General features: G+C 65.6%; 53 protein-coding genes and 2 pseudogenes (1 of these 55 only partly in view). 28 read left to right on the forward strand and 27 right to left on the reverse strand.

What is annotated here, in order from left to right; genetic code table 11:
• Positions 1-80: 80 nt before the first annotated feature.
• Complete coding sequence (locus V3B46_RS11000) at positions 81-608, reverse strand: GNAT family N-acetyltransferase (protein WP_329891905.1); 528 nt, start codon at positions 606-608, stop codon at positions 81-83.
• A 436-nt stretch (positions 609-1,044) separates the two neighbouring features.
• Positions 1,045-3,021 carry a UvrD-helicase domain-containing protein gene (locus tag V3B46_RS11005; RefSeq protein WP_154261821.1) on the reverse strand — a complete coding sequence of 659 codons (1,977 nt, stop codon included), beginning with the start codon at positions 3,019-3,021 and terminating at the stop codon, positions 1,045-1,047.
• 101 nt (positions 3,022-3,122) lie between these two features.
• Between V3B46_RS11005 and V3B46_RS11010 the strand changes: the two genes are divergently transcribed.
• The gene (locus V3B46_RS11010) at positions 3,123-3,743 is read left to right on the forward strand and encodes a thymidine kinase (protein WP_008264720.1); all 621 of its coding nucleotides are present in this window, start codon (positions 3,123-3,125) and stop codon (positions 3,741-3,743) included.
• A gap of 95 nt (positions 3,744-3,838) precedes the next feature.
• Complete coding sequence (locus V3B46_RS11015; protein WP_032128680.1) at positions 3,839-4,543, forward strand: SEL1-like repeat protein; 705 nt, start codon at positions 3,839-3,841, stop codon at positions 4,541-4,543.
• A 42-nt stretch (positions 4,544-4,585) separates the two neighbouring features.
• Here V3B46_RS11015 and V3B46_RS11020 read toward each other — a convergent pair whose 3' ends face one another.
• The 4 genes from V3B46_RS11020 to V3B46_RS11035 all read right to left on the reverse strand — a co-directional run bounded on the left by V3B46_RS11020 (position 4,586) and on the right by V3B46_RS11035 (position 8,659).
• Positions 4,586-6,190 carry an OpgD/OpgG family glucan biosynthesis protein gene (locus V3B46_RS11020; protein ID WP_012509627.1) on the reverse strand — a complete coding sequence of 535 codons (1,605 nt, stop codon included), beginning with the start codon at positions 6,188-6,190 and terminating at the stop codon, positions 4,586-4,588.
• A 105-nt stretch (positions 6,191-6,295) separates the two neighbouring features.
• Complete coding sequence (mutM, locus tag V3B46_RS11025; RefSeq protein WP_135271819.1) at positions 6,296-7,108, reverse strand: bifunctional DNA-formamidopyrimidine glycosylase/DNA-(apurinic or apyrimidinic site) lyase; 813 nt, start codon at positions 7,106-7,108, stop codon at positions 6,296-6,298.
• Positions 7,109-7,127: 19 nt separating this feature from the next.
• Positions 7,128-7,460 carry an EF-hand domain-containing protein gene (locus V3B46_RS11030; protein WP_154261820.1) on the reverse strand — a complete coding sequence of 111 codons (333 nt, stop codon included), beginning with the start codon at positions 7,458-7,460 and terminating at the stop codon, positions 7,128-7,130.
• Positions 7,457-8,659 carry a DesA family fatty acid desaturase gene (locus V3B46_RS11035; RefSeq protein ID WP_154261819.1) on the reverse strand — a complete coding sequence of 401 codons (1,203 nt, stop codon included), beginning with the start codon at positions 8,657-8,659 and terminating at the stop codon, positions 7,457-7,459. Before V3B46_RS11035 ends, V3B46_RS11030 begins: the two co-directional genes overlap by 4 nt.
• A 151-nt stretch (positions 8,660-8,810) precedes the next feature.
• Between V3B46_RS11035 and V3B46_RS11040 the strand changes: the two genes are divergently transcribed.
• Entirely contained in the window at positions 8,811-9,632 is an 822-nt protein-coding gene (locus V3B46_RS11040; protein ID WP_329891906.1) for an ABC transporter ATP-binding protein, read from the forward strand.
• 149 nt (positions 9,633-9,781) lie between these two features.
• Positions 9,782-9,934 (forward strand): annotated as a pseudogene (locus tag V3B46_RS11045) (ABC transporter ATP-binding protein); the annotation flags it as partial.
• 173 nt (positions 9,935-10,107) lie between these two features.
• Here V3B46_RS11045 and V3B46_RS11050 read toward each other — a convergent pair.
• Together V3B46_RS11050 and V3B46_RS11055 are read right to left on the reverse strand one after the other, a co-directional pair.
• Positions 10,108-11,310, reverse strand: a complete 1,203-nt coding sequence (locus V3B46_RS11050; protein WP_329891907.1) for a DUF4785 domain-containing protein — start codon at positions 11,308-11,310, stop codon at positions 10,108-10,110.
• Positions 11,311-11,321: 11 nt separating this feature from the next.
• Complete coding sequence (locus tag V3B46_RS11055; protein ID WP_329891908.1) at positions 11,322-12,200, reverse strand: hypothetical protein; 879 nt, start codon at positions 12,198-12,200, stop codon at positions 11,322-11,324.
• A gap of 262 nt (positions 12,201-12,462) precedes the next feature.
• Here V3B46_RS11055 and V3B46_RS11060 point away from each other — a divergent pair, with 262 nt between their 5' ends.
• Entirely contained in the window at positions 12,463-13,302 is an 840-nt protein-coding gene (locus V3B46_RS11060; RefSeq protein WP_329891909.1) for an acid phosphatase, read from the forward strand.
• Between the two features lie 112 nt (positions 13,303-13,414).
• Here V3B46_RS11060 and V3B46_RS11065 read toward each other — a convergent pair whose 3' ends face one another.
• Positions 13,415-15,685, reverse strand: a complete 2,271-nt coding sequence (locus V3B46_RS11065) for a TonB-dependent receptor (protein ID WP_329891910.1) — start codon at positions 15,683-15,685, stop codon at positions 13,415-13,417.
• Positions 15,686-15,844: 159 nt separating this feature from the next.
• Between V3B46_RS11065 and V3B46_RS11070 the strand changes: the two genes are divergently transcribed.
• The gene (locus V3B46_RS11070) at positions 15,845-16,861 is read left to right on the forward strand and encodes a TIGR00266 family protein (RefSeq protein ID WP_329891911.1); all 1,017 of its coding nucleotides are present in this window, start codon (positions 15,845-15,847) and stop codon (positions 16,859-16,861) included.
• Positions 16,862-17,039: 178 nt separating this feature from the next.
• The gene (locus V3B46_RS11075; protein ID WP_329891912.1) at positions 17,040-18,032 is read left to right on the forward strand and encodes a patatin-like phospholipase family protein; all 993 of its coding nucleotides are present in this window, start codon (positions 17,040-17,042) and stop codon (positions 18,030-18,032) included.
• Between the two features lie 39 nt (positions 18,033-18,071).
• Here V3B46_RS11075 and V3B46_RS11080 read toward each other — a convergent pair whose 3' ends face one another.
• Both V3B46_RS11080 and V3B46_RS11085 read right to left on the reverse strand, forming a co-directional pair.
• Positions 18,072-20,072 carry a hypothetical protein gene (locus tag V3B46_RS11080; protein ID WP_329891913.1) on the reverse strand — a complete coding sequence of 667 codons (2,001 nt, stop codon included), beginning with the start codon at positions 20,070-20,072 and terminating at the stop codon, positions 18,072-18,074.
• 87 nt (positions 20,073-20,159) lie between these two features.
• Positions 20,160-20,642: an Lrp/AsnC family transcriptional regulator gene (locus tag V3B46_RS11085; RefSeq protein WP_004153377.1), complete on the reverse strand. Its 483-nt coding sequence runs from the start codon at positions 20,640-20,642 to the stop codon at positions 20,160-20,162.
• A gap of 125 nt (positions 20,643-20,767) precedes the next feature.
• Between V3B46_RS11085 and phhA the strand changes: the two genes are divergently transcribed.
• Positions 20,768-21,661, forward strand: coding sequence for a phenylalanine 4-monooxygenase (phhA, locus tag V3B46_RS11090; protein WP_088023024.1), 894 nt, complete (start codon positions 20,768-20,770; stop codon positions 21,659-21,661).
• 105 nt (positions 21,662-21,766) lie between these two features.
• Here phhA and V3B46_RS11095 read toward each other — a convergent pair whose 3' ends face one another.
• Positions 21,767-22,822 carry a LacI family DNA-binding transcriptional regulator gene (locus V3B46_RS11095; RefSeq protein ID WP_154261805.1) on the reverse strand — a complete coding sequence of 352 codons (1,056 nt, stop codon included), beginning with the start codon at positions 22,820-22,822 and terminating at the stop codon, positions 21,767-21,769.
• Between the two features lie 239 nt (positions 22,823-23,061).
• Here V3B46_RS11095 and V3B46_RS11100 point away from each other — a divergent pair, with 239 nt between their 5' ends.
• The 4 genes from V3B46_RS11100 (at position 23,062) to V3B46_RS11115 (ending at position 26,051) form a co-directional block, all read left to right on the forward strand.
• On the forward strand, positions 23,062-23,652 hold the full coding sequence (locus V3B46_RS11100) for a cysteine dioxygenase family protein (RefSeq protein ID WP_329891914.1): 591 nt from the start codon (positions 23,062-23,064) through the stop codon (positions 23,650-23,652).
• A 116-nt stretch (positions 23,653-23,768) separates the two neighbouring features.
• A complete protein-coding gene (eda, locus tag V3B46_RS11105) occupies positions 23,769-24,407 on the forward strand; it encodes a bifunctional 4-hydroxy-2-oxoglutarate aldolase/2-dehydro-3-deoxy-phosphogluconate aldolase (RefSeq protein WP_154261803.1) in 639 nt (212 codons plus the stop codon).
• A 95-nt stretch (positions 24,408-24,502) separates the two neighbouring features.
• Complete coding sequence (gene adhP / locus V3B46_RS11110; protein WP_329891915.1) at positions 24,503-25,531, forward strand: alcohol dehydrogenase AdhP; 1,029 nt, start codon at positions 24,503-24,505, stop codon at positions 25,529-25,531.
• 127 nt (positions 25,532-25,658) lie between these two features.
• The gene (locus tag V3B46_RS11115; RefSeq protein WP_329891916.1) at positions 25,659-26,051 is read left to right on the forward strand and encodes a hypothetical protein; all 393 of its coding nucleotides are present in this window, start codon (positions 25,659-25,661) and stop codon (positions 26,049-26,051) included.
• Positions 26,052-26,122: 71 nt separating this feature from the next.
• Here V3B46_RS11115 and ligD read toward each other — a convergent pair whose 3' ends face one another.
• The 3 genes from ligD to V3B46_RS11130 all read right to left on the reverse strand — a co-directional run bounded on the left by ligD (position 26,123) and on the right by V3B46_RS11130 (position 30,086).
• Positions 26,123-28,609, reverse strand: a complete 2,487-nt coding sequence (gene ligD, locus V3B46_RS11120) for a DNA ligase D (protein ID WP_329891917.1) — start codon at positions 28,607-28,609, stop codon at positions 26,123-26,125.
• A 3-nt stretch (positions 28,610-28,612) separates the two neighbouring features.
• A complete protein-coding gene (gene ku / locus V3B46_RS11125) occupies positions 28,613-29,533 on the reverse strand; it encodes a non-homologous end joining protein Ku (RefSeq protein ID WP_329891918.1) in 921 nt (306 codons plus the stop codon).
• A 154-nt stretch (positions 29,534-29,687) separates the two neighbouring features.
• On the reverse strand, positions 29,688-30,086 hold the full coding sequence (locus tag V3B46_RS11130; RefSeq protein ID WP_154261796.1) for a hypothetical protein: 399 nt from the start codon (positions 30,084-30,086) through the stop codon (positions 29,688-29,690).
• A 147-nt stretch (positions 30,087-30,233) separates the two neighbouring features.
• On the opposite strand from V3B46_RS11130, the gene V3B46_RS11135 reads away from it, so the two are divergent.
• Positions 30,234-30,578, forward strand: coding sequence for a hypothetical protein (locus V3B46_RS11135; RefSeq protein ID WP_099554126.1), 345 nt, complete (start codon positions 30,234-30,236; stop codon positions 30,576-30,578).
• A 79-nt stretch (positions 30,579-30,657) separates the two neighbouring features.
• Here V3B46_RS11135 and V3B46_RS11140 read toward each other — a convergent pair whose 3' ends face one another.
• Complete coding sequence (locus tag V3B46_RS11140) at positions 30,658-32,748, reverse strand: TonB-dependent receptor family protein (protein ID WP_329891919.1); 2,091 nt, start codon at positions 32,746-32,748, stop codon at positions 30,658-30,660.
• A gap of 171 nt (positions 32,749-32,919) precedes the next feature.
• On the opposite strand from V3B46_RS11140, the gene V3B46_RS11145 reads away from it, so the two are divergent.
• From V3B46_RS11145 to V3B46_RS11155, 3 genes are all read left to right on the forward strand, one after another.
• Positions 32,920-34,122 (forward strand): amino acid aminotransferase, encoded by a 1,203-nt coding sequence (locus V3B46_RS11145; RefSeq protein ID WP_012509610.1) that lies wholly within the window; start codon positions 32,920-32,922, stop codon positions 34,120-34,122.
• 412 nt (positions 34,123-34,534) lie between these two features.
• Positions 34,535-35,551 (forward strand): class 1 fructose-bisphosphatase, encoded by a 1,017-nt coding sequence (locus tag V3B46_RS11150; protein WP_329891920.1) that lies wholly within the window; start codon positions 34,535-34,537, stop codon positions 35,549-35,551.
• Positions 35,552-35,659: 108 nt separating this feature from the next.
• The gene (locus tag V3B46_RS11155; RefSeq protein WP_154261792.1) at positions 35,660-36,367 is read left to right on the forward strand and encodes a 2OG-Fe(II) oxygenase; all 708 of its coding nucleotides are present in this window, start codon (positions 35,660-35,662) and stop codon (positions 36,365-36,367) included.
• Positions 36,368-36,470: 103 nt separating this feature from the next.
• Here the strand turns inward: V3B46_RS11155 and V3B46_RS11160 are convergent.
• The 3 genes and pseudogenes from V3B46_RS11160 to V3B46_RS11170 all read right to left on the reverse strand — a co-directional run.
• Positions 36,471-37,313: pseudogene (locus V3B46_RS11160) on the reverse strand (PA0069 family radical SAM protein); the annotation flags it as partial.
• A 138-nt stretch (positions 37,314-37,451) separates the two neighbouring features.
• Positions 37,452-38,021, reverse strand: a complete 570-nt coding sequence (locus V3B46_RS11165) for a cyclin-dependent kinase inhibitor 3 family protein (protein ID WP_049453273.1) — start codon at positions 38,019-38,021, stop codon at positions 37,452-37,454.
• A gap of 606 nt (positions 38,022-38,627) precedes the next feature.
• Positions 38,628-38,921 carry an ArsR/SmtB family transcription factor gene (locus V3B46_RS11170; RefSeq protein ID WP_021202108.1) on the reverse strand — a complete coding sequence of 98 codons (294 nt, stop codon included), beginning with the start codon at positions 38,919-38,921 and terminating at the stop codon, positions 38,628-38,630.
• A 244-nt stretch (positions 38,922-39,165) separates the two neighbouring features.
• Here V3B46_RS11170 and V3B46_RS11175 point away from each other — a divergent pair, with 244 nt between their 5' ends.
• The 5 genes from V3B46_RS11175 to V3B46_RS11195 are packed head-to-tail and all read left to right on the forward strand — an operon-like array spanning position 39,166 to position 42,114.
• Positions 39,166-40,035, forward strand: a complete 870-nt coding sequence (locus V3B46_RS11175; RefSeq protein WP_197574817.1) for an MBL fold metallo-hydrolase — start codon at positions 39,166-39,168, stop codon at positions 40,033-40,035.
• On the forward strand, positions 40,032-40,472 hold the full coding sequence (locus tag V3B46_RS11180) for a YeeE/YedE family protein (RefSeq protein WP_049453270.1): 441 nt from the start codon (positions 40,032-40,034) through the stop codon (positions 40,470-40,472). The genes V3B46_RS11175 and V3B46_RS11180 overlap by 4 nt, the downstream gene beginning before the upstream one ends.
• The gene (locus V3B46_RS11185) at positions 40,469-40,900 is read left to right on the forward strand and encodes a YeeE/YedE family protein (RefSeq protein ID WP_049453268.1); all 432 of its coding nucleotides are present in this window, start codon (positions 40,469-40,471) and stop codon (positions 40,898-40,900) included. Before V3B46_RS11180 ends, V3B46_RS11185 begins: the two co-directional genes overlap by 4 nt.
• Positions 40,897-41,334, forward strand: coding sequence for a protein tyrosine phosphatase family protein (locus tag V3B46_RS11190; protein ID WP_049453266.1), 438 nt, complete (start codon positions 40,897-40,899; stop codon positions 41,332-41,334). Before V3B46_RS11185 ends, V3B46_RS11190 begins: the two co-directional genes overlap by 4 nt.
• An 18-nt stretch (positions 41,335-41,352) precedes the next feature.
• Positions 41,353-42,114 carry a sulfite exporter TauE/SafE family protein gene (locus V3B46_RS11195; RefSeq protein WP_080353444.1) on the forward strand — a complete coding sequence of 254 codons (762 nt, stop codon included), beginning with the start codon at positions 41,353-41,355 and terminating at the stop codon, positions 42,112-42,114.
• Between the two features lie 72 nt (positions 42,115-42,186).
• Here V3B46_RS11195 and V3B46_RS11200 read toward each other — a convergent pair whose 3' ends face one another.
• The 3 genes from V3B46_RS11200 to V3B46_RS11210 form a co-directional block, all read right to left on the reverse strand.
• Positions 42,187-43,458, reverse strand: a complete 1,272-nt coding sequence (locus V3B46_RS11200; protein ID WP_049453264.1) for a DUF2254 domain-containing protein — start codon at positions 43,456-43,458, stop codon at positions 42,187-42,189.
• Between the two features lie 123 nt (positions 43,459-43,581).
• Positions 43,582-45,561 (reverse strand): BCCT family transporter, encoded by a 1,980-nt coding sequence (locus tag V3B46_RS11205; protein ID WP_049468424.1) that lies wholly within the window; start codon positions 45,559-45,561, stop codon positions 43,582-43,584.
• A 51-nt stretch (positions 45,562-45,612) separates the two neighbouring features.
• Positions 45,613-46,710 carry a hypothetical protein gene (locus V3B46_RS11210; protein ID WP_049453262.1) on the reverse strand — a complete coding sequence of 366 codons (1,098 nt, stop codon included), beginning with the start codon at positions 46,708-46,710 and terminating at the stop codon, positions 45,613-45,615.
• Positions 46,711-47,008: 298 nt separating this feature from the next.
• Here V3B46_RS11210 and V3B46_RS11215 point away from each other — a divergent pair, with 298 nt between their 5' ends.
• From V3B46_RS11215 to V3B46_RS11225, 3 genes are all read left to right on the forward strand, one after another.
• Entirely contained in the window at positions 47,009-47,377 is a 369-nt protein-coding gene (locus V3B46_RS11215; protein WP_049461414.1) for an H-NS histone family protein, read from the forward strand.
• A 287-nt stretch (positions 47,378-47,664) separates the two neighbouring features.
• Positions 47,665-48,780, forward strand: coding sequence for a serine hydrolase domain-containing protein (locus tag V3B46_RS11220; protein WP_049453260.1), 1,116 nt, complete (start codon positions 47,665-47,667; stop codon positions 48,778-48,780).
• A 169-nt stretch (positions 48,781-48,949) separates the two neighbouring features.
• On the forward strand, positions 48,950-50,122 hold the full coding sequence (locus V3B46_RS11225) for a serine hydrolase domain-containing protein (RefSeq protein ID WP_049453258.1): 1,173 nt from the start codon (positions 48,950-48,952) through the stop codon (positions 50,120-50,122).
• Positions 50,123-50,240: 118 nt separating this feature from the next.
• On the opposite strand, the gene chrA is transcribed toward V3B46_RS11225, so the two are convergent.
• From chrA to arsH, 3 genes are read right to left on the reverse strand one after another with little or no spacing between them, the layout of a single operon-like run.
• Positions 50,241-51,443: a chromate efflux transporter gene (gene chrA / locus V3B46_RS11230; protein WP_049453256.1), complete on the reverse strand. Its 1,203-nt coding sequence runs from the start codon at positions 51,441-51,443 to the stop codon at positions 50,241-50,243.
• A 54-nt stretch (positions 51,444-51,497) separates the two neighbouring features.
• A complete protein-coding gene (gene arsC, locus V3B46_RS11235) occupies positions 51,498-51,917 on the reverse strand; it encodes an arsenate reductase (glutaredoxin) (protein ID WP_049468421.1) in 420 nt (139 codons plus the stop codon).
• Positions 51,914-52,654 carry an arsenical resistance protein ArsH gene (gene arsH, locus V3B46_RS11240; protein WP_024957945.1) on the reverse strand — a complete coding sequence of 247 codons (741 nt, stop codon included), beginning with the start codon at positions 52,652-52,654 and terminating at the stop codon, positions 51,914-51,916. The genes arsC and arsH overlap by 4 nt, the downstream gene beginning before the upstream one ends.
• A gap of 39 nt (positions 52,655-52,693) precedes the next feature.
• Here arsH and V3B46_RS11245 point away from each other — a divergent pair, with 39 nt between their 5' ends.
• From V3B46_RS11245 to V3B46_RS11260, 4 genes are read left to right on the forward strand one after another with little or no spacing between them, the layout of a single operon-like run.
• Positions 52,694-53,008 (forward strand): ArsR/SmtB family transcription factor, encoded by a 315-nt coding sequence (locus tag V3B46_RS11245; protein WP_049453254.1) that lies wholly within the window; start codon positions 52,694-52,696, stop codon positions 53,006-53,008.
• A 25-nt stretch (positions 53,009-53,033) separates the two neighbouring features.
• Positions 53,034-53,525: an arsenate reductase ArsC gene (locus V3B46_RS11250; protein WP_024957947.1), complete on the forward strand. Its 492-nt coding sequence runs from the start codon at positions 53,034-53,036 to the stop codon at positions 53,523-53,525.
• 20 nt (positions 53,526-53,545) lie between these two features.
• Positions 53,546-54,604 (forward strand): ACR3 family arsenite efflux transporter, encoded by a 1,059-nt coding sequence (gene arsB / locus V3B46_RS11255; protein ID WP_049453252.1) that lies wholly within the window; start codon positions 53,546-53,548, stop codon positions 54,602-54,604.
• A 33-nt stretch (positions 54,605-54,637) separates the two neighbouring features.
• Entirely contained in the window at positions 54,638-54,979 is a 342-nt protein-coding gene (locus V3B46_RS11260) for an FAD-dependent oxidoreductase (protein WP_049453249.1), read from the forward strand.
• Here the strand turns inward: V3B46_RS11260 and V3B46_RS11265 are convergent.
• Positions 54,940-55,473, reverse strand: a complete 534-nt coding sequence (locus V3B46_RS11265) for an arsenate reductase ArsC (protein ID WP_080353442.1) — start codon at positions 55,471-55,473, stop codon at positions 54,940-54,942. The genes V3B46_RS11260 and V3B46_RS11265 overlap by 40 nt on opposite strands.
• 111 nt (positions 55,474-55,584) lie before the next feature.
• Positions 55,585-55,653, reverse strand: the final stretch of a protein-coding gene (locus V3B46_RS11270) for a SulP family inorganic anion transporter (protein WP_049453246.1). The gene runs 1,410 nt beyond the window's last position; the window shows 69 of its 1,479 coding nt (coding positions 1,411-1,479); its start codon lies beyond the right edge, outside the window — the gene reads right to left on this strand; its stop codon occupies positions 55,585-55,587.

A 55,653-nucleotide genomic window follows, 5' to 3' on the forward strand; every position in this document is an offset into this window, starting at 1 on the left:
CCGCCCCCCGGTGCCACCGCGGGCGCGCGGGCCGGGGCCGGGCTCCCCCCCCCCCCGGGGGCCCCCCCCCCCCCCCCCCACTACCCGACGTCAGCCGCACCCAAGGTGGCGTACAGCCGGCTGGGTGTTTCGATGCCCGGCAACTGGATGACCCCGCGTTCCTGCATGCCCAGGCCCAGCAGGATCTTCCCGGACACCACGTTGCCCAGATCGGTGATGCCATACAGATCCTGCAGGCCCAGCTCAGCGCGCGCATGCGCGAACACCGCCCGCGCCGCCTCACCGGCATAACCCTGCCCGGCGAATTCCGACAGCACTGCATAGCCGATGTCCGGCCCCGGCAGGCCATCGCGGCGCACCAGCCCGGCATTGCCCAGCCACGCCCCATCGGACAACCGCTCGATGGCATACATGCCGAACCCATTCAACGCATAGCTGTGCAGCACCCGCAGCGCGATGTACTCACGCGCCTGTTCTTCACTGCGCACATTGCGGTCACCAATGAAGCGCACGAAGCCCGGATCATTCAACAGCGCCAGCATCGGCGCCGCATCGCGATCAGGTTCAATCGCACGCAGACGCAGGCGTTCACTTTCGATGGAATGCATGCGCAGACCTCCAGCCGAAACCCCGATTCTGCCTCACCCCGGCTGCTGCTTTTGATTTTCTTTTTTCTTTCCGTGGCTGGCGCGCACGGAACCTGTCAGAGGCCGGGCGGGTGGGCTGGACGGGACCGTCCGCGGCATGGGCCCGAGGCATGCCTCGGGCGGGTTGGGCAGGACGCCCAACCCCGGTCTTGCCGTGTGCGCAGGACAGCGCACACGAGCAAGCCGCGGCCGAGCCCCCATGGAAGGGTTTACGGCGTGTCCCGACCAGGGGCCCCCCCCCCCCCCCCCCCCCCCACCAAAGAGCACCGCCCCCCCCCCCGCCCCCCCCGCCCCCCCCGCCCCCCCCCCCCCCCCCCCCCCCCCCCCCCCCCCCCCCCGCCCCACCACGAATGCACTGCGAACAGCGCCAACCACGAGGGGCTGCGCCGTTCGCCGGTCAATCGAACAGCGCCTCGATCGCCGCCAACCCCGCACTCGCCCGTTCCTTCTTGCGCACCGCATCGGCCACCGGATCAGCACCATCGCGCTGGATCTCCTCGGCCGGAATCTCGTCGAAGAACCGGCTCGGCTTCAGCCGCACGTGCTCGCCGAACTTGCGGGTGAGCTTGCTGTAACTCATCCACAACTGGATCTTGGCGCGGGTGATGCCCACGTACAGCAGGCGCCGCTCTTCCTGCAGATTGCCCTCGTCCAGGCTGACCTGGTGCGGCAGCACGCCGTCTTCGCAGCCGACGATGAACACGTACGGGAATTCCAGGCCCTTGGAGGCGTGCATGGTCATCATGCGCACCTGGTTGCCGCCCTCGTCCTTGTCGCTGCGTGACAACAGCGCCAGCTGGCCGGCCAGATCAGCGGCGGTAGCGCCACGTGGGCCCCCCTCGAACCATTGCGCCAGTTCCTCGATGTTGTTGGCACGGCGCTGGTAGCTGGCCTCTTCCTTGGCCTGCTGGCGCAACTCGCTCAGCAATCCTGATTCCTTGGCAACCTTGCGGATCATGTCACCGGAACTGATCTGCCGCATCTGTGCGCGCAGGTCGCGCAGGATGTCGGTGAAGCGCGCCAGGCTGTTGGCCGCACGCGGTGGCAGTTGCTGCAGGGCGCCGATCGCCTCGGCAGCCTGCGCCATCGGCATGTCCTTCTCCTGCGCCAGCTCGGCCAGCCTGGCCAGCGTGCCGGCGCCGACGTCGCGCTTGGGTGACTGCACCGCACGCATGAACGCGGTGTCGTCGTCCGGGTTCACCAGCAGGCGCAGCCAGGCCAGCGTGTCCTTCACTTCCTGGCGTTCCAGGAACATGGTGCCGCCGGTCAGGTGATACGGGATGCGCAGCAGCTGCATCGCCTTTTCCAGCGGGCGCGACTGGAAGTTGCCGCGGAACAGGATGCAGAAATCACTCCACGGCACATTGCGCGACTGCGCCACGAAGGCGATCTCGGCGGCGACCTTTTCCGCTTCGTGCTCGCTGTTGCGGCACTCCCACACGCGGATGCGTTCGCCGTCGGCCTGGTCGCTCCACAGCTTCTTCAGATGCTCGTGCGGATTGTTGGCGATCAGCGCATTGGCCGCGCGCAGCACGCGGTTGGAGCAGCGGTAGTTCTGCTCCAGCTTGATGATCTCCAGCGTGGGATAGTCGCGCCCCATCTGCTGCAGGTTTTCCGGATTGGCGCCGCGCCAGGCATAGATCGACTGGTCATCGTCACCCACGCAGGTGAAGTTGCCCTTGTCACCGGCCAGCTGCTTGAGCAGCCGGTACTGCGCGTCGTTGGTGTCCTGGCATTCGTCCACCAGCAGGTAGCCGATGCGCTCGCGCCAGGCCAGCGCGATCTCCGGATTTTCTTCCAGGATCTGTACCGGCAGACGGATCAGGTCATCGAAGTCGACCGCATTGAACGCCGTCAGGCGCAGCTGGTAGCGCTCGTAGACGCTGGCCGCTTCCTTCTCGCGATTGCTGCGCGCGGCGGCCATCGCCTGCTCGGGAGACAGGCCGGCGTTCTTCGCGCGCGACACCAGGTTCTTCATGTCCTCGATGTCGTCGGGCTTGGCCCCGTACATCAGGTCCTTGATCTGCGCAGCGGCATCGTCTGCATCGAAGATCGAGAAGCCGCGCTTCAGGCCAACGGCCGCGTGCTCGATCTGCAGGAACTTCAGGCCCAGCGCATGGAAGGTGCAGATGGTCACCTCGTCGGCGTCCTGCTCGCGCAGGCGCTTGGCCACGCGCTCGCGCATTTCCTTGGCCGACTTGTTGGTGAAGGTGATCGCCGCGATGCGGCGCGCCGGATAGCGGCCGCAGCCGATCAGGTGGGCGATCTTTTCCACGATCACACGCGTCTTGCCGCTGCCCGCGCCGGCGAGCACCAGCAGTGGACCTTCGATGTGCAGGACGGCGGCGGCTTGGGGGGGATTGAGACCGTGCATGGGTTGGGGATTGTAGCGGGGCCGGGTGACGACCACAGCGGGCCACCGGTGGGGTTGCTGAACGGCTTCGGCGAAGCGGGGCTGCGGCGTACAATCCGTCGATGGCCAAGCTCTACTTCTACTATTCGGCGATGAACGCCGGCAAGACCACCACCCTTCTGCAGAGCGCCCACAACTACCGCGAGCGCGGCATGCGGGTGGCGATCCTGACCCCGCGCCTGGACGATCGTGCCGGCGCCGGCGTGGTCGCCTCGCGGATCGGCCTGCGTGCGGACGGCATGGCCTTCGACCGCGATACCGACCTGCAGCGTTGGGTCGAGCAGGATCTGGCAGCCAACGGCCCGATGGGCTGCGTGCTGGTGGACGAGGCGCAGTTCCTGACCCGCGCCCAGGTCTGGCAGCTCAGCGAAGTGGTCGACCAGCTGCGCATTCCGGTGCTGTGCTACGGGTTGCGCACCGACTTCCGCGGCGAGCTGTTCGAGGGCAGCCAGTACCTGCTGGCCTGGGCCGATGAGATGCAGGAGATCAAGACCATCTGCCACAGTGGCAAGAAGGCGACGATGACGGTGCGCGTGGACGAGCATGGGCACGCGGTGCAGGACGGCCCGCAGGTGGAGATCGGCGGCAACGACCGCTACGTGTCGGTCAGCCGCGCCGAGTTCAAGAAGATCACCCGCGGCGAAGGGCGCATCGATCCGGCGCAGGCGCCCCTGCCGCTGTAGCAGGCGCGCCGGTGCGCCATGACCTCCAGCGGTTTACAAGCAAGCGCTGTCGCGCCTAGGCTGCAGCTCACCTGCTGCCGAACTGGACGTCCGACATGCGCTCTGCCCTCCTGCTGCTGCCGCTGCTGTTGCTGCCCCTGCTGGCCACCGCGGCCGAGCGCCCGTCAGGTGAAGACGATGCGGCGGTGATCGGCGCCGGTTTCATGGACAGCCACCCGGACATGATGTACCGGCAATGGGGCGTCAACGCGCTGCGTCGCAACGATGTCAACGGCGCGATGGACAACTTCCGGCTGGCCGCGCGGTATGCGGACAAGCCTGCCCAGGGCTACCTCGGCGAGATGTACTGGTACGGGGTAGAGCAGCCGCGCAATCCGGTCATGGCCTATGCCTGGATGGAGGTGGCGGCCGAACGTGGCTATCCGTTGTTCGTCGAGCTGCGCAACGAGTACTGGGCCACGCTGCCGCTGGAGCAGCATGATGCGGCGCGCGCGCAGGCAAGCGCGCTGCGCGCCGAGTATGGTGACGAAGTCGCGCGCCCACGCATGGCCGAAGTGCTCAGAAAGGGGCGCCGCGAGATGACCGGCAGCCGCGTCGGCTCGATGTCCAACAACGTCGACATCGTGTACATGGACGGCGGAATCTCCCGCACCATCAAGGCCGATCGCCTCTACGACCCGAAGTACTGGGACCCGAAGCAGTACGAACGCTGGCAGGACGAAACCTGGATGAAGATCCGCCGGGGCACGGTGGAAGTGGGTGTGCCGACCCAGTCGCACGCCACCGACAGCAAGCCTTGAAACAACGGTGCCGGCGTGTGGCCGGCACCGGGCCGCATCCATTCAGTACAGCGTGCGCTCCGGCGCACCTGCCGGCGGCGGGGTGTACTGGTACAGCCAGGTCTCGGTGAGGGTCTTGCCGCCACTGCGCAGGAACAGGCGGATGTCGATCTGCTCGGTGCTGCCTTCCGGCGGCACCAGGTCGAACATCGCGCGGTAGCCGTTGATCTCGCGCAGCGGGCGCGCCGACACGATCTCGACCCGGCCGCGGCTGGCTTCCACCACGGCCTCGACCTCGCCCTTGTCGATCAGCCTGGCCAGTTCGCCGCCTTCGAAGTCCACCGCGAAGCGCCAGCTGAAATACTCGCGCTTCTTGCCGACCACGCCACCCAGGCCGGTGCGGCTGGCCACGCAGTGCGCCAGCGGCGGCCGTGCCGGCGGCTCGGCCCCCCAGTACAGGCGATAGCCGACCAGCAGCTCCTGGCCCGGCTGCGGCTTTTCCTTCGGGTTCCAGAACGCCACGATGTTGTCGAAGGTCTCGTCCACGGTGGGAATCTCCACCAGCTGCACCGAGCCTTCGCCCCATTCGCCCTTCGGCTCCACCCACAGGCACGGGCGCTTCTCGTAGAACACGCCGTCGTCCTGGTAGTGGTCGAAGTTGCGGTCGCGCTGCAGCAGGCCGAAACCACGCGGGTTGCGGTCCACGAACATGTTGAAGCGCAGGTTGCGCGGGTTCAGCAGCGGCCGCCAGATCCACTCGCCTGCACCGGTCCACAGCGACAGGCCATCGGTGTCGTGGATCTCCGGGCGCCAGTCCCATGCCATGCGGCGGTCGTTCTCGCCCACCTGGTACATGCTCGTGCACGGGGCGATGCCCAGCCGCTCGATCGCCTTGCGCGGGTACAGCGCGCTGTCGATGTCCATCAGCAGCACGTCGCCATTGGTGATGGCGAAGCGGTACGCACCAGCCACGCTGGGCGAATCCAGCAGGCCGTAGACCACGATCGTCTCCGAATCGGCCGACGGCTGTTCCAGGTAGTAGGCGATGAAGTCCGGGAATTCCTCCGGTTTGCCCATGCCGGTGTCGATCGCCAGACCGCGCGCGGACTGGCCGTACTGGCCTTCCTTGCCGACCGCGCGGAAGTAGCTGGCGCCGAGGAAGGCGGCGAAGTCGCGGTCGGTGTCCTTGCGGGTGTTCAGGCGGAAACCGGCGAAGCCCAGATCGGCCGGCAGCTCGCCGTCCTTGATGCCGCTCTTGCCGTAGTTGAACGCCGCGCCGTCATAGGCCAGCTCCTGCGCCTTGCCGTCGACCACGTCGAACATGCGCACCGGCGAGTGGAAGTACAGGCCCAGGTGGAAGAACTTGGCCTGGAACTTGCCCGGCTGGTCAGCCCACAGCGCATGGTCCTGGCGGTAGCCGATCGACTGGTACTGGTCCCAGTCCAGGCCTTCCAGGCGGCCCGGCAGCACCCGCTTGTGGCTCTTGTAGGGTGCCTGTGCCAGCGCGCGCGCCTGGCCCTTCAGGGTGGCGAAGTCGAACGGCTGCGGCTGGCCGAGGCGGCGCAGGCCCATCTGGCCGCTCTTGCTGGCCGCGCACGCGGGCAGGGACGGCAGGCCGAATGCAGCCAGGGCGAGGGAGGCATTGCGGATGAAGTCGCGTCGTTGCATGCAGGCGCGTCAGGCACAGAGGGAAGGTCGGCCATCATAGGCAGACAAACGTTAACGGGCAGCGGAGACGTGCCCTGCCCGTTCAGCTGCCGCTGGCCGCCCGTCTCAGCGCTGGCAGTGGCTGCACCAGACGCTGGCGCGCTGGCCGATGGTGGCGTGCTTCAGCGCGCGGCCACAGTTCGGGCAGGGCAGCCCGTCACGGCCGTACACCAGCAGTTCCTGTTCGAAGTAGCCCGGCGCGCCGTCAGGGCTGATGAAATCGCGCAGCGTGGTGCCGCCACGGGTGATGGCGTAGCCGAGGATTTCCTTCACCGCGTCGGCCAGCCGCTGATAGCGCCCGCGCGAGATCTTGCCGGCCTCGCGCAGTGGACTGATTCCGGCCTTGAACAGGCTTTCGGCGGCGTAGATGTTGCCCACGCCCACCACCACCGCCTGGTCCATCAGGAAGGTCTTCACCGGCGCGCTGCGGCCCCGGCTGCGGGCGAACAGGTAATCGCCGTCGAAGGCGTCGTCCAGCGGCTCCGGGCCCAGCCCCTGCAGCAGCGGGTGGATCTCGCCGGCCGGCTGCCAGAGCAGGCTGCCGAAGCGGCGCGGGTCGTTGAAGCGCAGCAGGCGGCCGTTGTCCAGGCTGATATCCACGTGGTCGTGGGCGCGCACCGGCGTATCACCGGGCAGCACACGCAGGCTGCCGGACATGCCCAGGTGCAGCACCGCGCTACCGATGGCGGTATCCAGCAGCAGGTATTTGGCGCGGCGGCGGATGTCCTCGATGCGCTGCCCGGGCAGCAGCTCGGCCACTTCCGGCGGAATCGGCCAGCGCAGGTCGGCGCGACGCAGGATCACGCCATGCACGCGGCGACCCTGCAGGTGCGGCGCCAGGCCGCGGCGGGTGGTTTCGACTTCGGGCAGTTCAGGCATGAATCGATTCTACGCCCGCTCAGCGTGGCGGTGCCGCCAGTTCACGGGCATCCAGGACGCCATCACCGTTGGCATCCTGCTTGTGGAAACGCTGCACGATCACCTGCCGCTGCTGCCCGCGGATGATCGCCCTGCCCTTGCCGCCGGGCAGCTCGTCCGCGCTCAGCACGCCATCGCCATTGCGGTCCATGCGATCAAAGGCATACAACATCCACTGCACGTACTCGGATTCACTCACCCGGCCGTCGCCATCGCTGTCCATCCGCTGCAGGTAGCTGGTGGTATCGGTGACCTGGGCCAGCGCCGCGCCCGGCAGCAGCGCGGCCAGCAGAAGCCCGTACCCTGCCCTCACGCGCCCACCAGGCTGTAGCCCTTCAAGCGTGCGGCATAGGCCTGCAGCGCGGCGATCCCGCTTTCCTCGGCCTCGCGGCACCACGCCTGCAGCTGGTGCAGGCGCTCGGCGGCGTCGTGGCCTCGGGCTTCCAGCAACGCGGCCAATCGCCCGCGGTACTCGACCAGGGTGCGGATACGCGGCCGTTGTGCCACCCATGCGCTGAGCTGGGCGCGACTGTCCGGCTTCAGCCAGCGGCCATCGTTGACGAGGCCACGGCGCAGCCGGCGCGGCAGCAGCCGGCGCAGCTTGGCCCCAGCCTGCACGGCTTCCTCGCGCAGAGCCGGCATGAACACATTGCGCTGGTAATCGGTCATCGCCTGGAAGCGGTGCGACAGCAGCGCCTTCAGGGTTTCGGCATCGGGCACGGCGATGTTCGGGCGCACGTCCATGGCCGGCGCCACCCGCAGCACCTTGGCCAGGCGCAGCGCCTGCAGCAGGCGGATCGCACTCCAGCCGATATCGAACTCCCAGCGCCGCATCGCAAAGCGCGCCGAACTGGGGAAGGCATGGTGGTTGTTGTGCAGCTCCTCGCCACCGATCCAGAAGCCCCACGGCGTAAGGTTGGTGGAGGTATCGGCCGACTCGTAGTTGCGGTAGCCCCACCAGTGCCCCAGGCCATTGACCACGCCGGCCGCCCAGAATGGGATCCACGCCATCTGGATCGCCCACAGGGCCACGCCAGGCAGGCCAAACAACACGGTATTGATCGCGAACAGCAGCACCGGCCCCAACGTGGCATGCGGGGTGTACAGGCGGCGCTCGATCGCATCATCCGGGGTGCCGCGCCCGTACTGCTCGATGTCCGCACGCTGGCCGCGGGCTTCGCGGTACAGCTCCACGCCGTGCCAGAACACCTTGCCGATGCCACGGGTGACCGGGCTGTGCGGGTCGTCCTCGGTTTCCACCTTCGCATGGTGCTTGCGGTGGATGGCCACCCACTCGCGGGTGATCATCGAGGTGGTCAGCCACAGCCAGAACCGGAACACGTGGGCCAGCGCCGGGTGGAAATCGACCCCGCGATGGGCCTGGCTGCGATGCAGGTACAGGGTCACAGAGAAGATGGTGATCTGGGTGAAGACCAGCAGCACGACCAGCATGGCCCACCAGCCCAGGCCCAGCACACCACCAGTCAACAGGGACATCAGGGCATCGGGCATGGCGGCTCTCCGTATCGACGCGGCGATGGCAGACATCATGGGCGCTTGCGTTGCAAACTGCATCCCTGCGGCGGTGATTGCCACCGTCATCCGTGGCACCGTTCACAGTTGGGGACCTGAGTTGTCGAGCCTTGATCCACGCGCCAGCACCATGACCGCCGCCCCGCCCGTCGCGGAGCTGCCCCCCTTGATCGAACTGGACCGCGCCACCGTGGTGCGCGGCCAGGTGAAGGTGCTGCACGGGCTCAGCCTGCGCATCGCGCAGGGCCAGCACACCGCCCTGCTCGGCCCCAACGGCTGCGGCAAGTCGACCTTCATCAAGCTGATCACCCGCGAGCTGTACCCGCTGGCCCAGGGCGAGGGCTCGGTGGCGGTGAAGGTGCTGGGCCAGAACCGCTGGCAGGTGGACCGGCTGCGCTCGCAGCTGGGCATCGTCACCGGCGACCTCAGCAGCAACCTGTCCGACATGCCCGGGCTGACCGTGGAGCAGGCGGTGTTGTCCGGCTTCTTCGCCAGCTACGTAGTGCCGGCCTTCCGCGAAGTGACCGCCGACATGCGCGCGCGTGTTGGCGAAACGCTGGCGATGACCGGCGCGTTGTCGCTGCGTGAGCGCGCCTACGCCGAGCTGTCCGCCGGCGAGACCCGCCGCGTGCTGATCGCCCGCGCGCTGGTCAACCGGCCGCAGGCGCTGCTGCTGGATGAGCCCTCCACCGGCCTGGACCTGGTCGCCCGCGAGCAGCTGGTGGCGACCATGCGGGTGCTGGCACAGCAGGGCATCACCCTAGTGCTGGTGACCCACCACATCGAAGAGATCATTCCCGAGATCGAGCGCGTGGTGCTGCTGCGCGATGGCCGTGTACAGGCCGATGGCACCCGCGCCGAGCTGCTACGCAACGAACCGTTGTCGGCAGTGTTCGGCGGCGCGATCACGGTGGTCGAGCAGGAAGGCCGGCTGACCGCGTACGCGGGGTAACGCGTCGGACCCGCGGGACGGCGGTAGAGTCGACTGTCAGTCGACTATCGCGCGCAGCGCGGGGTTTTTGCGGTCTGTTGGAAGGGCAGTCGACTAACAGTCGACTCTACCCAGTCGACTCTACCCAGTCGGCTCCACCCCAGTCAGCCGAGATCGAGCGGGTGGTGCTGCTGCGCGATGGCCGTGTACAGGCCGATGGCACCCGCGCCGAGCTGCTGCGCAACGAGCCGCTGTCGGCGGTGTTCGGCGGCGCGATCACGGTGGTCGAGCAGGAAGGCCGGCTGACCGCGTACGCGGGGTAACGCGTCGGACCCGCGGGACGGCGGTAGAGTCGACTGTCAGTCGACTATCGCGCGCAGCGCGGGGTTTTTGCGGTCTGTTGGAAGGGCAGTCGACTAACAGTCGACTCTACCCAGTCGGCTCCACCCCAGTCAGCCGATGCAGCGGGCCGGGGAATCCGGCCCGCTGCATTGCTTCAGAACCTCAACGCCAGCGCGCGCGACTCGATCGGTGCCATCCGGCTCTGGTCCTGCAACTGCAGGTCGCGCAGTTCGTAAGGCGCACCGAATCCGGCCGGCAACGCCGCCTGGTCGAACGGCAGCACCAGCTGGCCTGCGCCCGGGCCATCGAACCACGCGGCCGCATGTGCCTGTGCGACCGGCTTCAACTGGCCATCGCGGGCGGTGGCATACAGCGTGCCCCGCGCCTCATAGCGTCCGGCCGCAGCCACCTGCAGCGGCAGCGCCACCTGGCGGCTGGCCGGGTCCGGCGCGGCCTTTCCACTGAAGCGGGCAGTCGGCCGTGCCACCGCAAAGGCGACCTTGCCATCGCGCAGCACACCGTCCGCTTGGGCGAACACCTGCAGCTCCCACAGCCCCTGCACGGTTCCGACATCGGCTGGGATCCTTACCTGCGCGCGCAGCGCACCATCGGTGGTGCGCAGCAACCGCTGCGGCCAGCTGCGGCCATCCGGTGCGACCAGCAGGGCTTCACCGCCCAGGCCGCCACGACGCGATGCCAGCTGCGCGGTGGTGGCGCCGTCTTCCAGCAGGCGTGCCTGCAGCTGCACGTTGCCGCCAGCCAGCACCTGCGCCTGGTTGGCCTGCACTTCCAGCCGCAGCGGACTGTTCGGCTCCAGCACCTGCACCACGTAGCGGCCCTGGGCCTGCGCGCTCTGCAGCGTGTACGCACCGACTGCACTGGTCGCGCCGGTACGCAGCATGCTGCTGCCATCGCTGACCGACATGCCGGCCTCCTGCAGCGCGCGCGCATCGACACTGCGCGCCACGCTGCTGCGGCCAGCCGGGTCGCGCACCTGCAGCGTGTTGGCCGGCAGCGCGCGGGCACCGTCGGCCGGGCTCAGCTGGATCACCGCATCCGGCGCCGTCAGTGGCAGGTCCAGGCCGCGCTGCAGCTGCGTGCCATCAACCTGCTGCCAGTAGCTGCGACTGACCGAGGCATACGGCGTGGCCGCCTGCAGCGGTTGTGCGGGGTCCAGCGCCCAGGCAAAGGCCAGTGGCGCGTGTTCGCTCTCATCGGCGGGAAGCGGCGCGGCTACCAGGGCGGCGGGCACCTGATCGCCCGCACGGGCGGCCTGCAGCGGCTGCGCGGCCTGCGCTGCGGAAAGGGACAGCACTGCCAGGGTGGCGCCGGCCAGCAGGGTGGATTGAATCGTCATGGTCGTCTCCCTCACTGGGTCAGGTCGTTGCGCAGCAGGGTGCCGAGGCCGAAGCACTCGCGGCGGCTCTGGTTGTGGCTGAGCGGTTCTGCACCCTGGGTACGCGCCTTGTCGGTGAACCAGGTGGTGCCGGCGGCCTTCTGGCTGCTGCACTCCAGGAAGCCATCGGAGCAGGACGACAGCCAGTTCTGGGTGAACTCCAGGCCGACGTTGGCGGCATAGCCACCGCAGTAGCTGTTGCTGTCCCACACCGCCGACTCCACGTCGCTGCCAACCACGGCACGGAACGGTTTGGGCAGCGCCGGGCGACCAGCGGTGCCGTACAGGTTCTGTGCGTTGTAGGTGGCCATGCTCGCCACCTGCTGCTGGCGCACCGCGTCGTTCTTGTAGCCCAGCAGCCAGCCCAGCGAGGTTTCGAAGGTGTTGCCGTTGAGCACCGCATCGGCCAGCGGCGTGCCGGCAGAGGACGGTGCCAGCGCGTTGACCTTGCGCACCGTGCGGATGATCTTCGGATAGCGACTGTCGTAGGTCGGGTTGGACAGGATCCAGCGCATCACGTTGCCGCCGTTGGAGTGGGTGATCACCACCAGCTGGGTAATGCCACGGCTGTCGATGAAGCTGGTCAACTGGTTGGCCAGGCAGCCGGCGGCTTCCGGCTTCCACATGTACTGGGTGAAGTCGCAGTTGATGACGACGTAGTTGCTGCTGTTCGGCAGGCCCTGGCGCACGGTGTCGATGATCGCCGGTTGCCAGTAGTCCTGGGTGGCGTTGGTCTGTGCGCCGGTGCCATGCACGAAGGCCACGCCGACCACGTCGGCAGCCTGTGCCGGCGCGGCTGCCAGCCCGAGGAGCAGGGCCAGGACGGTACTTCCTGTTGCGGTGCTGCGCATCGCTTCTCTCCCTCTGTCAACGGATCCCCCCGACCCGGCTGGAACTGGACGGCCCCTGGTGCTTGCCGTTGTGCCGATGCTCGCGGCGCGGCCACGTGAAAGTCCGTGCGCTGCGCCCGGATTCATGAGACTGACGTCAGTCGATGACGCTTTTCATATCGCCGGGATGACCATGCCGGGTCTGGCCGTATGACCGATGGCCACTGCGGTGTCGTATACGGGCTGCGATCATGGCGCGATGTTTTTCCTCCGGAGCCTGTCCATGTCGCTGATTTCCCACCCTGCCCGCCCGCTGCTCGGCCTTGCCGTCGTTGCGGCCCTGGCTGGTTGTGCCGCCACCGTCGCCAAGCCGACCGCCGTCGAAGCCAACATCACCACCAAGGCGGTGGGCTATCTGGACAAGAGCGCGGTACCGGCCAGCCTCGACCTGGTGCCAGCACCGCCGGTGGCCGGTTCGGCCGCCCTCGCCCTCGACGAACAGGTCAGCCGTGAAGCCCGCGCGCTGCGTGGCAGCCCGCGCTTCGCCCAGGCCGGTGTCGATGCGGAACTCGGCTTCCCCGAAGGCGCCAACCACTTCTCCTGCGCCGCCGACATCGACGTCGATGCGGTGAAGACCCCGGCGCTGTACCGCCTGCTGGAGCGCAGCCGGATCGACGCCAGCGCTGCCACCAAGGCCGCCAAGAACCACTACCAGCGCCCGCGCCCGTTCATGGTCAATGGTGAACCGACCTGCTCGCCGAAGGACGAAGAAGGCCTGCGCAGGAACGGTTCCTACCCGTCCGGCCACACCTCGATCGGCTGGGCCTGGGCCCTGATCCTGTCCGAGATCGCGCCGGACCGCGCCGATGCCATCCAGGCCCGTGGCCGCAACTACGGCGAGAGCCGCCTGGTCTGCAACGTGCACTGGCAGAGCGACATCCTCGAAGGCCGCTTCATGGGCGCCGCCGCCGTGGCCCGCCTGCACGACAACGCCGCGTTCAACAAGGACCTGCTGGCCGCACGCAAAGAGATCGCTGCCGCGCGCAAGGCCGGCCTGCACTCCAGCCGCGACTGCGCCACCGAGAACGCGGTGCTGAAGGTGCGCCCGCAGAGCGCGCTGTAGGCGCCTGGCGGTTCAGTTGTTGCCGGCCGGCGGCCGGCACTACCGATGGGTGTAAAGCAGCAGGGCCGGCATTGCGCCGGCCCTTCTTCATTGCATCAACGCAGCCACCGCATCAGAACTTCGCGGTGAACTCCACGCCCCAGGTACGCGGCTCGTTGAGGAAGCCGGTCAGGTTGTTGAAGTCGATCGCACCCACCACGCGGGTCTGGTTGGTCAGGTTGCGGCCGAACACTGCCACGTCGTACTGGCCGTACTCCCAGTTGTAGCCCAGGCGCAGGCCGCCTTCCAGCGAACTGCGGCCGCGGAATTCCGGCGATTCGTAGATGAAGAAGTTGACCGCGCTGCGGTAGGCCCAGTCGGTGTAGGCGTACAGCTCGCTGCCATCACTGAGCGGGAAGCCGACGCGCAGGGTGGCGTTGTGGATCCACTTCGGCGCCTGCGGCAGCGGGTTGCCGTTGACCAGCGCGTAGGTGCCGCCGTTGATGATCGTGGTCGGGTCGTTGATGGTGCAGCCGCCGCCACAGATCGCCACCGCCAGGTCCTTGTCCTTGATCTCGGTGTCGTTGTAGCTGCTGCCGAAGGTCAGCAGCACGTTGTCGGCCAGGTAGGCCTCCAGGTCCAGCTCGACGCCCTGGCCGATGGTCTTGTCGGCGTTGAGCAGGGTCGCCGTGTTGTTGCCGCCACCGACGGCGATCAGCTGCTGGCCGTCCACATCGTAGCGGAACACGCTGAAGCCCAGGCGCGCGCGGCGGTCGAACAGGTCGGCCTTGATGCCGGCCTCGTAGGAGATCACCTTCTCCGAATCGGCCTGCGACAGGCCCGGCGCGAACGCCAGGCGGCCCTGGATCGACGGCGCGCGGAAGCCCTTGGCCACGCGGGCGTAGGCATTGACGTTGTCGGTCAGCTTGTACACGCCGCTGACATCCCAGCTGACGTCGTTGACATCGGTGTTGGCCAGATACGGGCCGCTGACCGGCGTACCGCCCGGGGTCTGCTGCAGCACGCTGGCGCTGAAGTCCTTCTTGTCCTGGGTGTAGCGCACGCCGCCACGCAGCTTGAAGCGGTCGGTGACGTCGAAGTCACCGGAGGCGAACACCGCCCACGCCTTGTTGCGCTGCTGCTGCACCACGTGGCCGGTCTGCGGGTTGCCCGGGGTGAGCGAGTCGTAGTTGAAGTTGTTGATGGTCACGTCTTCATCGAAGTAGAAGACGCCGGCCTGCCAGTCGAAGCGGCCCCATTCGTTGGATTCCACGCGGAATTCCTGGGTCCACTGGCGGTGGTCCGGCAGGCCGTCGGCCGACTCGGACGGGAACGGGATCAGGCCCGGGCCGGAGTTGCCGGCGCCGAGGAAAGCGGCGCCGTAGCCACCGTCGATGTCACCACGATTGAGCGATTCGGCGGTTTCATAACCGGTGATCGAATGCAGGGTCACCGAGCCGAGGTTCCACTGCAGGCGCGCGCTGCCGCCCCAGGTTTCCAGATCGGAGAAGTTGACGCCGTCGTTGGCGACCTTGTCGCGGTCGAAGTTCTCGACCAGCGCGTTGCCACCCTTCTCGATGATGTTGGCGCGGAACAGGCGCGCGGTGCCGTTGAGCTTGCGCTTGTGCAGATTGAACAGTGCTTCGAAATCATCGCCTTCGTACAGGAACTGCACGCGGCCGGCCGCTTCGTCGTAGCCTTCAAACCCGCTGTTGGGGGCACCGGCGTGGGTGTTGTCGACCCAGTCGTCGCGGCGCTGGTAGATGGCCGACACGCGCGCGGACCAGCGGTCGGTCAGCGGGCCGCCGTAGGCGCCCTGCACGTTCCAGCTGTTGTAGCGGCCGTAGCCCACGCGCACGTAGCCATCGGCATCCTGCGACGGACGCGCCGAATCGAACTTGACCACGCCGGCCGGGGTGTTGCGGCCGAACAGGGTGCCCTGCGGACCGCGCAGCACTTCCACACCGGCCAGGTCGAACAGCGGGAAGCCCTTCAGCAGCGGGCTTTCCTGCACCACGTCGTCGTACACCAGCGATACCGGCTGCGAGGCATTGAGGTCGAAATCGGTGTTGCCCAGGCCGCGGATGTAGAAGCGCGGGAAGGCACGACCGTAGGACGACTCGATGTTGAGGCTGGGCACGCGCGCGGCCAGGAAGCGGATGTCATCGCCCGCCGAACCCAGCACATCGAGCTTCTCGCCCTGGATCGCGCTGATCGCGACCGGCACGTCCTTGGCGTTCTCGACGCGGCGCTGCGCGGTCACCTGCAGGGCATCAAGGGCAACCGGATCCTTGGCAGCGGGAGTTTCCTGGGCGGCTGCTACCAGCGGCAACAGGGCGGAAAGAGCGGCAACGAGGGGGCGCGCGACCGGAAGGCGGCCACGGGAAGTGCGGGTCGGAGACATGGCGGTAGGCTGTGTTTGGAGGGGTGGTAAAACGGCGCTACCAGATAATTGTTGCAATACAGCACCTGCCCCGCAAATGCCTGCCGTTCATGGCCGCGTCGCCCCGGCCCCCGCCCCCTCGCTAGACTCGGGGTTTTCCAGCCCTGCAGAGCCGCCGCGATGACCCAGTGGTACTTCCATGCCTCCGCCCAGGCCGAGCGTATCGGCCCGCTTGATGACGAGGCCGCGCGCCGTTATGCGCAGGCCAACCCGCGCGCCCTGGCCTGGTGCCAGGGCATGAGCGGGTGGACCTCGATTGCCGAGGTGCCCGAACTGCAGTCCGCGGCCCCGGGCATGCCGAACACCCCGCCGCCGGTCCCCGCCGCCGCCAGCGGCCGCGCCGACGACATCGAGTTCCGCATCGTCGGCCATGAAATGCAGTTCGTGGAGATCGAGCTTGATCCCGGCGAGAGCGCCATTGCCGAGGCCGGCGCATTGATGTTCAAGGATGCCACCGTGCAGATGGACACGGTGTTCGGCGCCGCCAACGGCGACCAGGGCGGCGGCTTCATGGGCAAGGTGATGGCCGCCGGCAAGCGCGTGCTGACCGGCGAAAGCCTGTTCGCCACCGTCTATACCCAGAGCGGCCACGGCAAGGGCAAGGTCGCCTTCGCCGCGCCCTACCCCGGCACCGTGCTGGCAATGAAGCTGGACCAGCATGGCGGCCGCCTGATCTGCCAGAAGGACAGCTTCCTGGCCGGCGCGCGCGGCGTGCAGATCGGCGTGCAGTTCCAGCGCAAGATCATGACCGGTCTGTTCGGAGGCGAAGGTTTCATCATGCAGAAGCTGGAAGGCGACGGCTGGGTGTTCATCCATGCCGGCGGTTGCGTGGTGGAGCGCGAGCTGGCGGCTGGCGAGCGGCTGGATGTGGATACCGGCTGCGTGGTGGCCTACCACCCGACCGTAGACATGGAGGTACGCCGGGTGGCCGGCATCAAGAGCATGCTGTTCGGTGGCGAAGGCGTGTTCCTGGCCACGCTGACCGGTCCGGGCAAGGTCTGGCTGCAGTCGCTGCCGTTCTCACGCCTGGCCGGCCGCATGTGGATGGCCGCGCCGCAGGGCGGTGGCCAGAACCGCGGCGAAGGCTCGGTGCTGGGCGGCCTGGGCCGGATGCTGGACGGCGACAACCGGTTCTGACCACAGGAGCTCGGTGGGTGCCGACCTTGGTCGGCACTGGAATCTGCGCGTGCCGACCAAGGTCGGCACCTACCGGCCCCATTTCCTGAATGGGCGAGACTCCCCACCCTGCCCGCCCCGCGACGGCTTCGGTATGCTGGCGCCCTTTCCTGAATCCGGCGCCGCGAGCGCACTGCCGATGAGCCTGTTCCGCCCCCGCATGCTGCTGTCCGTCGCCCTGATCGGCCTGCTGGCCGGCTGCGGTGGCGACCCGGTCCGCCCCACACCGCCGCCTGCGCCGGCCGTGGTGCCGCAGGCCAAGCCGGTGAAGATCGGTATCGCGCTCGGCGGTGGCGCGGCCAAGGGCTTCGCGCACATCGGCGTGATCAAGATGCTGGAAGCCAATGGCTTCGAGCCGGCCGTGGTGTCCGGCACCAGCGCCGGCAGCGTGGTCGGCGCGCTGTACGCCAGCGGCATGGACGCCTTCCAGATGCAGAGCAGGGCGGTCGCGCTGGACGAAGCCAGCATCCGCGACGTGCGCCTGTTCTCCGGTGGCCTGGTGCAGGGCCAGAAGCTGCAGGACTACGTCAACGAGCAGGTTGCCAACCGTCCTGCCGAGCGCCTGAAGAAGCCGTTCGCCGCCGTCGCCACCCAGCTGGAGACCGGCGAGCGTGCGATCTTCGTGCGCGGCAACGTCGGCCAGGCGGTGCGCGCGTCCAGCAGCATTCCCGGCGTGTTCGAGCCGGTGAAGATCGGTGGCCGCAACTACATCGACGGTGGCGTGGTCAGCCCGGTGCCGGTGGATGCCGCGCGCCAGCTCGGCGCCGACTTCGTGATCGCCGTGGACATCTCCAGCAAGGCCAGCGGCAAGGCGCCGACCGACATGCTGGGCATCGTCAACCAGTCCATCTCGATCATGGGCCAACGCCTGGGCGAACAGGAACTGGCACGCGCCGACATCGTCATCCGCCCGAAGGTGCTGGACATCGGCGCCGCCGACTTCAGCCAGCGTGGCACCGCGATCCTGGAAGGCGAGAAGGCCGCAATGGCCGCCATGCCGCAGATCCGCGCCAAGATCCAGCAGCTGCAGCGTGCACGCGCCGCCGCAGCGGCACCGGCACCAGTGGCCGCGCCGAAGTGCGAGGAAGCCTCGCGCCTGGGCAAGCTGATGGGCCGCAAGGACAAGTGCTGATCTGAGCCGGCGTGTCGCTGCCAGACAGCGACGCGCGTTCTAGCGTGCGGGCCGGTAACCGCTGGCCTGCTGTCGCTCGCGCCTGCGCTTCTGGCGTGCCTGCTCCTGCAGTGTCGCCGTGTGCTGCAGCTGTTCCATGCCATCGGCCGGTAGGTGCAGCTGGCGTCGCGCACGGGTCAGCGCCAGATAGACCGCGCGCACCGGGTTGTGCCAGATGCGCCCGCCCTGCCCCGCACTGAAGCAGCCGGGTGACAGCGAGACCACGTCGAACTGCAGGTTCTTCGCGTGTTCGGCCAGGCACAGCGCCACCCGCCCTTCAGCGGGCGTGTCCTGGTCATCGAGCGCCTGCAGCAGTGACTGCACCCGATCGGCAGACGCAAACAGTTCGACCAGCGCGCCCTGCCCTTCGTCGGCCTGCGTGGCCAGGACGTGCTCCCATGTCGGGTCCGATGCGCTGTCGCGGCGCCGACGCCACGCATCCAGTGGTCGCTGCAGCACGCTGCGCAGCGCACGCAGCGATGCCGGATGCAGGTAGGGCCGCAGCCCGAGCGCGTGCAGCTGTGCCGCATCCAGGGCCAGATCGGCGACGCTGCCATGGATGCGCAGGCCCTCGCTCGGCACCTGCGCCCAGTCGCGGTAATGCAGCACACCGGTGGCGCGGTCGGCGGCACCGACGAACGGCCCCCTGTCCTGGCCCAGCCCATCCAGTGCCAGGGTCTGGTTGACCAGGCCCTCGACCTGGTTGCCCTGGCGCACCGACTGGTGCATTTCCAGCACCTTCGACGCGGACCAGCGCGGCACCGTACCGGTCAGGCACTGGTGCGGATCACCCAGGCTGACCACGCCAGGCGCATGGCCGGCCAGCAACTGCTTCCACGACGGGCTCAGGTCATGCGCCTCGTCCACCAGCAGCATGCCCATGTCCAGCGGCGGGGTGACGCCGCGCAGTGCCAACCACTTGCCGATGTGCGCCGGGCTGAGGCTCAGCAGCGTGCCCCGCTGCAGTTCGGCGTCGAACATGCAGCGCCAGACGTGCTCGGCGGCCGCCATGTACGGCGACACATCGAGCATCGCAGCGGGCACCGAACGGTCGAAATGCTGGAACGCCAAGCCCGTTGCCGACGACGCGCACCAACGGTTGATGGCCTCGAACGCGGTCAGCAGCACTTGCTCCGGGCTGCGCCCACCGATGCCCTGCAGCCCGATGCGGCCGGCAATCTCGCGCGGCGTACGGGTGCTGCGCCGGTAGCTGGCAACGAAGCCACCGGTCTGGCCGCTGCGCGCGGCGTGCTGGGCCACGCGGTTGGCGAACTCGATCTGGGTCAGCAGGCGCACCGCAGTGCTGGCCGGCACGCGGGCGCGGAAGGCTTCCACCTGCCCACGCGAGGGCGCCACGTAGGTGTAGCGGCCCGGCCGCGCCTCCATCAGCGCCAGCACCAGGTGGCCCTTGCCGGTGCCGGCATAGCCATCGAGGTCGATCAGCTCATCGGGGTTGGCGGCGATGGCGCGCAGCACGCGGGCCTGCTCGGAGGTGTACAGGCCATGGTGCTCGACCGACCGCGCATCCGCGGCGGCGACGTCATCCTGCGTGGCCTCGTCGTCGTCACTGGAAAAGGTGGCGGGAAAGCGGATCTCATGTTCGACCAGGGTTTCCTGGCAGGCCTGCTGCAGGGCCAGTCCCTGGTACTCCCGTGGCGATTGCGCGATGACGTCCTGCAGGATCTCCGCCGGCGCCAGCAGCACGCCGTGGGCGGCCAATGCGCTCAACCAGGCATCCAGTTCCGGCTGGCCACCGCCACCGGGGCCGGCCAGTTGTGCAGCCGCACCTTCGTTGCTGGCAAACAGCGTGCAGGCATCATGCAGCAGGCGCTCGATCTCGGCCGCTGGATGCAGGCGCGTCCGGCACAGCTGCGCGGCCATCAGCCCGGCCTGCTCCACTGCGGTCTGCGGTGGCGTGCCATGGGCAACGTAGCGCGCCAGCGACTTGCGCTGCAGCGGCAGGAACGTAGTGGTGGGCAGCGGGTGCTGGACTTCGGACATGCGTGGAACCGGAAAGGAACGCTGCGACGCGCGCAGGGCGGAGATGCTCGGCTACCCGCCCGGCGCCGTCAAATCGCGGCGGCGCGTTTATTCCAGCTGCGAAAGCGGCAATGCCTGGAAGCCCTTCACCGTGCGCAGCACGAAGCTGGAATTGGCATCGGCCACGCCGCCGGCATTGAGCAGCCGGTCCAGCAGGAAGTGCGAGAAGTGCTCCAGGTCGCGCACGTAGACGTGCAGCAGGTAGTCCATGTCACCGGTCAGTGCATGGCAGGCCACCACTTCATCCCAGCCCTGCACGCTGTCCACGAAGTGGCCGATCGCGGCCTGGTCGTGCTTTTCCAGCTGCACGCGTACGAAGGCCTGCAGGCCCAGGCGCAGCTGGCGCGGTTCCAGCCGCGCACCATAGCCGACGATCACGCCCTCGCTTTCCAGCCGCTGCAGGCGGCGCAGGCAGGCCGAGGGTGAGAGGTTCACCCGCGTCGCCAGCTCGGCGTTGGTGGCGCGCCCATCCCGCTGTATTTCAGCCAGCAGGCGTATATCCGTGCGATCGAACTGGACTTCTCCGGCCATTGTTGCCCCGCAACATGGTGAGTACGCAAGGATATTGCGCCAGCAAGGCCAATCGACGCAACTTTTGCAACCCTGTTGCGCGCGCCCTGCCCTAGCATCGTGGGTAGCCCGTCAAGGAGTGCCCCATGGACCTCGCCCAGCCCCGCCGCGTCGAACACCAGCAGACCGACAAGGGCTACGTGCCGGTGTATACCACCGCGCTCGTCGAGCAGCCGTGGGACACCTACAGCGCCGACGACCACGCCACCTGGAGCACGCTGTACCAGCGCCAGCGCGAACTGCTGGTCGGCCGCGCCTGCCAGGAATTCCTGGATGCACAGGATGAGATGGGCATGAACGCGCACATGATCCCGCGCTTCGACCAGCTCAACGAAGTACTGGGCGCGGCCACTGGCTGGACCCTGGTGGGCGTGGAGGGCCTGCTGCCGGAACTGGATTTCTTCGACCACCTGGCCAATCGCCGATTCCCGGTGACCTGGTGGATCCGTCGTCCGGACCAGATCGACTACATCGCCGAACCAGACCTGTTCCACGATCTGTTCGGCCATGTGCCGCTGCTGATGAACCCGGTGTTCGCCGACTACATGGAGGCGTACGGCCGTGGCGGCGTCAAAGCCCACGCGATCGGCCCGGACGCGCTGCAGAACCTGACCCGCCTGTACTGGTACACGGTGGAGTTTGGCCTGATCGATACGCCCGACGGCCTGCGCATCTACGGCGCCGGCATCGTGTCGTCGAAGGGCGAGTCGCTGTACTCGCTGGAATCGGCCGCGCCCAACCGCATCGGTTTCGACCTGCAACGGATCATGCGCACCAAGTACCGCATCGACACCTTCCAGAAGACCTACTTCGTCATCGACAGCTTCGAACAGCTGATGCAGGCGACGTCACCGGACTTCACCCCGATCTACGCGGCACTGTCTGACCAAGCGCATCTGCCGGCAGGCGATGTGCAGGACGATGACCGCGTGTTCCAGGCCGGCACCGGCGAAGGCTGGGCCGACGGCGGCGACGTGTAAGCGCACCGCGTACAGCGCTTCGCATTGAGAACGGCGCACCTGGATGCGCCGTTTTCGTTGCTGCCTGCCTGCACCGTTACGGCGGTGCAGGCGAGGGCAGGGCATTCAGGCGTCCACGGCCCGGCAGGAACCGCGCACCATCAGCTGCGGATGCACGCTGGTTGCGGTCGGCGCATCCGGCACGTCGGCCTGAACCAGCATCGCCGCCGCCATGCGTCCGATGTCGGACACATGGCGGCGCACCGAGGTCAGCGGCGGCCACAGCCGCGACGCCAGCGGGCTGTCGTCGTAGCTGACGATCGACAACTGCTGCGGCACCGCGATACCCGCACGCAACGCCACCTGGTACACGCCGGCGGCCATTTCGTCGTTGCCGGCAAAGATCGCACTGGGGCGTTGTCCGCCCATCAGCAGCCGTTCGGCGGCATGCACGCCCGACTCGAACGTATCGCCCGCTTCCAGCACGCGTTCACCCGGCAGGGTCAGGCCCACCTGCGCCAGCCGGTCGAGGAAGCCATGGGTGCGCTCGCGTGCGGTACGGCGGTCGCCCGGACCGGCAATCACCGCGATGTCGCGGTGGCCGAGCGAGAGCAGGTAGCCCGCTGCCGCGGCTGCACCGTCGCGATCGTGGGTGACCACGGCCTGTGCCTCGTCATCCGATGCATGCGCGTTGATGCGGACGTAGCGGCATTCAATGCCGTCGAGCATCTCCGTCAACGCAGCCGACTCGGAGGCACGCGGGCCCAGGATCACGCCGTGCAGCTTCTGCTGCTGCACGAAGCGCCGCACGCCGTACGCACAGTCCGGAGCCTGGCTGTCGCAGGGATGCACAACCAGTTCATAGCCGGTGCCGCGCAGCGCTTCCAGCGCGCCGTGCTGCAGGTCGACAATGCATTGGGCGCCCGGGTCGTCATACACCAGGCCGATCAGGAAGGAGCGGCGGAACGCGAGGCCGCGCGCCAAGGGGTCGGGCACGTAACCGACCTCGCGCATCAACGCCTCGACCTTGTCGCGGGTGTCTTTGCGCACCAGCGGCGAGTTGTTGATGATTCTTGAAACCGTTTTCTTGGAAACTCCCGACAGTCGTGCGATGTCGTTGATCGTGGCAGCCTTGCCCTTCGATGCCGGCAACGCGGCATCGCTAATAATTCGCACTGACATGTATAGAACCAGGTAAGTCGGAGAATTCTAGCCTTGCGCCCGTGGGGCGCGAAGTTGCGGAATGTCGCAGCGAAGATGGATCGCGTCGTATTCGACCGCTTCTGCTGCGCGAGGTTCCATTGTGATCGCTCTACTTGATGTCCATCTGAACCGTTCTTCCGCGCGTGTTCACCTTGAATGCGGGCGCGACGCGCGCGAACGCCAACATTCCCTTAACCAGGCTCCGCTACAGTCGGGGCATGGACCTGCAGACCTCTCCGTTTCCGGCGTTCCGTGGCCGCGACCGGTTGATCGCCGCAGTCGACGCGGCGATGACCTCCGGTGATGCCGAGCGCATCACCGCCCACCTGCAGCTGGCGCTGCAGGAAGCCATCGCGGACAGCCGCATCGAGTTGCCCGAGTGCGTGCACCGTCCGGTCAGTGATCATTACGCGCGACGCCCGCTGTACCACAGCCGCGAACACGGCTACAGCGTGATTGCCATGAGCTGGGGCCCAGGGCAGGGCACGCCGCTGCACGACCACGATGCCATGTGGTGTGTGGAGGGAGTGTGGTCAGGCGAGCTGGAGATCACCCGCTATGAACTGCTGGAGTGTGCCGGCGAGCGCTGGCGCTTCCGCCGCCACGCCGTGCTGCGCGGGGGCTGCGGCAGTGCCGGCAGCCTGATTCCGCCGCACGAGTACCACACCCTGCGCAACGCCAGCGACGATGCACTGGCGATCTCGGTACACGTGTACGAGGCGCAGATGGAGCGCTCGGCGGTGTTCGATCCGCTCGGTGGTGACTGGTACCAGCGCCGCATCCAGGCATTGCAGGCCGACCCGGCCTGAGCCGGGGGCAGGGCGGGGCACCACCAGCACCGTCGTGAGCCACGTGGCATCATGCGCCGCTGCGCTGCCGGACCCGGCGGCGATCCGCGATGCCCGGTCGGGCAAGGAGCAAGACGATGTCCAGCGCTGATCCGCGCCTGCGCGCGCTGTTGAAGCTGGCACCGGTGATCCCGGTGTACACCCCCGAAGATGTGAATGAAGCGGTCGAAGTGGCCCAGGCGCTGTTCCGCGGTGGCCTGCCGGTGATCGAAGTGACGCTGCGCACGCCGCAGGCGCTGGATGCGATCAAGGCGATGGTCGAGGCCGTGCCGGATGCGGTGATCGGTGCCGGCACGGTACTCAATGCCGCGCAGATGCAGGCGGCCAAGCAGGCCGGTGCGCGTTTTGCGGTGTCCCCCGGTGCCACGCCGGCGCTGTATGCCGCCGCGCGTGATGCCGACCTGCCGTACCTGCCTGGTGCCGCCACTGCCTCCGACCTGATCCTGGGCCTGGAGCACGGCCACGACACCTTCAAGTTCTTCCCGGCGGTGCAGGCCGGTGGCGCTGCGTTGCTGGCGGCCTGGCACGGCCCGTTCGCCGATGTGCGCTTCTGCCCGACCGGCGGCATCAGCGCGCAGACTGCGCCGCAGTTCCTGCACCTGCCCAATGTGCTGTGCGTGGGCGGTTCGTGGCTGACCACCCCGGCGCTGCTGCAGACCCGTGATTGGGACGCCATCGAACGCCTGGCCCGCGAGGCGTCAGTGCTGGCCGGCTGAACCGCTGCGGGAATCTTCAAAGGTTTGATCGTGATCAAAGCGCCGGCCTCGAGCCGGCGTCATTCTGTGGGCAAGCGCACTACGGAGATCCGAACATGAATTCGACCATGAAGGCCGCCGTGGTGCGTGAGTTCGGCAAGCCACTGGTGATCGAGGAAGTCTCGGTACCACGCCCGGGGGCGGGCGAAGTACTGGTCAAGATCGAGGCCTGTGGCGTCTGCCACACCGACCTGCACGCCGCCGAGGGCGACTGGCCGGTGAAACCGAACCCGCCGTTCATCCCCGGCCACGAGGGCGTGGGGCACATCGTGGCCGTGGGAGGCGGGGTAGGGCACGTCAAGGAAGGCGACAGGGTCGGCATCCCCTGGTTGTACTCGGCCTGTGGCCATTGCGAACACTGCCTGGGCGGCTGGGAAACGCTGTGCGAAACGCAGCGCAACACCGGTTACTCGGTCAACGGCGGCTTCGCCGAGTACGCACTGGCCGATGCCAACTATGTCGGCCTGCTTCCGAAAGAAGTGGGCTTCGTCGAGATCGCGCCGGTGCTGTGCGCCGGCGTGACCGTCTACAAAGGCCTGAAGGTGACCGACACCAAGCCCGGGGACTGGGTCGCCATCTCCGGCATCGGCGGTCTGGGCCACATGGCGGTGCAGTACGCCCGCGCGATGGGCCTGAACGTGGCCGCGGTGGACGTGGACGACAACAAGCTGGCATTAGCCCGGCAGCTCGGCGCGCAGATCACCGTCAACGCGCGCACCACCGACCCCGCCGCCTTCCTGAAGAAGGAAATCGGCGGCGCGCACGGCGCCCTGGTCACCGCGGTGTCGCCGAAGGCCTTCGAGCAGGCGCTGGGCATGGTCCGCCGTGGCGGCACGATCTCGCTCAATGGACTGCCGCCCGGTAATTTCCCGCTGGATATCTTCGGCATGGTGCTCAACGGCATCACCGTGCGCGGCTCGATCGTCGGCACCCGGCTGGACCTGCAGGAGTCGCTGCAGTTCGCCGCCGAAGGCAAGGTTGCCGCCACGGTCAGCACTGACCGCCTGGAAAACATCAACGAGGTGTTCGCGCGCATGCACGCGGGCACCATTGAAGGCCGCGTGGTGCTCGACTTCGCCGCCTGACAGCCTGTGCATGGCCGCCGTCGCTCCGTCCCCCTCTCCCACGGACGCGGCGGCCATGCCGATCCATCGGTAGTGCCGGCCGCTGGCCGGCAACCCCGGGCACTTCGCGCAGCCGTACAATGCGCGCATGCCCGGCCTGCTCAAGACCCTGTTCCTGTCCCTCGTCGCCCTGATTGGCGGCGTGCTGTCGCTTGCGCTGCTCAGCAGCGTCGCCAGCTGGCTGCCCCCGTTGCTGGGCATGTCGCCGGACAACAACAGCGTGCAGCTGGGGTGGGACCTGGCCTTCAGCGTGCTCGGCGGCGTCGCCGGCATTTCCTTCGCCACCTACTACGCACCGCGCTGGCCGCGCTCGCATGGTTTTTCGATCTGGTCGTTGATCGCGCTCGGCTGCGCCTACGCAATGTGGACCGCCGGCGCGGATTTCCCGCTCTGGTTCGTCATTTCGCTGCTGGCATCGCTGCCGTTGCAGCTGCTGGCCGGCTGGTGGTTCGGTCGCCGCGCGTCGCGCGATCCGCGCTGAGCGCATATAGGTAGTGGCGGTCGCTGGCCGGCAACCTCGGCCATGCTACAGGTGCCGGCCAGCGGACAGCACTACCGCTTCAGCGACGGCAGCGTCTGCTTCAATCGCGCGATGCCCTGCCATGGGTCACGCTTCAGCCGCTTCGCGCGCGCCAGCGCCTTGGCCATCGGAAACGCGTCGGCTGCGCTCACCCGCGCCAGTTCTTCCCAGCGCAGCGGCACCGCCACGCCGGCAGAATCGCGTGCACGCAGCGACCACGAGCACACGCTGGTGGCGCCTCGGGTGTTGCGCAGCCAGTCGATGAAGACGACGCCATTGCGCTTCGCCTTGCTCATCGTCGCCACGTAGCGGTCCGGCGCCTGCTCCGCCATCGCCTGTGCGAACGCCTCGCAGAATGCCTTCGCCTCGTCCCAGCCAGCCTTGGGCTGCAGTGGCACCACCACGTGTATCCCCTTGCCGCCAGACAGGCGTACGAAGCTCTCCAGACCCACCTGCTGCAGGCGGTCACGCACATCGCGTGCACCGGCTTTCACCTGTGCCCAGCTGACGCCGTCACCAGGGTCGAGATCGAACACCAGGCGATCGGGATGCTCGGGGTCAGCCACGGTCGCCCCCCAGGGATGCAGTTCCAGGGTGTTCATCTGCACCAGCTGCAGCAGACCACGCGTGTCGTCGATGTAGACGTAATCCTCGCGGCCGCTTTTCTGCTGCAGGGGCACCGCATGTACCGCATCGCCCAGGCCGGGGCCATGGTGCTTCTGGAAGAAGCAGGCCTTGCCCACGCCGTCCGGGCAGCGCAGCAGTGACAGCGGACGTCCGGTGATTTCAGGCAGGATCCAGCGCGCCATGCGCTGGTAGTAGTCGGCCACGTCGCCCTTGCTCAGTTTCTGCTTTGGAAACACCACCCGCTCCGGATGGGTGATCTGGACCTCGTCTCCGGTTCCGGCATCTGCGGTGCTCATTGCCAGGTCCTCCTTCTGCTTGTCGCTGCGCAGCCGCTTGAAACTGGCCTGGCGCAGCAAGCCTTCCTTGCCCCAGCCACGGAAGGCCACCTCCGCCACCGTCACCGGTTTCACCCAGCGCACGCTGGCAGCGCGGAACGGCACATGCGCCGGCAGCTGCAGCACGGGCGTCTTCACTGCCAAGGGCTGCAGTGCCCTGAGCAGCGCGCGCAGGCTCTCGTCATCGAAACCGGTGCCAACACGGCCCACATAGCGCAAGCCGCCTTTGTCCGGCGTGGCCAGAAGCAGCGAGCCGAACCCCACGCGGGAACCCTTGGGTGCCGTGTGGCCGACGATCACGAACTCGTCGGTGTCTTCGTGCTTCACCTTCACCCAGCTGCGCGCGCGGGTGTTCACGTACGGCGCATCCACCTGCTTGCTGACGATGCCTTCGAAGCCGGCCTCGCCGCTGGCATCGAACACCTGCGGCCCATGGTCGACCACGTGTTCGCTGAAGGCCATAGTGCCGGGCGCCGGCCCGATGAGATCCTTCAGCAGCGCCTTGCGCTCCAGCAACGGCGCACGACTGATGTCCACGCCGGCCACACCAGGAAGATCGAACACGATGTAGCGCAGCGGTTGTTTCGAACTACCGTCGATCACCCGCTGCAACGTTGCGAAGTCACTGCGTCCTTCCTTGTCCAGCACCACCAGCTCACCGTCCAGGCGCGCATCGCGCACCGGCAGCGCCTGCACGGCCTGCACGACCTCGGGAAAATCGGACGTCCAGTCCAAGCCGTTGCGCGAGCGGAGTTTCACCTCGCCGTCGTGCAGATCGGCCAGCAGACGATAGCCGTCCCACTTGATCTCATGCAGCCAGCGCTCGCCGTCGGGGGCACTGTCGCGATGATCGGTCAACTGCGGTTTGAACCCAAGGGGATAGGGCTTATCACGTGCGCCGTACAGTTGCAGCGCGCGTGCATGCCAACGCGCATCGGCCTTGCGCGTGGTCGCGCGTGCGACGGGTGCAGCACGCGCCGCCTTCGCTGCGGGACGCTTCTTCCCCGCAGATGCTCGTTTGGGCGTGGGTGCCGTCAGCAGGTCATCCGCCTCCGCGTCGCGCGCTTCGCCGTCGCCGCGCTTGATCAGCAGCCACTGCACCTGGCGTCCCTTCATCGCGGTGCGTACCAGCTTCCAGCCACCGGCGAGGCGTTGTCCATGCAGCACGAAGTCGATCTTGCCCGCCGCCAGTGCCTGCAGAGGATCACCTTCGCAGGCCCAGGTACCGTGATCGAACACCTCGACGTGACCGGCGCCGTAGTGGCCTTCGGGAATGTCACCTTCGAAGCCGGCGTAGGACAGCGGGTGATCTTCCACTTCCACGGCCAGCCGCTTCTCGCCGACGCGGAGCGAAGGACCTTTCGGCACCGCCCAGCTCTTCAGCACGCCGTCCATCTCAAGGCGGAAGTCGTAGTGGCGCGAGCTGGCATGGTGCAGCTGGATGACGAAGGTCGGCCGCCGCTTCGGGTCACCGGGGGGGTGCGCGTCGTCAGGCTCCGGCGTCTGTCCGGCGCCACCGCCAAGCCGGCGTTTGCGCCGATACTGGTGCAACGACATGGCTCACCCCGCCTTGCGTCGGGGTGCGGTCTTCTTTGCAGCCTTCTTCGTTGTCTTCTTCGCGGCCTTCTTCACTGGCGACTTGGCGGCTGCTTTGCGCGTTGCGGCCTTCTTCGCTGGCGTTCGCTTGTTCGCATCCAGGCTCTTCTGCAACAGCGCCATGAAGTCGACCACGTTGGTGCTGGCATCCTCACGCGGTGCCGGCTCATCGTCCACCCGGGTGGTGCCGCCCTTGGACTTGATGCGCTTGTTCAACACCTGCTGCAGGCGCTCGCGGAACTCATCGTGATAGTGCGACGGGTCCCACTTACCGGACATCGACTCGATCAACTGCTCGGCCATCGCCGTTTCCTTGCTGGTGATGCGGTAGTCGGACAGCTTGCCGGTGGGCAGCTTGTAGTCCTCGGGATCCACCAGTTCCTGTGGATAGCGCAGGATCATCAACACCAGCGCGTCCTCATGCGGCATCACCGCGCACAGGTATTCGCGCGTGCGCACCACCACCCGCGCGATGCCCACCTTGCCGGTGCTGCGCAACGTTTCGCGCAGCAGCACATAGCCCTTCTCGGCCTTCTTGCCGGGCACCAGCAGATACGGCTTCTCGTAATAGCGCGGGTCGATCTGCGCCGCATCCACGAAAGATTCCACCTCCACCGCTTCGTGGCTTTCCGGCGCGGCCGAACGGATATCACCTTCCTCCAGCACGACATAGCTGCCCTTGTCGTACTCATAGGCTTTGACGATGTCCTTCCACGGCACTTCCTCGCCGGTGTCGGCGTTGACCCGTTCGAAACGGATCGGCTTGCGATCGCGTGAGTCGAGCATGCGGAACTGCAGATCGACCTTGCGTTCGCCTGACATCAGCGACACCGGCACATTGAGCAGGCCAAACGACAGCGTGCCGGTCCAGATCGGGCGGGCCATGGGCGCACCTTTGGCGGGGCAGGGAGCCCAGCGTGGGCCGAAGGGCGTAAACCAGCCGTGTCCGTGCCGTGCACGTGGGTTCTACGGAAGGCGGTAGTACCGGCCGCTGGCCGGCAACCACAGCACACCCGAGCGTGTATGCAGAACCCCAGCGTTACTGCAGCAACGGCCTCACCGCCGCCGCCGGAATATGGTCCAGTGCGCGCCAGGCGTCCTCCACCACTGGCCTCGCCTGCGACCAGCTCAACCGCGACTGCCCGCGCATCTGCTCCCAGTGCTCGGCCAGTTCCTCGCAGGTATCGGCGGCGTCACCGCGTGGCCAATCCGCGGCATGGGTAGTCAGCGCGAAGGCATACACCGGGCACAGATCGCGCCAGTTGCGGTGGCTCTGGCCACGGCGCTCTTCGTAGTCACTGAGCATGTACTGCAGGTAGTCCTGCGCCACCGCCTGCGGATCCTCATGGCGGCGCGTGCGGCGCTGCGCGGTGCGCTGGCCGAGCGGATCGAGCAGGGCGTTGAACACGGACGGTGCGGGTCGTTCAAGACGGGGCATGGCCGGCTCCTGCAGCGGGGGCGGGTGGGCAGGAATACGCGCGGTGCCGTTACCGGGGGGTGAGCGAGATGTTCATGACGCCAGGTTCGCGGCGGCTTTACCTTGCGAGCGGTGTAGTGGGATCCCCTGAGCGCAGGTAGCCAGACCATGAGCCGAGAGACCTCCCGTGACCCGCTGCGGGAAAACCACCCGCCCATTCCCGGCGAGCAGCGCGGCAAGCGCGATGCCGACAATGCCGACTACCGCGGCACCGGTGCACCGTTCTTCGATGCCGAGCACGCCGGAGAGCATCTGCCGGTGAAGCACGAGGCTGAACAGGCCGCCCAGGACCGCAAGGATGGCGGTGACCGCCATCGCGGCGGACAGGAAAGCCCGCTCAAGCGGCGTGAGCGCAAGCAGCGCGCCAGCGACAACCAGGACGAGGCGCTGGAGGAGACCTTCCCGGCCAGCGACCCGACCTCGCCGTTCGTGCCAGCCAAGGCTCCCGATTGAAAGGTGGTGCCGGCCGCTGGCCGGCAGCCTCCTGACGTCCTGCACGGCGCGATGCCGGCCAGCGGCCGGCACTACTACTTCAGCGCCACGACCACTGCAGGCCGACATTGGCCCGCCTTCCCGGTCCAGGCTCGTAGAAGCGGCCATTGCCGTCATTGACGATCACCGAGCCGATGTAGGCCTGGTCCAGCACGTTCTCCAACCGTGCGAAGGCCCGCAGCTCGCCGCCCGGCAGGGTCCAGCGACGCCCACCTTCCAGGTGCAGCAGAGCAAAACCGGGCGAGCGCGCCGTAGCCACGTCATTGACCACGGTATCGGTGCTGGCCGAGGCCTCCAGCGCCCACTGCCAGTCTGTGGGGCTCCACTGCAGGCGGGCGAAGGCCTGCTGGCGCGGTACCCCGGGCAGGCGGCTGCCCGCGGCGACCAAGCTGTTCGAGGTCAGGTACGGCGAACGCACCTGCGCCTGCAGCCAGGTCCACGCCAGCTCCAGCTCCAGCTGCTCGGCCAGCGGCTGGCGATACTGCAGTTCCACACCCTGGCGGCGGGTGCGGCCGATGTTGCGATAGGTGCTGCGCCCATCAGAATTGCTGGCAACTGCCAGCTCATCGTCGGTATCTGCGCGGAACAGGCTGATATCAAGCTGGGTTCCATCCTGTGCGTGCCACTTGCTGCCTACCTCCAGATTGCGGCTGCGTGCAGCGGCCAGATCCAGCGCCAGACCGGCCAGGCCATCGGCGCGATACCCCAGCTCGTTGAAGGTGGGGGTCTCGAAACCACGTCCCACGGCGGCGTGCAGCCGCCACTGCGGGCTGGCCTCGAAGCTGACGCCTGCCACCGGCGTGGTTGCCTGGTAGCGGCGGCGGCCGCTGTCGTCCGGATTGCGCCCGGTGATGAAGCGGTCATCGGATTCGAAGCGCACCGCGCTGTGGCGCAGCCCGGCCAGCAGCGACCAGCGCGGGCTCCACTGCCACCAGGCCTGCGCGAACTGGTCCACGTTCTGCACGACGTCGATCTGGTCACGACGCAGACGCCCGCGCACGCCTACGGTGCTGCCGATGAAGTTCTCGTAGCCGGTGCGATGCTGGCGCTGGCGGTCGGCGCTGAGCCCGGCCACCAGATCCAGCGGTCGACCGGCGAGGTCGCCGTGCCAGCCCCAGCGCGCGTCCAGTCCGCCGTAGCCCGCATCCAGATCGATCACTCCGCCAGCATGCAGCGGGTTCGCCTGGGCGGTCGGCGGAATCGGCAGGTATTGCGTCACCGTGCGCTGGCCGGCATAGCCCATCAGCTGCCAGCGCTGCGCGCTGGTTTCCCGGGTCCAGCGCAGACCGGCCTGCTGCTGGCGCACCGATTTGCGGGTGTTGTACTGGTGCGCCACCGCCGTGGCCTGGCGCGGGTCAGCCGCCACCTGGGCACGCGTCAGGCCCAGCGGATCCTGCGCATCGGGGGCGTCCAGCGCATTGAGCAGCAGCTCCAACCGCCCATCGCCCAGATCACCACCAATGCGTGCGTTGAGCGATTCACGGCGCGCGCGGCTGTGATCGCGCCAGCCATCGGTGCGGAAGTGATTGGCGGCGATGTTGTAGTCCAACGCTTGGCCGGCACCCTTCAGTTGCGCGCCGACGCTGAGCGTGGTGTCGGCGCCGGCGTTCACGCGCAACCGCCACGGGTCGCCGGCTTGGCCCTGCGCGCTCCACACCTGCAGCACGCCGCCGGAGGAATTGCCGTACAGCGCCGAGAACGGCCCGCGCAGTACCTCGATGCGTTCGGCGCCCAACAAGCTGGCGTGCGACAGCTGGCCCTGGCCATCGGGCATGGTCGCCGGCACCCCGTCGATCAACACCCGCACCCCGCGCACCCCAAAGGTCGAGCGCGCGCCGAAGCCACGGATCGACAGCTGCGTATCCTGGGCGAAGTTCTGCCGGTCGCGCGCCAGCAGCCCCGGTACCCCGGCCAGCGCCTCGGACAGCTGCGCGCCGGTGCCCGCACGGCTGGCATCGATCCAGACCATGTCCTGGCTGGCCGGCAGCGCAAACGGGTCGATGCCCGGCACCCGCGCAGCCTGTACCTGCACCGCAGGCAGGGTGGTGGATGCAGGCTCGGCCACCGCCGCCCAGGGCGACAGCAGCAGGGCGGACAGCGGCAGGCAACGGCGTCGTGCGGCAGGATTCATGATTCAGGTTGATGGATGGGGCGGCAACGCACGCCATGGTACGGGGCGGCAGATGACGATGGCGGCGGCCAGCCCCGGCAGGCTTTGTTACGATGGGCTGTTTCCGGCCGAAAAGCCGCAGACCGCGTAGCGCACTTCCTCCTCCTCTCCGTCTACCGAACGAGTACCGCCGTGTCCTTCTTTGCAAACGTGGAACTGGTCCCAGGCGACCCGATCCTGGGCCTGACCGAGGCGTACAACGCCGACAGCCGCCCGACCAAGGTCAACCTGGGTGTGGGCATCTACTACGACGAGAGCGGCCGCATTCCGCTGCTGCGCGCCGTCAAGCAGATCGAGCAGCAGCTCGCCAACGAGGCCAAACCGCGCGGCTACCTGCCGATCGATGGCCTGCCGGCGTACACGCAGGCCACGCGTGAACTGGTGTTCGGCAAGGACTCGCCGCTGCTGGCCGCCGGCCGCGTCACTACCGCACAGACCGTCGGTGGCAGCGGTGCGCTGCGTGTCGGCGCCGACGTGCTGAAGAAGCTGCTGCCGCACGCCACCGTTGCGCTGAGCAACCCGAGCTGGGAAAACCACCGCGCGGTGTTCAGCGCGGCCGGCTTCGAGGTGGTGGATTACACCTACTTCGACCCGACCACCCACGGCGTCAACTTCGACGGCCTGCTGGCCGACCTGGGCAAGCTGGAAGCCGGCACCGTGGTGCTGCTGCATGCCTGCTGCCACAACCCCACCGGTGCCGACCTCACGGTCACCCAGTGGAAGCAGGTCGCACAGCTGCTGAAGGACAAGCAGCTGTTCCCCTTCATCGACATGGCCTACCAGGGCTTCGACAAGGGCATCGAGCAGGACGGCGCCGCCGTGCGCATCATCGCCGAAGCCGGCATCGACAGCTTCATCGTCGCCAACTCGTACTCCAAGTCGTTCTCGCTGTATGGGGAGCGCGTGGGTGCGCTGTCGATGGTGGCGCCGACCGCCGCTGACGCCAAGGCCGTGCAGTCGCAGGTCAAGCGCGTGATCCGCACCATCTACTCCAGCCCGTCCACCCATGGTGCCGCGCTGGTGGCAGGCGTGCTGACCAACCCGGAACTGCGCGCGATGTGGGAGCAGGAGCTGACCGAGATGCGTGAGCGCATCCACGCACTGCGCCAGGGCCTGGTCGAGAAGCTGGCCGCTGCCGGTGCGCCGCAGTTCGGTTTCATCAACGAACAGGCCGGCATGTTCTCCTACTCCGGCCTGAGCCGTGAGCAGGTCGAGCGCCTGCGCGACGAGTTCGGCATCTACGCCGTCGGCACCGGCCGCATCTGCGTGGCCGCGCTGAACCAGAACAACCTGGAATACGTCGCCAAGGCCGTGGCCACCGTCGCCAAGGGCTGAAGCAACGCTCAAGTGGCTTGAAGACAAAGGCGCCGAAAGGCGCCTTTGTTTTTTGCTCTTGCCTTTGCCATCCCCACCGCGCTCGCGGCGAACCCTGAAGCGCGTGGGAGGGGGAGGCGATGCAGGACCGTTGGCGCCATGGGCCCGAGGCATGCCTCGGGCGGGTTGGGCAGGACGCCCCCTCCGGTCTTGCCATGTGCGCAGGACAGCGCACACGAGCAAGGCGCCATCGAGCTTACATGGACGTACTTGCAGCGTGTCCTGCATCGCCTCCCCCTCCCACGAGCCTCGACAAAAGGAAGGCGCCACGAGCGCAACGCATCTGGAAACGATTACGCCTTCCCGCGCTCACGCACGGCCCCGCCATACGGGCGACAATAGGCGTTTTCCCGCTGCCGAGACCTGCCCGCTCATGTCCCGTACTTCGTTGACCCGCTTCCTGATCCAGGAACAGCACGCCGGCCGCATCAATGCCGACCTGCGCCAGCTGATCGCGGTCGTCGCCCGCGCCTGCACCAGCATCTCCATCGCCGTCAGCAAGGGCGCCCTCGGTGGCGTGCTCGGCGACGCCGGTACCGGCAACGTGCAGGGTGAAGCGCAGAAGAAGCTGGACGTCATCAGCAACGAGATCCTGCTCGAGGCCAACGCCTGGGGCGGCCATCTCGCCGCCTGCGCCTCCGAAGAAATGGACCACAGCCAGCCGGTGCCGGACATTTATCCGCGCGGTGATTTCCTGCTGCTGTTCGATCCCCTCGATGGCAGCTCCAACATCGACGTCAACGTCTCCGTCGGCACCATCTTCTCGGTGCTGCGCTGCCCGACGAACGTCGAACTGCCGGGCGATGACGCCTTCCTGCAGCCGGGCAGCAAGCAGATCGCCGCCGGCTACTGCATCTACGGGCCCAGCACGCAGCTGGTGCTGACCGTCGGCCACGGTACCCATGCCTTCACCCTGGACCGCGAGAAGGGCGAGTTCGTGCTGACCACCGAGAACATGCAGATTCCGACGACCACCCAGGAATTCGCCATCAACATGTCCAACCAGCGTCACTGGGAAGCGCCGATGCAGGCGTACGTCGGCGATCTGCTGGCGGGCAAGGAAGGCGCGCGCGGCAAGAACTTCAACATGCGCTGGATCGCCAGCATGGTCGCCGACGTGCATCGCATCCTGACCCGCGGCGGCATCTTCATCTACCCGTGGGACAAGAAGGATCCATCCAAGGCCGGCAAGCTGCGCCTGATGTACGAAGCCAACCCGATGGGCCTGCTGGTCGAACAGGCCGGTGGCGCCGCCTGGACCGGCCGCGAGCGCATCCTCGACATCCAGCCCGACCAGCTGCACCAGCGCGTGCCGGTGTTCCTGGGTTCGCGCGAGGAAGTGGCTGAAGCCGTGCGCTACCACCACGCACACGACGACGCACAGGGCTGACGGCCGATCGCCTGACAGCGGTCATGGCAGTTCGATGACATGACCGTGGGGTGACACCGAGGGCGGCAAACGGCACCATCAAGCCGTTGCCGCCTAAGGAATGCACGCATGCACGAGCAGGGCCCGGTCGATTTCATCGAAGTCATCCACAACGCCGTCCCCAGCGAGGTCTGCGCGGCCATCGTTGAACGCCTGCGCGCCACGCGTGGCCTGCAGCCCGGTGCCGTGGGCAGTGGTGTGTTCCCGGAACTCAAGCACAGCAAGGATCTGCGCATCAGTGGCCTGGACGGTTGGCAGGATGTCGACCAGCAGCTGCAGATCGCGGTGTTCAACGGCCTGCTGACTTATCTACGCCGTTATCCACAGGCGTTGATTGCGCCACTGATGTTGCAGATCCAGGACAGCAACGGCCAACCGCGACGCCTGTCTGCCGAGGACTTTCCTGACATGCCGCAGCAGCAGCTGGCCGACCTGGCCCGCACCTGCCTGCGCCCGGGGGCGATCAACCTGCAGTGGTATGCGGCGGGCGAGGGCGGTTATCCGTACTGGCACTGCGAGCTGTACCCCAAGGATGTGCAGGCCGAGACCCTGCACCGGCATGTGCTGTGGACGCTGTACCTCAACGACGACTTCGACGAAGGCGAGACCGAGTTCCTGTTCCAGGGGCGGAAGATCGCGCCGCGCACCGGCAGCCTGCTGATCGCGCCGACGGCGTTTACTCATACCCATCGTGGCAATCGGCCACAGGGTGGGGACAAGTTCATCGCGACGAGCTGGATCCTGTTCCAGAGTGCGCAGAAGTTGTTCGGGGGGTAGAGTCGAGCTTGCTCGACTGCGTCGTTTTCCCCCGTAGAGTCGAGCTTGCTCGACTGCCTTTACGTCTCCCCGAGCGGACCCACACCGCGAGAGACACAAACGACCCCTGCGGCGAATCCTTCTTCGGCGGCAACGGCTTCTGGAACCGGCTGCAATCCAGCTTCGGCCAATGGCTGTTCTGCGCATTGAAGCCCAGACGTTTGCGCGCCAGCTTGAAGCGGTTGTTCAACAGATCGGCATACACGCCCTGGCCCCGCATGCGCGTGCCGAACTGGCTGTCGTAGTCCTTGCCGCCGCGCAGCTGCTGGATGGTACTCATCACATGTGCGGCGCGATCGGGATGATGAGTGTCCAGCCACTCGCGGAACAGCGGTGCCACTTCCAGCGGCAGGCGCAGCAGCACATAACCGGCGGTGCTCGCACCTGCGTCGTGTGCGGCCTCCAGCACGGCTTCCAGTTCGCTGTCGTTGATCCACGGAATCACCGGCGCCACCATCACGCCCACCGGAATGCCGGCCTCATGCAGACGCTTCATCGCGCGCAGCCGTGCATGCGGCGCCGACGCGCGCGGTTCCAGCTTCGCGGAGAGGTGCGGGTCCAGCGAGGTCACCGAGAAATGCACGCTGACCAGGTTCTCCGCCGCCAACGGTGCAAGCAGATCGATATCGCGCTCGACCAGCGCGTTCTTGGTGATCAACGAAAACGGATGCTTGGTTTCCCGCATCACTTCGATCAACTGGCGGGTGAGTTTGAACTTGCGCTCGATCGGCTGGTACGCATCGGTGTTGATCCCCAGTGCGATTGGTTGCGGCACGTAGCCCGGCTTGGACAGCTCCTTGCGCAGCAGCTGGGGGGCATTGGTCTTGGCGAACAGCTTGGTCTCGAAGTCCAGGCCTGGCGACAGGTTCAGATAGGCATGCGAGGGGCGCGCGAAGCAGTACGAGCAGCAACACTATATGTGTTTGGAGAAAAGTGTTCAGCGCTTCGCACTCTGGAGAGAAGCCCTCCACAGACTAACTGCGCAATACAGGCATCTTGTGCTCCAGCCCAAGGCAATGACGGGTAGGTTAGTGGGGTGTTGTGGCTAGCTCAGTCTCCGGGCTCCGCGATTAGACCAGTTCAGGATGAATTCCTCCTGCTCCGCCGTCTCCACCGCACCAGGTCGCACCGAGCGAACCTTAGCAATTGCATCGATGCCATCTGAGGCAAAGCCTGTTTCAATGAGGAGCATCGACGCCACGGTGCCGGCCCGACCCAGCCCGCCTTTGCAATGCACCACGATCCTGGTTCCAGACAAGAGCTTGGCTGCGAACTGTGGCCCTAGGGATCGCCATGGCCCAAGGAGTCGCGCGTCAGGAGCCGCACCATCTGTAATTGGCAGGCCGTACCACATCAAACCGTGGGCTCTGGCACGTTCCGCCAACGAGGTGATTCGCAGCTCCTCGAACTCCCACGGCTCAATCAACGTGATCAGGTGCTGTGCTCCCCACTCCGCGATCGACGCGAGGTCGACGTCCAGGTCTCGAGCCCAAGAGCCAGTCATTGCTACTTCCTGATGTTTTCCTGGTGCAAAGGTGACGCCGATCCCACCGCCGTTCGTGCCGACAGGTAAGGTGGCAATCTTCAGTGGATGGGAGATACTTGTTCTGCTCATTTGCGCTCTCCGAAATCAGTAGCCCTTTGGGGCGAGAAGCAAACGCTGCGCCCTTTTGATCTCAATGTCCATCTGTGAGCTTAGTGGTGCGGCCAAGGTCTAGTGGACGGCTCGCGCACGCTAGTGATCTAGGGGGAATGAGCCATGCACGGCCCTGTGCGCCTCGGGCTCCTCAGTTACTGATCGTATGCGTGCCGCCGCTAAGCGGACCGAGGGCCAAGTATCAGTAGCGACGACTTGGACGGCGACCCGTTACTTTTCTCTGGAATACAAAGTGACAGGGCCCCGTATGGGATGCACTGGTTCTCACGCTGCGGAATGCTTGTGCAGAGCCCTCGCCCTGAAAATCTCTACTCTCAGCAATGGGCAGCCTTTCGCGCCCAGATCTGGCTGCAGGCTCGACGTCGCTCGCCTCAATTTTCGGCGTCGCCGATGTCCGCTTCCGGCCATAAGCAGACATCCACCCCATCCCTGATAAACATCCCTAGGCCGCAGCAGACCTCGAGCCTGCTGCGGTCAATTGGTTTTGGGGCAGACTACGCCGATGGCCTAAATTCCCCTAGGTCAGTGAGTGTAGCCCGTCCCTTCTAGACGCCTTAGGCCACTTCAAGTTGATGTATCGTCCGCACAGAAGATCCCATGCATCGCGCCCAGCAGTGCTGCAACGCGCGGGTCTGCCATGCGGTAGACGATCGACCGCGATTCCCGTCGGGTCGCTACAAGCTTTCGTTGGCGGAGTTCGGCCAGTTGCTGGGAGAGCGCCGGCTGTCGGATGCCGGTGGCGTCCTCCAGTCCGCTCACCGTCATTTCACCTTGCGCGAGCTGGCACAGCAGCAACAGGCGGGAGGGAGTGGCCATGAAGCGCAGCAACTCGGCCACCTCGGGCACGCGCTCCTTCATCGTGGCTAGGTCTGACGGGCTGAATGGGGGGCTGGTCACGGGTAAGGGCAACTTGGCCGGGTGATGTGATGCAAACACCATGGGGAAGGCGTCCAGTCTAGCATTCTTCTATAGTTGCACACCTTATGTAACCATGTAAGTATTAAGCAACCAATCCCCCCCGGAGCCAGTCGTGAACCAATCCGTAGCGGTAGACGCCCCCTTGGAGCAGGCTGTCCGCGTCGTCAACGATGCGCGTGCCGGCCTGCTCCCCTCGCCTCATGTAAAGACCTTCTTCGATCCTGCCACTTTCACTGCCAGTCACGTCGTACGCGATCCATCTTCTTCAGCGTGCGCCATCATCGACAGCGTCCTTGACTTCGACATGGCCGCAGCCCGCACCTCCACTGCCTCCGCATCGGCGTTGGTGGACTACGTGCGGGCCGAGCGCCTACAGGTGCAATGGTTGCTGGAAACCCACGCGCATGCCGACCACCTCTCAGCAGCACCATGGCTGCGGGGCCAGGTGGGAGGTACGCTGGCCATCGGCGAGCGCATCACCACTGTCCAGGAAACCTTCGGCAAGGTCTTCAATGCCGGTACTGCGTTCAAGCGTGATGGCAGCCAATTCGATCACCTGTTCGCTGACGGTGCCTCCTTCCGCATCGGTAATCTGCAGGCGATGTCGCTGCACGTGCCAGGCCATACTCCCGCTTGTCTGGCGTACGTGATCGGCGACGCCGTATTTCCTGGAGACACGCTGTTCATGCCGGACTACGGCACCGCCCGATGCGACTTTCCAGGTGGCTCGGCTCGCCAGTTGTATCGCTCGATCCAGCGCCTTCTGTCCCTGCCCGACGCCACCCGCGTCTTCTTGTGCCATGACTACAAGGCCACCGGTCGAAACCATTTCGTATGGGAAACAACCATCCGTGCCGAAAGGACAACCAACCTGCATGTGCACGAGGGCGTGACCGAAGCCATGTTCGTGGAAATGCGGGAAGCCCGTGACGCGACGCTCCCGATGCCGCGACTGATCCTGCCTTCAGTGCAGGTCAACATGTGCGCCGGCCATCTGCCCGAACCCGAGGACAACGGCGTGCGCTACCTCAAGCTGCCGGTGGACCTGCTATGACGCTCTCTCATTTGGCTTGGTACTGGCCACTCGCTGGCGGTGCCATGATTGGAACAGCGGCCGGTGCCTATCTGGTCCTTCTCGGCCGCGTTGCCGGCATCTCGGGTCTACTTGCCAAGACACTGGGCATGCCGGGTGACGGCGGACGCGGGAGCGCAGCCCTATTCCTGGCGGGACTTGCCCTGGCGTCAGGCTTGGCATTGGCGGCCAGGCCCATACTATTGCCGGCGCTCTCCGCAAACGGAGCAGTGGTATTGGTGATTGCCGGACTGCTGGTGGGTTACGGAACTCGCCTTGGGGCGGGCTGTACCAGTGGACACGGTGTCTGCGGCCTGGGCCGGGCGTCGCCGCGGTCAGTGGTGGCGACCTGCGTGTTCATGCTCGTGGGCATGGCCACGGCGACCCTGGTACGGATTGTGGCGGGGGGCACGGCATGATCCGTCTCGCCGCGTTCCTGTGCGGCGCACTCTTCGGACTGGGACTGGTCGTATCCGGTATGGCCAACCCAGCCCGCGTGCTTGCTTTCCTTGATGTGAGCGACGCCTGGGACCCCTCCCTGGCGCTGGTCATGCTGGGCGCACTGATCCCTTCCGGCGCAGCCTACCTGTGGATACGCGCCCGCAGAACGCCGCTGCTTGCCGTATCGCTGCACATTCCCACCCATCGCATCATCGATCGGCGCCTGGTGATCGGTGCGGCGATATTCGGCCTGGGTTGGGGTCTGGCCGGACTATGTCCCGGCCCAGCCATCGCGTTGCTGGGAACCGGCCAGCCCTTCGCGATCATCTTCGCCACGGCAATGATCGCTGGCGTGCTCCTGCATGGCCACATTCACCGCCCCACTGCAACTACGGGAAAACCATGAACCTCAAGCCACTCTCCGCCAGCCTCAAGGTGTCCGGCCAGCTCCTGCCAAAGGACATTGAAGCCCTGAAGGAGCAGGGCTTTGCGAGCGTGATCTGCAACCGCCCCGACGATGAACAGCCGGAGCAGCCCAGTCACCATGCGCTGCAGGCCGCCTGCCACCAGGCGGGCATGCAGTTTGCCTATCTTCCTGCGCTGCCTGGCGTCATTACCGATGATCAGGTGCATACCTTTGCCAGGTTGATCGAAGCGCTGCCAAGCCCTGTTGCCGCGTACTGCAGAACCGGCACCCGTGCTGCGATGCTTTGGGCGCTGTCGGAAGTCGTTCACAATGGAGCGGCGTTTGACCACGTTCTGTCTGTTGCTTCGGATGCAGGCTATGACCTTTCTTCCATCGCAACACGGCTGCAGCAAGGCCCGGCGTCCGGCGACTGACATATGGAAGCGCTATCTCTGCTGCAGTTGGTTCTGGGCGGCCTGTCTGGCGTCCTGGTCGGCTTCGTCCTGGGCGTGGTCGGTGGGGGCGGATCCATCCTGGCGGTACCACTGATGCTCTACGTGGTCGGAGTGGGAGATCCGCATGTGGCTATCGGCACCAGCGCCCTGGCAGTAGCGGTCAATGCGGTGTCGAATCTGGTGATACATGCCCGTAGAGGGAACGTTCGCTGGCCTTGTGCCTCGGTCTTCGCTCTGGCGGGGATCGCGGGCGCATACCTGGGTTCCAGCTTGGGCAAGGCGTTCGACGGCAGGAGCCTGTTGGCGCTGTTTGCTGTGGCTATGATCGTTGTCGGCATCGCCATGCTTCGCAGGCGCAACACGCCTGGACTCACGGACGCGCGGCTCGGCAGAGGCAACGCGCCCGCGCTGATTGGGCTGGGCGCCACCGCCGGCGGGCTTTCTGGCTTCTTTGGCATTGGCGGAGGCTTTCTCATCGTGCCCGCACTGGTGGCCGCGACGGGCATGCCGATGATCGCCGCAGTCGGAAGCTCGCTCGTCGCCGTCGCCGCATTTGGCATGACCACCGCACTGAACTACGCGCGTACAGGTCTGGTCAACTGGAAGCTCGCGGCAGTTTTCGTCGTTGCCGGCGTGGCTGGCGGTATTGCAGGTGCAGCAACTTCGACGAAGCTGGCCAACTATCGTGGAGCTCTGAACACGGTATTTGCAGTACTGATCTTCATTACTGCCGCATACATGCTGTGGAAGGTGAGCTGACCGGATGTGCTCCAGACCACAGTCGAGCACTGATAGCCAGCGCAGCGCTTCAAGGGCTTTGATAGGAAGATACTACGAACGGCGGTCCACATCTTCCAGAGTCAAATAAGATGCGACGGCTCGAAGCGCCTCGCGATCAGCTTCGAAATCCATGGCCAATAGGCCGCGCTCCAACGCGATGCGGGCATGCGCCTGTGATGCGACTCTTGTCGCTTCATTCGAGGACCCTGCCAACGCTGCGAAGGCCTTCTGCAGCCGGATACTGACCTCCAGGGACGCGGCGGCATCCCTGGCAATCGGAGTGAACGCGTCCTCAAACATGTCGCGTACGTCGAGACACTGCACGTGCACGCGCGGATACAGCACCTCGCCTGTCGCAGCGTCCCCTGCGTGGCTGGACCATGCACAGAGCAGCCTGACACATGTCCCGATGACGTCGATGCAGGTCCCAGGGTCGTTCACCGCAGGTGACATGGCTCGCTGGGCAATTTCCGCAAGCACGACCAGTCCGAACCGTGGGTCATTCTCAATGGAGCGCGCGTCACTGAAGGAAATGGCTGAGATCACTTCACTCTGCACGTCCGGAAGTGGATTTCCCTCGATGGCTATCAAGGGACGGGCCGGAGTTGCGAACGTACCCGGCTGGCAGAGCAGATGAACGCGCAGATCATGTTCCTGTGCAATGCCGTCGATCCGGGCGACGTCCACATGTTCAACGTAGGCAACCTGATCGCCAACCAGCAGTACCGCCCCCTCCCCTACCGGGACAGCACTGGCTCCGCCGAGCCGAGGCTCCGCGGCGCGGCGCTTCATTGCCGCTTTGGTCGCCCGCTCCACCAGATCGATGGTTTCGCCAACGCGGCCAAAGCGTGAGAACTGCTCGATAGCCCTGAGCAACGTCACTGTGATGACAATGATGACCGCGATGGTTGCCCCGAACAGCACAAGCCGGCCGCTGTCCCCGTAGATGCCGGTGCTGAGCGCGATGAGGCCCACGATCGAGAACAGGAAGGCACCAATGAAGGTGGCCAGCGCACCTTGGGCCCGGGCGTCTTCGATCAGCAGGCGGGCCGCGCGCGGGGTGGCGCTGCTGGATGCGGAGCCGTATGCCGAGACCATGGTGGACAGCGAGAAGGTGGTGACCGTCAGCATTGACGCGGCAAGTATGCCAAGGATGTTGCCGACGGAATCTGCGCCGATCCGTGCGGCAAGGCCAACGGGAATGAGGAACTTCAGGAACGCGCCGGCCAACGCCGTGATGATGCCCAGGGCGCCATACAGGGTCGAACGGAACCACATCCGCTTGGTAACTTTGCTGGCTGCGAGCCTCAGTCGGGTGAGCATGGGCTACTTCCTGGGCAGTTCGACCATCAATAGCACGGTCGGGTGCCGAGGCCACGTCAAAGGCAGGGTCATGCCCGGCCCAAGGCAGATGCCGCCCCTCCGGGCGGCATCTGTGTACGGATTCTACGAGCGCACCTTGTCCAGGAACTGACGGTGGCGTTCGTATTGATCGAGCACATCGTGGATGAGCTGAACCTTGGTCCACCCCATGACGTCGTAGTCCTGCCCGCCCTCCCGCAGATAGACCTCCGCACGGTAATGACGGGTGCCCTCGCTGACCGGCCGACGGGGATCCTGCAGGGCGAACGTCGGCGGCTCATAGGGCTGGGGCCGTACGGAGTAGAAGAAGTCCATCTCCTCGCCATGGCCAACCTGTAGCCACGCACGACCATCCTCTCCCTTGGAGACCTGGACCGGCAGATCCTGCTTGCGAAGCTCAGCAGCAACCTCTTCCAATGCAGGAATGACGCGCTGCTCGATGAAGCCGGTCACCTCGATCTTCAACGGGTTGTGCGCCAGCAGGCGCAGGCGCGCCCGCCAATCCTCGCTGGTGCCCGGCAGGATACGTGCCTCCCGCAGGATCGAGCGCTTGGTGGCATCCAGATGCATGGCCTTCAGCAGTCCCCAGCACATCAGGATCATGACGATCGTAAATGGCAACGCGCTGGCAATGGTGGCTGCCTGCAACGATTCCAGCCCGCCGGCCACCAGCAGGGCAATCGCCAGGCCGCCGACCAGCAGCGCCCAGAAGATTCGCTGCCAGACCGGTGATTCCTCCTCACCCTTCGAGGTGAGCATGTCGATTACCAGGGCACCGGAGTCCGCTGAGGTTACGAAGAACAGCGCAACCAGGATGACCGCCAGCGAAGAGGTCAGCATGGTCAGCGGCAGGTGCTCCAGGAACTCGAAGAGCGCCATCGAGCTGTCGGTTGAGACCGCCTGCACCAACTGCTGGATTCCCTCCGCCCGCACCATGTGCAACGCGGTGTTGCCGTAGATGGTCATCCACAGGAATGTGAAGCCAAGCGGTACGAGCAGCACCCCCACCACGAACTCACGGACGGTGCGTCCACGTGAGATGCGCGCGATGAACATGCCAACGAAGGGCGACCACGCAATCCACCAGCCCCAGTAGAACAGCGTCCAGCCACCCAGCCAACCCGTGGGTTCGTAGGCATAAAGGTTGAAGGTCATCGAGAACAGCTGGGAAACGTACATGCCGGTGTTCTGCACCAGTGCCTGCATCAGGTGCACGGTGGGTCCACAGACCAGCACGAAGGCCAGCAGCGCCGCCGCCAGGATCATGTTGAGCTCGGACAACCTGCGTACGCCGCTGTCCAGGCCAGCCACGACCGATCCGGTGGCCACCAGTGTGATGACGGTGATCAAGCCAACCTGGGCGAGCGTACTGACCTCCAGGCCGAACAGGTAGTTCAGGCCGGCGTTGATCTGCATGACGCCCAGCCCCAGCGAGGTGGCGAGGCCGAAGATGGTACCCAGCGCGGCAAACGTGTCTACGGCATGTCCCAACGGGCCGTGGATACGGTCGCCGATGAGCGGATACAGCGCGGAGCGGACACGCAGCGGGAGATTGTGTCGGTACGCAAAGTACGCCAGCGACAGCGCTACCACCGCGTAGATCGCCCATGCGTGGATGCCCCAGTGGAAGAAGGTGATGCGCATTGCCTGGCGGGCAGCGGCGGCGGACTCAGGCGAACCAACCGGCGGCGTGGCGTAGTGCATGATGGGCTCGGCAACGCCGAAGAACATCAGACCGATGCCCATGCCGGCAGCGAACAACATTGCGAACCAGGAGCCGTAGCTGTAGTCCGGCGTACTGTGGTCAGGGCCGAGCTTGATGCGGCCGTAACTGCTGATGGCGACGCCGACGACGAAGACCAGGAAGCCGGCTACTGCAAGGATGGTGAACCAACCTGCATCATTGGCGGCCCATGACTTGGCCGCGGTGAACCACCGCGTGGCCATTTCGGGCGCGAAGGCGGCAAGCGCCAGCAGCGCGATGACGATGGCTGCCGTGGGAATGAACACCTGCGGAAGGATCCGCTGGCGAACGGGGGGATGTTGCGGAGCCGTGCTCTGCATGGATACCTCCGTGTTATTGGGTGGAAAAACCTGCGGCTTGCGCGAGGCCGATCAGAAGTAGAAGCCGATATTGAGGTTCAGCCGCGAATGCCAGCTGGAAGGGCCTCCTTCGTCGATGCCGATACCATCACCACCAGCAAACCACATGTTGCGGCCAGCGATCCAGTCGACATAGGTGAGCATGATGCCTTTCTGCAGGCTGCAACCGGTCACGTTCTGCCACGAATCACGAAGGCCCGCGCGGTGCCCGACCGGGCGGGTCATGCTGAGGTTGTTATAGCAGGTGATGTCATCCAGCCAGCCCTTCTGGCCGAACGAATAGGCGATGTTGGCGCTTGGCACATCCGCCTGCGCTGCAACCTGGAAGGGGGATTGGAACGCCGACATTGCGATGCGATCTCCGGGCACGGCATACCGGTACCGCGCCCACTGCAACTGCGCGGTCCAACCATCGCGCTGCCACTGTGCGTGGAGGGCCGCGCCCTGATGACCGTAGTGACGCCGTGTCTGAGTGTTCTGCACCTTGCCAGCAAACGCTGATGCGCCCAGCAACAGTTCGCCGCCGCCCCAGTCGCGCGCGCTCTCCACGCGTGCATGCAGTCGTTGCCGCTCGCGATACGGCAACGCCTCGGTCTGCGCGACATCAAAGGAGTAGCGATCGTAGCGAGCCCCGGACCCGTATTCGTCTCCGGAGAACCAGCCAAGATGCCAAGTTGTGCTGCCGCTGCGGTGAATCACCACAAGGCCCGGATCGTAATCATCCTCGATGCCCAGGTAGTAGCCGGAGCCGAACCAGAAACTCTGCGAAACGGTGGGGAGCAGCCCGAACGGGACTTGCTGGATACCTGCCTTGAGCTGGGTAGCATCGGAGAACTGCCAGCCCGCGTAGGCGTGATGCACGGCGTCGAAGCCATCGTACCAGCGGTATTGGGCAGAGAAGGAAAACGGTCCGGTTCCAGCGTCAAGGTCTGCACGCAGCAGTTCAAGCTGCAGGCGGCTGGTCGGCCCGTAGTCGAGCCAGCCATAGTTGAACCTGACGGCGCCTCCTGGATCAAAGTAAGGATCTCTATGGAGGTTATCCTCAGAAGCATCTGCAGCCAGCGAAGTTCCCGCCAACGCGGCAGCGACAATGAAGGGAATTGATCTCACGGTTATGCGCCTTGCCTCCCTGATCTGCTACGGAAAGCGCTTGAGTCTAACGTCGATTCATCCAATGCCTCAAACTGGCGATCTCAAAGAACTCTTGGCGACACCACAGCAATCACTCACTGCGCGTCTTTAGTCCTCAGGTCCATATGCCACGTGAAAATCATGTGCAGTGAGAGAGTAGCTAACACGATAAACTTTTTAGTAGTCGATCCTGAGATTGAGCGACTCATAGTGGACATGGAGTGACACGCAATGTCATTTGAGAATAGGCTAGGGCCTCGACATCGGGGAAGAATTCATGACTATTGATATCAGCGGCCTTTCTGCCAAGGAACTTCGCTCACTGATTGCTCAGGCGGAGAAGCAGCAGTCCAAAGTGCTGTCACGCCCTAAGGCCACAGCGATGCGCGCCAAGATCAACAAGTACGTCAAGGATCATGGATACACGATAGAGGAACTCTACGGCGCTTCAGTGATCGTGCCCTCCGAAACCGCCAAGAAGCGAGGTGATCGGAGGCCTGCCAAATCGACAGTGCCCAAGATCGCTCCCAAGTACCGCAATCCTGCAGTGCGCGGCCAGACGTGGTCCGGTCGAGGGCGGCAACCGCGATGGATAGCCGAGCTGGTAGCAAGCGGAAAATCACTGAATGACTTCCTGATCAAGTAGTGATAGCGAGGTAGCCGCACACCGGTACCGCAGCAAGTCCTGAGAATCATTAGTCATCAGATCGAACAGGATGCTGGTGCGCGGAATGCCCTGCCAGGTAGGCGATCAAAGATTTCAGCTAGTCGCAGTTGATGTGACAGCGGGCGAACAGCAGGCGCTCCACCTTATTGTGAGCATGACTCTTTGCACTGTCGTGCCCGGGTGCCTGGGCCTAAGGTTGCCGGCCGGCATCGGTTCCGTCGGCACTCGCCAATCCATTTTCCAGACGACCTGGCCCAGGGAAATCTATGCTGCCTGCACTCTTGCGCACCGCCTTGCTGACCGTTGCCCTGTCGGCATGGCTTCCAGCCCAGGCGCTTGCGGCCGGTTCTCTTAAGGCAGCCAACAGCAAGGCCAGGGCCTTCATCCAGCAGGCCATGCAGGAGCACCGGATTCCGGGCCTCCAGTTGGCAGTGGTGCAATATGGGAAAGTAGTGCTGCTGGAGAACTACGGGTTCGCCAATGTCGAGAACCGGGTGCCTGTTACCGGCAAGACGCTGTTTCCGATCAACTCGGCCACCAAGTCGTTCACCGGCGTAGCCATGATGCAACTGGTCCAGGACGGGCGGGTGGACCTGGACGCCCCCTTGTCACGCTATTTGGACGATGTGCCCGCGACCTGGCGTGGGGTGCGGATCCGGCAGCTGCTGGGGCATACATCAGGCCTTCCGGAGATCATCGACTCGCAGGGGGCCTTTGGCGGTGCGACGGAGCCGGAGGCATGGAGCGCGGTCGAGGCTCGGCCTCTGGAGGTATCGCCAGGCGAACAGTTTTCGTACAACCAGACCAACTACGGCCTGCTGTCGCGGATCATCGTCAAGTTGAGCGGGCAACCGTACGAGCGATTCGTGACGCAGCGACAGTTCGATGTGGCGGGCATGCCCTCCACCACGTTCGGTGACAGCTATGACCTGGTTGCCGGAGCCGCCACGATCTACAGCGTGTCGCCGCGGGGCTCGCTGGCACCGGACGACGGTGAGCGCCTGTCGCATTGGATTTATGAAATGCCCTACAGCCTGTGGGCGGGTGGCGGAATCCAGACGACGGCCGAAGAGCTGTCGCGCTGGATCATTGCGCTGTCGCAGGACCAGTTGATCGATGATGCACATGTCCAGCGCATGTGGCAGCAAGAGCCACTGAACAGCGGGGCGAAAAGCGATTGGGCCTTAGGCTGGCCGGTGTTGAAGGCTGATCGCCCGCGCCAGGTCGCAGGCATTGGCGGTGCCCGCGCGGCATTCGTCGTCTACCCGGACGAAGACTTGGCCGTGATCGTGCTGACCAATCTTGCCGGTGCGAACCCGCAGCGGTTTGTTCGACGCATCGGCGAGTTCTACCAGTCGCGGACGAACGACTCCACCCATTGATGCCGACGAAGCTCCGGGACGACGTGTGCTTTCGACACGAAGCGGACGTCCACACGCACACCTTCTGGCTGGCGCCAGGGGCGGCCGCCGCGAGAACAGGGACAGGTGTGCGGCCCTCGGTGTTCGGCTATCTTGAGAGTTCTTGCCACAACCCTTCAAGCACAGACGCATGCAAGCGATTTCGAGGATTGTTCGAAACGGGCGGTGGCTCAACTACTTCGTATTGTCCGTCGTGTTCTTGGCTGCCGGCTGCAAGGGCGAGCATGTGCCGGCAAAGGATCTCGGGGCGGACCTCGATGAGGTGGCCGCAACACTGATACAGCAGCCATTGCTCCACTCAACCTCGATCGCAGTCGTATATCGGGGCCAGGAATTCATCCGTCATCGCGGCAACATGGAAGCCGGCAGGCTGAGCCCTCCGACCGACGCGACCCTCTACGAAATCGGTTCGTTGAGCAAGACCATGGCAGGGACCCTGATGGCCAATGCCGTCCTGGAGCGCAGGCTGGGGCTGGACGACGATGTCCGGGAGTATCTGCACGGCAATTATCCGAACCTGCAGTACAAGGGCGACCCCATCCGCATCCGTCACCTGCTGTCGCATACGAGCGGTCTTCCGAACATGTTGCCGGAACGCGCGAACACGGTGCTCGCGGACTTCACCGATCAGCGTACGCCTCGTGAACTCAATGCCATTTACGCCGGCTATGGCAAGGCGGATTTCTTCAGGGACCTGCATGCCGTCGAGATTCACCAGGTGCCCGGAAAGGATTACGCCTACTCCAGTGCTGGAACCCAACTGGCGGCGCATATTCTGGAGACGGTTTACAAGAGCGACTATGAGTCGCTGTTACGCGAATTCTTCCGCGATTCCGCGGCAATGGCGGACCTCAGAATCAGGCTGGGCGATGCTGAGGCGCCCCGGCTTGCGGTCGGCTACCACAGTGACAACGCGGTACCGACCTCGCCCATGCCGGAGTTGCCTTGGGGAGCATCGGGGAACGTAAAGGCGACCGTTCCGGAAATGGTGAAGTTCCTCAAGTTCCAGCTGGCCGGTGGGCCCGTCGTGACGGAATCACACCGTACTCTTGTCGAATTCGATTCCGAGTTCAGCATCGGCTATTTCTGGAACATCGTCGGCGGCGACCACTTGAAGGGCACCTACTATGCCCATCATGGTGGTGTGCCCCGCTCGCAGTGCTATATCTACATCATGCCGAAGTATGACCTTGGCATTTTCGTCATCACCAACCAGAGCGGCGACAAGACTGCCCACGCCATGGAGGCGGCGATCAATACACTGGTCGAGAGAATAGTCGCGCGAGATAACATCTCTAGCTAGGGCCTGTCACGTTCGCGTCCTGCGACTCGACTTGACCGAGGGATTGTGAATGACCGCTGCTGGCCAGAAGCAGACGTTATGTTGTGCTGCAGAGGCGCGCCTGATTGACCTGGCGGCGTTACCGTGGCAGGGCCCAGGTCGTCATGGCAGCCAGCAACACAACCAAGATCGGCGGTGTACGCGCGAGGGCCAGTAGCCCGAACGCAACCAGCGCCATCGCGGCATCCCATCGGTCATGGATCGCACTCGTCCACACCGGGTTGTACAACGCAGCCAGCAGAATCCCGACCACCCCGGTGTTGACGCCAGCAATCGAAGCTTGCAAACCCTTTCGGTGGCGCAGGGCCTCCCAGAACGGCAGCGCCCCCACGAGCACAAGAAAGGCTGGCAGGAAAATGACTGCCAACAGCACAAGGCCTCCAAGCCAGCCACCCAGCGGCCCCTTGGCCAGGGCTCCCAAGTACGCCGCGAAAGTGAAGAGAGGGCCTGGCACCGCCTGCGCCGCACCGTACCCAGCGAGCAGATCCGCAGTGGTCACCGTGCCGCTTTGGACAACCGCGGTCTGCAGCAACGGCAGTACGACATGGCCGCCGCCAAAGACCAAGGCACCAGCACGGTACGTCCCCTCCAACAGCACAGCCAACGGGGAGCCACTAGCCACCACCCACACAGGCAGCAGAACAAGCGGCAGCACCAACAGCATCAGCGCTACCGAGCCCGTTCTTCGCGAGACGGGATAGCTGCAAGCTAACTGGCCCTGGGCAGGCTCGATTTTCAGCGCCCAGCGACCGAGCAGGCCGCTGCAGATGATCACCACCATCTGGCCGAAGACCGAGGGCAGTGCTAGCGTCAATACGGCGGCGACAAGCGCCATCCCTGCCCGCAGGCGGTCCGGGCATAGGGTCCGGGCCATTCCCCATACAGCCTGCGCCACCACGGCAACTGCAACGATCTTCAGGCCATGCAGCCAACCGGATTCGAGGATGCCTTGGTATCGAGCAACGCCAAATCCGAACAGGATCATCAGTACGGCCGATGGCAGGGTAAAACCTGCCCAGGCGGCCAGCAGGCCAAGCCAGCCGGCGCGAGCCAAGCCCAGCGCCATCCCAACCTGGCTGCTGGCTGGGCCTGGCAGTAACTGGCACAAGGCCACCAGATCCGAGTAGCTACGGTCCGTCAGCCACCGGCGGCGCTCGACAAACTCGAGGCGGAAGTAGCTCAGATGGGCGATCGGGCCGCCGAACGAGGTCAGTCCCAGTCGTAGGAACACCAGGAAGACACGCCACGCACTTTCGCTTTTTGCGGGATGGAGCGTTGGCATGGGGCAGGATCTCCGGTTGTTCTCAAAGGCGGCCAGCCCGGCCCAGCACCCAGACTAGGTCGCCGGGCTTCCCCTGTGCTCGGCCACCAACTCTCCATCTTCCTTCCGGAATGGTCCGGGAAGCTTCGGCAGGATATCCAGCACCAGTTCGGAAGGGCGGCACAGGCGCGTGCCATTATCGGTTTGCACGAAAGGACGATTGATGAGTATTGGGTGCGCCAGCATGGCATCAAGCAGCGCGTCGTCGCTCAGTGCCGCATCGCCCAGTGCCAGCTCGTCATAAGGAGTGCCCTTCTGCCGGAGGGCGTCGCGCACGCTCAAGCCCGCGGCCCTGATGAGGTCGCCCAGGCGCGCGCGGCTGGGCGGGTGGGCCAGGTAGTCGATCACTTCCGGCTCGATCCCGGCGAAGCGGATCATCGCCAGGGTGTTGCGCGAGGTGCCGCACTTGGGGTTGTGGTAGATGACCGCGTTCACGCACTTTCCTCCTCGTTCAAAACAGTTTCCACCACCCCTGCAGCGGCCGCCAGCGCCGCCGCCTCGATGGCCCCCTTGCGCTCGCTGTAACGGTCCACCAGGTAGTCGGTGCGCCCACGTACCAGCAGGGTGAACTTGACCAGTTCCTCCATGACGTCCACCACGCGATCGTAGTACGCCGAGGGTTTCATTCGACCTTCGTCGTCGAACTCCTGCCAGGCCTTGGCGACCGAGGACTGGTTGGGGATCGTCACCATCCGCATCCACCGGCCGAGCACACGCAGCGCGTTGACGACGTTGAACGACTGCGAACCGCCGCAGACCTGCATCACGGCCAGCGTGCGGCCTTGGGTGGGGCGCACGCTGCCCTCTTCCAGTGGCAGCCAGTCGATCTGGTTCTTGAATACCGCGGTAAGGGTGCCATGGCGTTCCGGGCTGACCCACACGTGTCCCTCCGACCACAGCGAGGCCTGGCGCAGCTCCTGCACCTTTGGGTGGGTCGCTGGCACCGAGTCAAGCATCGGCAGCTCATGTGGATCGAACAGGCGGGTTTCCGCCCCGAGCTGTTCCAGCAGCCGCTGCGCCTCCAGCGCCAGCTTGCGACTGAACGACTGAGGTCGCAGCGACCCGTACAGGATCAGGATGCGCGGGCGGTGCGGCTGCGCGGCCGGGTCGTTGAGCTTGGTGGCCGTCGGGATGTCCAAGGCACCTGGGACCAAGTTGGGGATCTGCTGCACGGGGTTGTCCTACGGAATCGATTCTATTATTCTAGAATCATGGAACATAACGCTGCAACCCGCGCTCTTGCTGCCTTGGGCCACGCCACCCGCCTGTCGATCTTCCGCCTGCTTGTACAGGCCGGCAGAGGCGGCAAGCTGGCCGGTGACATTGCCCAGACGCTCTGCTTGCCTGGTGCCACGCTCTCCTTCCACCTGAAGGAACTGTTGGCTGCGGGCCTGATCAGCGCCGAGCAACGTGGTCGGACGATCTGCTACCGGGCCGAGTTCGAGGCGATGACCGCATTGGTGGCCTATCTCACGGAGAACTGTTGTGCCGACGAACAGGCCTGCGAACGACCCGCTGGCTGCTGACCAACCCACCTTAGAGATTGCTCAGATGACCCGTCGCGTCCTGTTCTTGTGTACCGGTAATTCCGCTCGCAGCGTGTTGGCCGAATCGACCCTGAAAAAGTGGGGCCAAGGCCGCTACGAGTCCTTCAGCGCCGGCAGCCAGCCGGCCGGCCGCGTCAACCCGTTTGCCATTGCTCAGTTGCAGCGCGAGGGTTTCCCGGTGGACGGCCTTCGCAGCAAGTCGTGGGACGAGTTCGCCGAAGCGGATGCCGCGCCGATGGATCTGATCGTCACCGTCTGCGACAGCGCGGCAGCCGAGGCATGCCCGGTAGTGTTCGGCGACTTTGTACGGGTGCACTGGGGCCTGTTCGATCCGGCCGGCGTTGAAGGCTCGGACGGACAGAAAGCCGAAGCGTTCGATCGCGCGCACCAGATCATCAAGGCGCGCCTGAAGGCGTTTCTGGAGATCTCAGACAGCGTCTGGGATGACAGCGAGGCCCTCAAGGCCCGGCTCGACCCGATCGCACAGATCAACTGACCGTCTTTCCGGAAATCCCCATGACCACTGATACCTCCCGCCTGTCCTTCCTGGACCGGTATCTCACGCTCTGGATCTTCGCCGCCATGGCGCTCGGCGTCGGCATGGGGGCGTTGTTCGAAGGTGTACCCAGCGCGTTGAACAGCCTCTCCATAGGGTCGACCAACATCCCGATCGCGATTGGTCTGATCCTGATGATGTATCCGCCGCTGGCCAAGGTGAAGTACGAGGAACTGCCGCGGGTCTTCGCCGACAAACGGGTACTGATGCTCTCGCTGCTGCAGAACTGGATCGTCGGTCCGTTCCTGATGTTCGGCCTGGCCGTGCTGTTCCTGCGCGATTACCCCGAGTACATGACCGGCCTGGTCCTGATCGGGCTGGCACGGTGCATCGCCATGGTGCTGGTCTGGAATCAGCTTGCCCGCGGTGACGGCCAGTACGTCGCCGGGCTGGTGGCATTCAACTCGATCTTCCAGATTGCGCTGTTCAGCGTCTATGCGTGGTTCTTCCTGTCCTGGTTGCCGCCGGCGTTCGGTCTGCAGGGCAGCGTCATCGATGTCAGTTTCTGGACCATCGCCGAGGCTGTTCTGATCTACCTTGGCATCCCGTTCCTGGCGGGCTTCCTCACCCGCCGATGGTTGAAGGCGCGCAAGGGCGTGCAATGGTATGAAGAGACGTTCCTGCCCGCCATCAGCCCGGTAACCCTCGCCGCACTGCTGTTTACCATCGTGGCGATGTTCAGCCTGAAGGGCGGCGATGTGCTGAGGATTCCGATGGACGCGGTACGCATCGCGATCCCGCTGACGTTGTACTTCATCATCCAGTTCGTCATCAGTTTCTTCATGGGCAAGCTGATCGCCAAAGACTACCCCCGCACCACCGCGATCGCGTTCACCGCAGCAGGCAACAACTTCGAACTGGCCATCGCCGTGGCGATCGCGGCGTTCGGGCTGGCCTCCCCGGTAGCCTTCGCGGCCGTGATCGGCCCGCTGGTGGAAGTGCCCGTGCTGATTCTGCTGGTCCACGTCGCCCTGCGGCTGGGCAAACGCTACTTTCCTGCCGATGCACGGAGCCGCTGAACCGCCCAGGTGCGGCAGCATGAGGAAGTCCCGATGGACAGCGTCGATGTGGTGGTGATCGGAGGTGGCCAGGTGGGTCTTTCGGCTGGCTGCTTTCTGCGCCGCAGCGGGCTGTCCTATGTGATTGTTGATGCCGAAACGTCGCTTGGCGGGGCGTGGCAGCATGCGTGGAAATCCCTGCATCTGTTCTTGCCGGCGGGCTGGAGCTCGATAGTCTCCAAGGTGACCGAGACCACGTGGATCACCCAACGGGAGCCAGCCTTCCTGGCCGACGATTCGGCCACGCTGATTGGGATGACCCGATACGCGCGCGAGGCAGCAAGGCAAATCAGCGACTACGTCGGGGCTGTTTCTCCGCTGCCATCTGGCCCCTGAGCCTCGGTGCCATTGCCCAGCGCCCGCACCTGCGATTGCAGGGCCATGCGGTCCAGCGCTTCAGGCTTGAGCGCCAACAGCAATCCGAGACGGTGCTGGAGCTGGTGAAGCGTGCTCAGGAACGCCTTGTGGACCTGCTCAGCGCTGCCCTGCACTGCGGCCGGGTCGGGGATGCCCCAGTGGGCGGTAGCCGGGTGGCCTGGCCACACGGGACACGCTTCACCCGCGGCACGATCGCACACCGTTACGATGAGATCCATCTGCGGTGCTTCCGGACCTGCGAATGCCTCCCACGGCTTGCTCGACAGCCCGGCAACGTCGAAGCCAATCTCCGAGAGCACCTGCAGGGCCACCGGATGAACTACGCCCTTGGGATGACTGCCCGCACTGTAAGCGCGGATACGTTCACGCCCTAAATGGCTGGCCAGTGCTTCGGCAAGAATGCTGCGCGCCGAGTTGCCTGTGCAAAGGAACAGAACATTCAGGGGACGCATGTCATCGCAACCATTTATCTAGAATAATCGAAGTATTGCCTTGCCATATGTCAACTCGATGACTGCCGAAAAGGAAGCGGGCACCCCTCGGTGCCCGCTTCGCTCATCTGTTCAATGACCCGACGACCGTGTGGCGCCTGGCGTACGATGCTTTCCCAAGCGGTCTACCAAGGTCTCACT

Origin of the sequence: Stenotrophomonas sp. SMYL11, from assembly GCF_036320005.1 — a bacterium.
In the GTDB taxonomy this organism is placed as follows: domain Bacteria; phylum Pseudomonadota; class Gammaproteobacteria; order Xanthomonadales; family Xanthomonadaceae; genus Stenotrophomonas; species Stenotrophomonas maltophilia_A.

Bases quoted from the DNA above. Each gene is read 5' to 3' on its own strand.
- V3B46_RS11095 (WP_154261805.1), bottom strand. From the start codon at position 22,822: ATGTCAGTGCGAATTATTAGCGATGCCGCGTTGCCGGCATCGAAGGGC.
- V3B46_RS11035 (WP_154261819.1), bottom strand. From the start codon at position 8,659: ATGCCCGATGCCCTGATGTCCCTGTTGACTGGTGGTGTGCTGGGCCTG.
- V3B46_RS11205 (WP_049468424.1), bottom strand. From the start codon at position 45,561: ATGCAGAGCACGGCTCCGCAACATCCCCCCGTTCGCCAGCGGATCCTT.
- V3B46_RS11265 (WP_080353442.1), bottom strand. From the start codon at position 55,473: ATGCGTCCCCTGAATGTTCTGTTCCTTTGCACAGGCAACTCGGCGCGC.
- V3B46_RS11260 (WP_049453249.1), top strand. From the start codon at position 54,638: ATGGACAGCGTCGATGTGGTGGTGATCGGAGGTGGCCAGGTGGGTCTT.
- V3B46_RS11000 (WP_329891905.1), bottom strand. From the start codon at position 608: ATGCATTCCATCGAAAGTGAACGCCTGCGTCTGCGTGCGATTGAACCT.
- V3B46_RS11215 (WP_049461414.1), top strand. From the start codon at position 47,009: ATGACTATTGATATCAGCGGCCTTTCTGCCAAGGAACTTCGCTCACTG.
- arsB (WP_049453252.1), top strand. From the start codon at position 53,546: ATGACCACTGATACCTCCCGCCTGTCCTTCCTGGACCGGTATCTCACG.
- ligD (WP_329891917.1), bottom strand. From the start codon at position 28,609: ATGTCGTTGCACCAGTATCGGCGCAAACGCCGGCTTGGCGGTGGCGCC.
- V3B46_RS11070 (WP_329891911.1), top strand. From the start codon at position 15,845: ATGACCCAGTGGTACTTCCATGCCTCCGCCCAGGCCGAGCGTATCGGC.
- V3B46_RS11170 (WP_021202108.1), bottom strand. From the start codon at position 38,921: ATGAAGGAGCGCGTGCCCGAGGTGGCCGAGTTGCTGCGCTTCATGGCC.
- V3B46_RS11010 (WP_008264720.1), top strand. From the start codon at position 3,123: ATGGCCAAGCTCTACTTCTACTATTCGGCGATGAACGCCGGCAAGACC.
- ku (WP_329891918.1), bottom strand. From the start codon at position 29,533: ATGGCCCGCCCGATCTGGACCGGCACGCTGTCGTTTGGCCTGCTCAAT.
- V3B46_RS11130 (WP_154261796.1), bottom strand. From the start codon at position 30,086: ATGCCCCGTCTTGAACGACCCGCACCGTCCGTGTTCAACGCCCTGCTC.
- mutM (WP_135271819.1), bottom strand. From the start codon at position 7,108: ATGCCTGAACTGCCCGAAGTCGAAACCACCCGCCGCGGCCTGGCGCCG.
- V3B46_RS11225 (WP_049453258.1), top strand. From the start codon at position 48,950: ATGCAAGCGATTTCGAGGATTGTTCGAAACGGGCGGTGGCTCAACTAC.
- V3B46_RS11060 (WP_329891909.1), top strand. From the start codon at position 12,463: ATGTCGCTGATTTCCCACCCTGCCCGCCCGCTGCTCGGCCTTGCCGTC.
- V3B46_RS11055 (WP_329891908.1), bottom strand. From the start codon at position 12,200: ATGCGCAGCACCGCAACAGGAAGTACCGTCCTGGCCCTGCTCCTCGGG.
- V3B46_RS11165 (WP_049453273.1), bottom strand. From the start codon at position 38,021: ATGAGCAGAACAAGTATCTCCCATCCACTGAAGATTGCCACCTTACCT.
- V3B46_RS11015 (WP_032128680.1), top strand. From the start codon at position 3,839: ATGCGCTCTGCCCTCCTGCTGCTGCCGCTGCTGTTGCTGCCCCTGCTG.
- V3B46_RS11115 (WP_329891916.1), top strand. From the start codon at position 25,659: ATGCCCGGCCTGCTCAAGACCCTGTTCCTGTCCCTCGTCGCCCTGATT.
- V3B46_RS11100 (WP_329891914.1), top strand. From the start codon at position 23,062: ATGGACCTGCAGACCTCTCCGTTTCCGGCGTTCCGTGGCCGCGACCGG.
- V3B46_RS11140 (WP_329891919.1), bottom strand. From the start codon at position 32,748: ATGAATCCTGCCGCACGACGCCGTTGCCTGCCGCTGTCCGCCCTGCTG.
- chrA (WP_049453256.1), bottom strand. From the start codon at position 51,443: ATGCCAACGCTCCATCCCGCAAAAAGCGAAAGTGCGTGGCGTGTCTTC.
- V3B46_RS11190 (WP_049453266.1), top strand. From the start codon at position 40,897: ATGAACCTCAAGCCACTCTCCGCCAGCCTCAAGGTGTCCGGCCAGCTC.
- V3B46_RS11250 (WP_024957947.1), top strand. From the start codon at position 53,034: ATGACCCGTCGCGTCCTGTTCTTGTGTACCGGTAATTCCGCTCGCAGC.
- V3B46_RS11065 (WP_329891910.1), bottom strand. From the start codon at position 15,685: ATGTCTCCGACCCGCACTTCCCGTGGCCGCCTTCCGGTCGCGCGCCCC.
- V3B46_RS11150 (WP_329891920.1), top strand. From the start codon at position 34,535: ATGTCCCGTACTTCGTTGACCCGCTTCCTGATCCAGGAACAGCACGCC.
- V3B46_RS11050 (WP_329891907.1), bottom strand. From the start codon at position 11,310: ATGACGATTCAATCCACCCTGCTGGCCGGCGCCACCCTGGCAGTGCTG.
- V3B46_RS11040 (WP_329891906.1), top strand. From the start codon at position 8,811: ATGACCGCCGCCCCGCCCGTCGCGGAGCTGCCCCCCTTGATCGAACTG.
- V3B46_RS11075 (WP_329891912.1), top strand. From the start codon at position 17,040: ATGAGCCTGTTCCGCCCCCGCATGCTGCTGTCCGTCGCCCTGATCGGC.
- V3B46_RS11135 (WP_099554126.1), top strand. From the start codon at position 30,234: ATGAGCCGAGAGACCTCCCGTGACCCGCTGCGGGAAAACCACCCGCCC.
- V3B46_RS11020 (WP_012509627.1), bottom strand. From the start codon at position 6,190: ATGCAACGACGCGACTTCATCCGCAATGCCTCCCTCGCCCTGGCTGCA.
- V3B46_RS11245 (WP_049453254.1), top strand. From the start codon at position 52,694: ATGGAACATAACGCTGCAACCCGCGCTCTTGCTGCCTTGGGCCACGCC.
- phhA (WP_088023024.1), top strand. From the start codon at position 20,768: ATGGACCTCGCCCAGCCCCGCCGCGTCGAACACCAGCAGACCGACAAG.
- V3B46_RS11220 (WP_049453260.1), top strand. From the start codon at position 47,665: ATGCTGCCTGCACTCTTGCGCACCGCCTTGCTGACCGTTGCCCTGTCG.
- V3B46_RS11200 (WP_049453264.1), bottom strand. From the start codon at position 43,458: ATGCTCACCCGACTGAGGCTCGCAGCCAGCAAAGTTACCAAGCGGATG.
- V3B46_RS11155 (WP_154261792.1), top strand. From the start codon at position 35,660: ATGCACGAGCAGGGCCCGGTCGATTTCATCGAAGTCATCCACAACGCC.
- V3B46_RS11185 (WP_049453268.1), top strand. From the start codon at position 40,469: ATGATCCGTCTCGCCGCGTTCCTGTGCGGCGCACTCTTCGGACTGGGA.
- V3B46_RS11085 (WP_004153377.1), bottom strand. From the start codon at position 20,642: ATGGCCGGAGAAGTCCAGTTCGATCGCACGGATATACGCCTGCTGGCT.
- adhP (WP_329891915.1), top strand. From the start codon at position 24,503: ATGAATTCGACCATGAAGGCCGCCGTGGTGCGTGAGTTCGGCAAGCCA.
- eda (WP_154261803.1), top strand. From the start codon at position 23,769: ATGTCCAGCGCTGATCCGCGCCTGCGCGCGCTGTTGAAGCTGGCACCG.
- V3B46_RS11080 (WP_329891913.1), bottom strand. From the start codon at position 20,072: ATGTCCGAAGTCCAGCACCCGCTGCCCACCACTACGTTCCTGCCGCTG.
- V3B46_RS11005 (WP_154261821.1), bottom strand. From the start codon at position 3,021: ATGCACGGTCTCAATCCCCCCCAAGCCGCCGCCGTCCTGCACATCGAA.
- V3B46_RS11180 (WP_049453270.1), top strand. From the start codon at position 40,032: ATGACGCTCTCTCATTTGGCTTGGTACTGGCCACTCGCTGGCGGTGCC.